The organism is Streptomyces alfalfae (assembly GCF_004127445.1).
Taxonomy (GTDB): Bacteria; Actinomycetota; Actinomycetes; order Streptomycetales; family Streptomycetaceae; genus Streptomyces; species Streptomyces alfalfae.
Window position 1 is genome coordinate 1 of sequence record NZ_QEXM01000009.1, and the last position, 57,132, is coordinate 57,132.

Consider the following 57,132-nt stretch of genomic DNA (forward strand, 5'->3'; position numbering starts at 1 on the left):
TTGTGTGGGGCGGTCGGGGTGGCGGGGTGGTTGAGTGGCCTGGGTGCTGGGTGCTGGGTGCTGGGTGCTGGGTGCTGGGTGCTGGGTGCCGGGTGCCGGGTGGCGGGGTGGCCGGGGTGCTGGAGCGGCCGGGGTGCCGGGGGTGGCCGGGGTGCCGGCGGCGGGGTGCGGAGTGGCCGAGGTGCTGGAGTGACCAAGGTGCCGGGGTGACCGGGGCGCTGGGTGGCCGGGGTGCCGGGGTGGCCAGGGTGCTGGGCGGCCAGGGTGCCGGGGTGCCGGAGTGACCGGGGTGCCGGGGTGGCCGGGGTGCTGGGTGGCCAAGGTGGCTGGGTGGCCGGGGCGGCTGGGGCGCCGGAATGACCGGGGTACCGGAGTGGTGCTGGATGCCGTGCCCGTTACCCGGGGGTCGCGGAGGGCCGTCCGTCAGATCCGGTCGCCTCTGGCCCGGCGATGCAGGAGCCAGGTGCCGCCCGCGGCGGCGACGGCCAGGGCCGCGACGCCCGCCGCGGTCTGCAGGGGGTCGGGGCCGAGCGCGCCGCCGACACCCGTCTTCACGTGCCCCTTCGGCTGCGTCGCGTGCCGTTCGGCGGCGGCTGCGGTGGAGGTGACCGTCACCACCAGATCCGCGGCGACCCGTTTGTTCTTCACCCCTGAGCCGCCCGCGCCGGAGCATTTCGCGGCGATCTCGTAGGTGCCTGGCTGCGCGGAGGGCGGCACCTCGAAGCGGCCGGTCACCTCGCCGGGGCCGCCGCCCGGCGCCAGCGTGAACCTTCCCGCACCCACCGCGCTGGCGTCGCCCGCCGCGGTGCCGCCTGAGCCGCAGGCGGCGGTGTGGACGGTGACGGGCTTGCCGGGCGTCACGGTCGCCGGGGTGATCACGAGGTCTCCGCCGGCCGCCGCGGAGGCGGGGTCGGCCAGGGCGCCGGCCGTCGCTGCGGCGAGGGCGGTACCGGTCAGCAGACGGGCGATGCGCATGATGCTCGTTCCTCCGAGGCCTTCGCGGGGCACGCCCCGCGACACCCCCAAGTGCCGCTGCGTCGGTCGAGTCCCGCTCTTCCGAGGTAAGTGGCACTCGGCGGCGCGCGCCTCCCGGTGGGCCGCGGGAAAGCGGGGGACGAGGCGGTTCCTCCCGCCCGAGCGGCAGCGTTCCAGCAGGTCACGGGCATGACGGCGGTCCCGCTTCGAAGACCGTGGGCGGCGGCTGTGAATGGGTGACCTGGCACGTCCGTGCGGTGGCTGGCCGTGGGCCTTGCGCGGGGTTTTGGCTCGGTCGGTCGTCGGCTGAGCCTGGCTCGTCCTCAAGCGCCGGACGGGCTGGGACCCGGGCGCCCCCCAGGCCGGGGGTGCCCGGCGGGGGTGGCGAGGAGAGGGCTCAGAACGCCTCCAGAGGCACCTCCTCGTAGACCCCGGACACCGTCGTCATCAGCTTCTCGTCCACGGCGTACGTCACGTCGTCGATCCGTCGCACCGGACAGACTCCCCACGCGTTGGTGACGAAGGCCGCCGAGTACGACGGCAGGTCCGCGAGGGTGGCGCGGGCGTGCCGGGTGGGCACACCGGCGGCCGGCAGGCCCGCCTCGACCAGCTGCATCGTGATGCCGGACAGATGCGGCGCCTCCGGCCACACCAAGCTCGCCCCGTCGAAGAAGCCGATGTTCGTGACGGCGCCCTCGCTGATCTCCCCGTCGGGGGCGGTGAGCAGCGCGCCGTCGTACCCCGCCCGCCGGGCCAGCTCGCCGTAGTGGGCCTGGCCGAAGCCGCCCAGGTGCTTGATGTGGGCGAACGGCCGCTGATACGGCACCGACATCAGGGACTGCGCCCGGCCCTCCATGGTCTCCGCCAACACGGTCGGCGGCCGGACGGTGATCATCACGGACGGCTTGCCGTCAGGAGCGTGGACGTGCACGCGTACGGAGGCGTCCTCGATGTCGTCGCGCAGGATGTGCCGGACGAGCCCGCGCACCCACTCACCCTCCAGCGGCTGCCCGAACATCTCACGCGTGGCCGCGTCGAGCCGCGCCAAATGGAGGTCCATGCCGCGCACCTTGCCACCCCTGACCTGCATCGCGGTGAAGTGCCCGGGGTTGGCGAGGGCCGGCCAGAGCAGCCCGGCCGCGGTGGCGGGCTGACCGTCGATCTCAATGCGCTGCACCAGTGCGGAGATTGTCATGCGACCACGCTACGAGACGCCCCCCGTCCGCCGGCCCCCGCTCGGGCCCCGCCCCGGCCGCCGGTTCCGGTCCGCGAGCCCCCTGTGCACAATCTCGGTATGGACGCTCACGGTATGGACGCTCGCGGCACGGATGTTTACGGCATGGACGACCCCGCCGAACCGGCTCCGTCGACCGAGACCGAGACCGAGACCGAGACCGGGACCGAGTCGGAGCGCGCGACCGAGCCCGCGACCGAGCCCGCGCCCGGGATCGAGACCGCTGCTGAGACCACGGCCACCGCGCCGGCCGAGCCGCCCACGCCCGCCGCCCTGACCGTGCTGACCACCACGGACGCGGAGGACAAGGCGCGGGACCTGGCGAGCGGCGCGGTGCGCGCCCGGCTCGCGGCCTGTGCGCAGATCACCGGCCCCGTCACGTCCGTGTACCGGTGGGAGGGCGCCATCGAGACCGCCCAGGAGTGGCAGATCCTGCTCAAGACGTCCGCCGCGCGCTACGACGCCCTGGAGGCATGGCTCACCGAAGCCCACGACTACGACACTCCCGAGATCATCGCCACCCCTGTGGTGCGGGGGAGCGCGGCCTACCTGGAGTGGGTGGCGCGGGAGACCGCCGGGTGACCCCGGCTGCCCTTCTTCGTGTACGGCACCCTGCGCCCGGGGCGCCACAACCACGCCGCTCACCTCCTCGGCCACGTGGCCACCGAGGAACCGGCCGAAATGCCGGGCGCGGCCCTGTACGCGGGCCCCGGCCACCCGTACGCCGTCGAGAACCCCGAAGCCGGCCCCGTCCGCGGCGAGCTGGTCACCGCGACGCCCTCCGCGCACGCCCCGCTGCTCGCTGCCCTGGACCTCCTGGAGGAGTACGTGCCGGGCGATCCCCGCAACCTGTACGAGCGTGTCGTCCGCGAAGTCACCCGCACCGCCGACGGCGCCACGGCCCTCGCCTGGGTCTACGTGGCGGCCCCCCGCGTGGCCGCTCGGCTCCGGGCCTCGGGCACGGTGATAGAGGGCGGCGACTGGTCCAAGGCGCCCGGCCTCCGCCGCCTTGAGAAACACCCCTGACACATGACCCCCGCGCGACGCAGGCATGACGCACCCCGCGGCGCACCCGAACGCAGGCATGACGCACCCCGCGACGCAGGCGTGACGCACCCCGCGGCGCACCCGGACGCAGCCGCCACCCACGCGCGACGCAGGCACGGCCCACGCGCGGTACACGCACCACCCACCCGTGACCCACGCGCAACTCGTGCGACTCGCGCAACTACCCACCCACGAGGCCAAATCCGCAGCTCAAACGCCGACGCACCCGATCTGATGATCTCCACCACTCGTCCGGGCGACTTCACGTGACTACTCAGAGTGGTCACGGTGAAGCTCTCCGTGTGCACCGCTCGGTGCGCGCTTTCGGTGTTCAACAAGGAGTCGCCTCATGCGAGTTCGCCGTACCCTGCCGGCTCTCCTCGGAGCCGTGACCCTCACCCTCGGCATGTCCCTGGCGGCGACGGCCTCCGCCGCCACGGCATCACCGGCCGCCGTCAAGAACCCCTGCGGGTTCTACGAGACGGCGAGCGACGCCTACTACAACCACTGCACGAGCGACGGTTCCCGCATCGTGATCGAGATCGACGACTGGGGCCCCAACAGCACCCGCTGCGTGGGCCCCGGCGTCACCTGGATCGGCGAGGCCGGGGACATCGACGGCGCCTGGTACGTCGGCCGCACCTGCTGACAGCCGTGCCGCGGGCCCGGGAGGGCGACGTCCCGGGCCCGCTCAACTCGGCCGCAAGGGTTCCAGCCGTACCGCGCACACCTTGAACTCCGGCATCCGCGACACGGGGTCGAGGGCCGGATGCGTCAGAGAGTTGGCCCGGCCCTCGCCAGGCCAGTGGAACGGCATGAACACCGTGTCGGAGCGGATCGACGACGTGACCCGCGCCGGGGCGACCGCTCGGCCGCGCCGCGACACCACGGCGACCGGTTCGCCCTCCGCGATCCGAAGCCGCGCCGCGAGCCGCGGGTGCAGCTCCACGAAGGGCCCCGGCGCCGCGGAGTTGAGCTCGTCGACCCGGCGCGTCTGCGCCCCCGACTGATACTGCGCGAGCACCCGCCCCGTGGTCAGCAACACGGGATACTCCGCGTCCGGCTCCTCGGCGGCGGCCCGGTGCACCACCGGCACGAACCGCGCCCGCCCGTCCTCGGTGGCGAACCGGTCGAGGAACAGCCGCCGGGTCCCGGGATGCGGAGCCGCATGTGCGAAGTCCCCCTCGCACCCGGGCCCGCCCTCGCCCCCGAGGCCCCCCTCGCCCCCGAGGTCTCCCGCACCCCTCGGTTCCCCCTCGCCCCCGAGTCCGCCCTCACTGCCGCACGGCCAGAACAGGCCCTCTCCCTCGTTCTCCGCCAGCCGTGCGTAGGAGATCCCGGAGTAGTCCGCGGGGCCGCCCGCGCTCGCCCGGCGCAACTCCTCGAAGACCTCCTCCGGTTCGGCCGGGAAACCCTTCGCGTGCCCGAGCCGCGCCGCGAGGCCGTGCAGGACCTCCAGGTCGCTGCGGACCCCGGCGGGCGCGGACACGGCGCGGCGCCGCAGCAGGACCCGGCCCTCCAGGTTCGTCACCGTCCCGGTCTCCTCGGCCCACTGCGTCACCGGCAGCACCACGTCCGCCAGCTCGGCCGTCTCCGACAGCACCACGTCGGCCACCGCGAGGAAGTCGAGCGAGCGCAGCCGCTCCTCCACATGCCCCGCCCTCGGCGCCGACACGACCGGGTTGGAGCCCATGAGGAGCAGCGACTTGACGTCCCCGCCGAGCGCGTCGAGCAGTTCGTACGCCGACCTGCCGGGCCCCGGCAGCGACTCGGGGTCCACGCCCCAGACCTTCGCCACATGGGCCCGCGCCGCAGGATCGGTCAGCTTGCGGTAACCCGGCAGCTGGTCCGCCTTCTGCCCGTGCTCCCGTCCGCCCTGGCCGTTTCCCTGGCCGGTCAGGCAGCCGTACCCGGACAGGGGGCGGCCGGCGCGGCCCGTGGCCAGGCACAGGTTGATCCACGCCCCGACCGTGTCCGTGCCCTTGGACTGCTGCTCGGGGCCGCGCGCGGTGAGCACCATCGAGGCCTTCGCGTCGCAGAAGAGCCGCGCGGCGTCCCGCAGTTGCGGCACGGGCACACCGGTGATCCGCTCGACGTGCTCGGGCCAGTGCGCCATCGCCGCCGCCCGCGCCTCCTCCCATCCGCTGGTGCGCTCCGCGATGAACTCCTCGTCCGTACGCCCCTCCGCCACGATCAGGTGCAGCAGGCCGAGCGCGAGCGCGAGGTCCGTGCCGGGGCGCGGCGCCAGGTGCAGATCGGCGTGCTCCGCGGTCCGGGTCCGCCGGGGGTCCACGACGATCAGCGTGCCGCCGTTCTCCCGCAGCTCGGTCAGGTACCGCAGAGCGGGCGGCATCGTCTCCGCGAGGTTCGACCCGACGAGGATCACGCACCCGGTGCGGGGGATGTCCTCCAGCGGGAACGGCAGCCCCCGGTCGAGTCCGAACGCCCGCTGCCCGGCCGCCGCGGCCGACGACATGCAGAACCGTCCGTTGTAGTCGATCTGCGACGTGCCGAGCACCACCCGCGCGAACTTGCCCAGTGCGTACGCCTTCTCGTTCGTCAGGCCGCCACCGCCGAACACGCCGCACGCGTCCGCGCCGTGCGCCGCCCGCGTACGGGACAACTCGCCGGCGATCCGGTCCAGGGCCTCCTCCCAGGTGGCCGCCGCGAGCCTGCCCGTGGCACGGTCGCGCACGAGGGGCTCGGTCAGCCGGACCCGGGAGGACAGCACGGCCGGTGCCGTGCGTCCCTTGCCGCACAGCGCGCCCCTGTTCACCGGGAAGCCCGCGCGCTCCCTGACCTCCACGCCCCCGCCGGGGCCGGCCGCCAGGTCCATGCCGCACTGCAACGCGCAGTACGGGCAGTGTGTCGCGGTTACCGGGGGTGTCGCCGTGGAGTGCATGCCGCCAGCCTGCGCCGACGTTGTTACGCGGCTCCGCGCGGTCGCGTTACGCACGCGGTAAGCCGACCTCAGCCGCCCCCGTCCCGCGCTGTGAGGCCCGCGGGCTCTCAGCGCGGCGAGGCCAACGCGCGGTCCACGCCCGGCTCCCGCGGACCGAGGAAGTGCGGGTCGGGCCGGAACGCCGCGTCGAGCGCGGCCTTGCCCGCCGCGAAGACCTCGCGGGCCCCGCCGTAGTACCAGGTAGCGTCGTGCTTGGCGTCCACCCCGACGCCGTACGACGAGATGCCCGCGGCGTCGCAGAGGGCGACCGCCCTGCGTATGTGGAAGCCCTGGCTGATCAGGACCGCCCGGTTGACGCCGAAGATCTTCTTGGCGCGGACGCAGGAGTCCCAGGTGTCGAAGCCGGCGTAGTCGCTGACGATGCGGCGGCCCGGCACTCCGTGCTTCGTCAGATAGGCGCGCATCGCGTCCGGCTCGTCATACTCCTCGCGGCTGTTGTCACCGGTGACAAGGACGACCTCTATCCGGCCCCTGCGGTACAGATCGGCCGCCGCGTCCAGGCGGTGGGCCAGATAGGGCGAGGGGTCGCCCTTCCACAACCCGGCGCCGAAGACCACCGCGACCTCCGCCTTCGGCGCCTCCGCGACCGTCCCTGTCTCGCCGTCCGTCGTCACGAACAGCCAGGTCGCCGGCGTCAGCGCCAGCACGCACAGCACCATTGCCGCCCGCACGGCCCTGCGCTGCCCCCGTCTCGTGCGCGGCAGCCGCAGCCAAGATGGCCCGCCCCGCCCGTCGTCCCCGCCCGGCGGCCTCAGCCGCCGTCCCCACCCCGGCCGTCCCATGCGATCCGCCCCCGTGCCCGCCGGATCTCCCCCGATCCGATCACTGCCACCACGGTAGGCGACCCCGCCGGCGGAGTCAGTGCCTCGCGCCCCGGACGCCACCCTGAAACAACCCTGACCCGCCCCTGACCCGCCGTGACCCGCCCTGACGTGGAGCCGGGCGTAAGACCGGACGTAGGACCGCACGTGGAACCGGCCGAGGAACCAGGCGAGGAGGCCGGGCGGGGAACCGGCACCCCCCCCGTGAGCGCCACGAAAACTGCCGTCACGGCCGCGCAACGCGACCGCAATGAGCCCCGGCCATCCTCGGTCCATGACGCCCCGCATCACCGGCCGGCCCGCCGGCCGCCTCCGCCTCGTCGCCTCCGGGGGCGAGCGCCGCCCCACCCTCGTCCTGGTCGCCCACGGCAGCCGCGACCCCCGGGCCCTCGCCACCGTCACGGCCCTCGCCGAGCGGGTCCGCGAGCAGCGGCCCGGCCTCGCCGTGCGCCTGGGGCACATCGAGCTGAACGAGCCGCTGCTCACCGACACCCTCGCCGCCCACGCGAGCGGCCGTGCCGTGCTGGCGCCGCTGCTCCTCGGCCGGGGCCTGCACGTCAAGCGCGACATCCCCGCGGCCGTCGCGGCCGCCCCCCACCTGGACGTCCGCGCCACCGCCCCGCTCGGCCCGCACGCCCTGCTCGCCGAGGCCCTGCACACCCGGCTCGTCGAAGCGGGCTGGCCCCCGCGACCGCTCGGCACGGCCGCGCGCCGCTGCCACGCCGTCGTCCTCGCCGCGGCCGGTTCCCGCGACCCGGAGTCCGCCGCCGACACCGAAGCCGCGGCCGGGCTGCTCGCGGAGCGGCTGGGCGTCCCCGTGGCGCCCGCGTACGCCGCGCCCACCGCGGCCTGCGCCCGTACCGTGCCGGAGGCGGTCGCGGCCCTGGCCGAGCGGGGCAGGACCCGCACGGCCGTGGCCGCGTACTTCACCGCGCCCGGCCGCTTCGCCGCCCAGAGCGCGGACGCGGCACCCTGGATCGCGGCGGCCCCGCTGGGCGCCCACCCCGCCCTCGCCCGCCTCGTCCTGCACCGCTACGACCAGGCGTGCGGAGCCCCGGCCATGGCCGAACAGCGCCGCCCGACCGCCGTCTGACGAGGGGCCAGGACCCTCTTTGTCATCGCTTGCGTCTACTGTCGGTGCATGGAAGGCACAGCACCGAACGCGCGGGACGACACCTATGAGGCGTACGACGAGGCCGCCGTCGAGCGGTGGGCCGCCGAGCCCGACAAGCGTCCCGGACGCACGGCCTTCCAGCGTGACCGCGCGCGCGTGCTGCACTCCGCCGCCCTGCGCCGCCTCGCGGGCAAGACGCAGGTCGTCACACCGGGCACCCGCAACCAGGCCTGGGACGCCAGCGCCCGTACGCGTCTGACGCACTCCCTGGAGTGCGCGCAGGTCGGCCGCGAGCTGGGCGCCGCCCTCGGCTGCGACCCCGACCTGGTGGAGACCGCCTGCCTCGCGCACGACCTCGGCCACCCGCCCTTCGGGCACAACGGCGAGCAGGCGCTGAACGAGGTGGCGGCCGACTGCGGCGGCTTCGAGGGCAACGCCCAGTCGCTGCGGCTCCTCGCGCGCATCGAGCCGAAGCGCTTCGTCCGCTCCGAGACTGCCGGCGACCTCGTCAGCGTCGGCCTGAACCTCACCCGGGCCGCCCTCGACGCCGCCACCAAGTACCCCTGGCCGCGCGGCGGCCACCCCCACGACCCCGAGTCGTCGAAGTTCGGGGTCTACGAGGACGACAGGCCGGTCTTCGACTGGGTCCGCAAGGAGGCCCCCGGGCAGCGCGTCTGCTTCGAGGCGCAGATCATGGACTGGTCGGACGACGTCGCGTACTCGGTCCACGACTTCGAGGACGGCCTGCACGCCGGCCACATCGACCCGAACGCGCTGCACGCAGAGCCCGAGCGCCAGGACGTCTTCGCCGTGGCGATCGGGCGGTACGTCCCCGACGACACCGACCCCGAAGAGCTGGCCCACGCCCTCGACCGCCTCCTGGAGCAGGAGTGGTGGCCGCACGGGTACGACGGGACGGCCGTCGCCCAGGCCCGCCTGAAGGACGCCACGAGCCAGCTCATCGGCCGCTTCTGCCTGGCCGCGGAGACCGCCACGCGCGCGCGATGGGGGCGCCCTCCCGGCCCCCCGGGCAGCGGGGGAGGCGCCCGCCCCCTCACACGGTACGCGGCCGAGCTCGTCGTCCCCCGCGAGGCGCGGTACGAGTGCGCGGTGCTCAAGGCCGTCGCCGACCGCTACGTGATGCAGCGCCCCGCACAGGAGCGGCTCCGCGCCGACCAGCGGATCGTCGTCGCCGAACTGGCGGACGCGCTCATGACGCGCGCGCCCGACGGGCTCGACCCGCAGTTCCGCGCGCTGTACGAGGCGGCCTCCGACGACCGTGCCGCGCAGCGCGTGGTGGTCGACCAGATCGCGTCCCTGACCGACGCGGCGGCCCGCGCCCTGCACGCCAGGATGACGTCGAGACACCTCGGCGGCCACGGGCAGTGACCATGAAGTGACCACGAGGCGTGACGGAAAGTGGCCGACAGGGGCCACGCCCCCTTCCCCCATCACGCTCCGTGCGGGACGCTCCTGTGGCATTCGGACGGCGTTCCGGCGTACAGACAGTTTTCACCGGGTACACCCCGGTCCCCCGGCGAGGAGGCATCAAGTGGTCGACGCGCATCAGACGTTCGTCATTGTGGGAGGAGGTCTGGCCGGCGCCAAGGCGGCAGAGACCCTCCGTTCCGAGGGTTTCACCGGCCGGGTGATCCTCGTCGGCGACGAGCGTGACCGCCCCTACGAGCGCCCGCCCCTGTCCAAGGGGTACCTGCTGGGCAAGGAGGAGCGCGACAGCGTCTTCGTCCACGAACCGGGGTGGTACGCGCAGGCCGACGTCGAACTGCACCTGGGGCAGCCCGTGGTCGCGATCGACCGCGAGGCGCGGAGCGTGCGCCTGGGCGACGGCACGGTCATCCACTACGACAAGCTGCTGCTCGCCACCGGAGCCGAGCCGCGCCGCCTCGACGTCCCCGGCACGGACCTCGCCGGCGTGCACCACCTGCGCCGCCTCGCCCACGCCGACCGCCTCCGGCAGGTCCTCACCGCCCTCGGCAGGGACAACGGCCACCTGGTGATCGCGGGGGCCGGCTGGATCGGCCTGGAGATCGCGGCGGCCGCCAGGGAGTACGGCGCAGAGGTGACCGTCGTCGAGCGCGAGGCCACCCCGCTGCACGCCGTCCTCGGCCCCGAGGTCGGCCAGATGTTCGCCGACCTGCACGCCGAGCACGGCGTCCGCTTCCACTTCGGCGCGAGCCTCACCGAGATCGTCGGCCAGGACGGCATGGTCCTCGCGGCGCGTACCGACGACGGCGAGGAGCACCCCGCCCACGACGTCCTCGCCGCGATCGGCGCGGCCCCGCGCACGGCCCTCGCCGAGGCCGCGGGCCTCACCCTGGCCGACCGCGCCGAGGGCGGCGGCATCGCGGTCGACGCCTCGCTGCGCACCTCCGACCCCGACATCTTCGCCACCGGCGACGTGGCGGCCCTGGAGCACCCCCTCTTCGGCGCCCGCCTGCGCGTGGAGCACTGGGCGAACGCCCTGAACGGCGGCCCCGCCGCGGCCCGCGCGATGCTCGGCCGGGACGTCACCCACGACCGGGTGCCGTACTTCTTCTCCGACCAGTACGACGTGGGCCTGGAGTACTCGGGATGGGCGCCCCCGGGCTCGTACGACCAGGTGGTGGTGCGCGGTGACGCCGGCAAGCGGGAGTTCATCGCGTTCTGGCTGCGCGAGGGCCGGGTCCTCGCCGGGATGAACGTGAATGTGTGGGACGTCACGGAGACCGTCCAGAAGCTGATCCAGTCCGGCGCCCGCCCCGACCTGAACGCCCTCGCGGACCCCGGCACCCCCCTGGCGTCGCTGCTCGCGTGAAGGGCCGGGCGGGAGTGTCACAGGCGGGCCGTAGTATTCCTACGTGGCAGGCAGGATCAATGACGAGGACGTGAAGGCGGTTCGGGACGCGGTCCCGATCGACGCCGTGGTCTCCGACTACCTCCAGCTGCGCAACGCCGGCGGCGGGAACCTCAAGGGCCTGTGCCCCTTCCACGACGAGAAGTCCCCGTCCTTCCAGGTCAGCCCGAGCAAGGGTCTCTTCCACTGCTTCGGCTGCCAGGAAGGCGGCGACACGATCGCCTTCGTGATGAAGATCGACCACCTCACGTTCTCGGAGACGGTCGAGCGCCTCGCCGCCAAGGCGGGCATCACCCTGCGGTACGAGGAGGGCGGGTACAACCCCAGTCATCAGCGCGGCGAGCGCATCCGCCTGGTGGAGGCCCACAAGGTGGCCGCCCAGTTCTACGTGGAACAGCTGGAGAGCCCCGAGGCCGAGATCGGCCGGAAGTTCCTCGCCGAGCGCGGCTTCGACCAGGCCGCCGCGGCGCACTTCGGCGTGGGCTACAGCCCCGCGGGCTGGGACCACCTCACCCGCTTCCTGCGCGGCAAGGGCTTCACCGACAAGGAGCTGACGCTCTCGGGGCTCTCCCAGGAGGGCCGCCGCGGCCCCATCGACCGCTTCCGCGGCCGTCTGATGTGGCCGATCCGCGACATCGGCGGCGAGGTCGTCGGCTTCGGCGCCCGCAAGCTGCGCGACGACGACAACGGCCCGAAGTACCTCAACACGCCCGAGACGCCGATCTACAAGAAGGGCCAGGTCCTGTACGGCGTCGACCTGGCCAAGAAGGAGATCGCGAAGACGTCCCGCGCGGTCGTCGTCGAGGGGTACACGGACGTCATGGCCTGCCACCTCGCGGGCGTCACGACCGCCATCGCGACCTGTGGCACGGCCTTCGGCGGCGACCACATCAAGATCCTCCGCCGCCTCCTGATGGACAACGGAAGCGCCCGCGTGATCTTCACCTTCGACGGCGACGCGGCGGGCCAGAAGGCCGCCCTGCGGGCCTTCGAGGACGACCAGAAGTTCGCCGCCGAGACCTACATCGCCATCGCGCCCGACGGCATGGACCCCTGCGAGCTGCGCCTGGCCAAGGGCGACGAGGCGGTGGCCGACCTCGTCGAGCCGCGCACGCCGCTCTTCGAGTTCGCCCTGCGCCAGATCGTCGGCAGGTACGACCTGGAGACCCCGGCGGGCCGCGCCGCCGCCCTGGACGAGGCGGGGCCCGTCGTGGCCCGCATCAAGAACAGCGGCGCGCAGCACGAGGTGGCGGTCCAGCTCGCCGGCATGCTCGGCATCCTCGACACCCAGTTCGTCGTCAAGCGCGTGGCGCAGCTCGCCCGTTGGGCCCGCGACCGCGGCGGCAGGGGCCCGGCCCAGCCGCAGGGCAGGCCCCAGCAGACGTACGCGCAGGGACCGCCCCCGCCCAGCGGCCCCGCCCTCACCCTGCGCAGTCCCGCCCACCGCACCGAGCGCGAGCTGCTCAAGCTGGCCCTCCAGCGCCCCGAGCTGGTCTCCCCGGCCTTCGACGCGTACGGGGCGGACGAGTTCACCGCCCCGCCCTACGCCGCGGTGCGCCAGTGCATCGAGGAGGCGGGCGGCGCCGAGGCGGGCATCGCCGAGCCGCAGGCCTACCTCGGGCGGGTGCTCGACGCGGCGCCCGACGACACGGTGCGCCGCATGGTCACCGAGCTGGCCGTCGAGGCGATCCTGCGCAAGACCGTCGACGAGGTCTACGCGGGCGTGCAGCTCGTCCAGGTCCGGCTGCGCGCCGTGGACCGCCGCATCCGGGACGTCCAGGGCAGCCTCGCCCGGCTCGGCGCGGGCGGCGACCCGCAGCAACTGGTGGCCGTGCAGAACGAGTTGTGGGTCCTGCAGCAGTACGGCCAGGCACTGCGCGACCGCGGGGCCGACGCGCTCTAGCGGGCGTGGGTCCCGTGTCACGGGTACCCGTCGGGTAACCACGCGGTCACGGACCGGACTCAAAAAGTCACCGCACGCCCCTCGTGGCGGCCGTGTGTCGTGCCCCACACTGGGGTCCGGTGCCTGAGTCCTCGGAGCGCGGCCGGCTCGCAGACAGCGGGCCCGACACCCCCGCGGTTCCACACACCGTGTCCGGGACGGACAGCGGCGAGGCCGTCGTCCCTCTCCCGTTGCCGCACGCCTCAGCTGCGATCACCCTGGAGGTCGCCCCCGTGCAGACCCAGACCCTCACCCAGACCGACACCGCCGTGCGTGCCGACGCCGACGCGGACGTCCTGGAAGCGGTGCCGCCGCAGAACCGCGCCGCCCGGCGCCCCGAGACCGCCCCGGCGAGGGGCGCGACGGAGACCCCCGAGACGGCGGAGGCCGCCGAGGCGCCGGACCCGGGGGACGTCCCCGACGCCCTCGAACCCGAGACCGTCGATCTGCCCGCCCCCCGCGGCCGCGCCGACACGAGCGGCCCGTCGTCCGACCTGTTCCGCCAGTACCTGCGCGAGATCGGCCGGATCCCGCTGCTCACCGCGGCGGAGGAGGTCGAGCTGGCCCGCGGGGTGGAAGCCGGCCTCTTCGCCGAGGAGAAGCTGGTCAACACCCCCGACCTGGACTCCCGGCTCGCCCTCGACCTCGACAAGCTGGTCGTCATGGGCCGCATGGCCAAGCGCCGCCTCATCGAGGCGAACCTGCGCCTGGTCGTCTCCGTCGCCAAGCGCTACGTGGGCCGCGGCCTGACCATGCTGGATCTCGTCCAGGAGGGCAACCTCGGCCTGATCAGGGCCGTCGAGAAGTTCGACTACGCCCGGGGGTACAAGTTCTCCACGTACGCCACCTGGTGGATCCGGCAGGCCATGTCCCGCGCGCTCGCGGACCAGGCCCGCACGATCCGGGTGCCCGTGCACGTGGTGGAGCTCATCAACCGCGTCGTGCGCGTCCAGCGGCGGATGCTCCAGGAGCGCGGGTACGAACCCACGCCCGAGGAGGTCGCCGCCCAGCTCGACCTGCTGCCCGAGCGCGTCAGCGAGGTGCTGCGCCTGGCGCAGGAGCCGGTCTCGCTGCACGCCCCGGTGGGGGAGGAGGACGACGTCGCGCTCGGCGACCTGATCGAGGACGGCGACGCGACGTCCCCCGTGGAGTCGGCGGCGTTCCTGCTGCTCCGCGAGCACCTGGAGGCGGTCCTCTCCACTCTCGGCGAACGCGAGCGCAAGGTCGTGCAGCTCCGCTACGGCCTGGTCGACGGCAGGCCCCGCACCCTGGAGGAGATCGGCCGGATCTTCGGCGTGACGCGCGAACGCATCCGCCAGATCGAGTCGAAGACCCTCAACAAGCTGCGGGACCACGCCTTCGCGGACCAGCTGCGGGGCTACCTGGACTGACCCTCAGTCCACCTCGGCCACCGCCTGGGCGAACTGCGCGGCGTACAGCCGGGCGTACGCGCCGTCGGCGGCCAGGAGCACATCGTGCGTGCCCTGCTCCACGATGGCCCCGTCCTCCATGACGAGGATCGTGTCCGCGTCACGGATCGTGGAGAGACGGTGCGCGATGACGAAGGACGTGCGCCCGTGCGCGAGCCGGGCCATGGCCTTCTGGATCAGCACCTCCGTCCGGGTGTCGACGGAGCTGGTCGCCTCGTCCAGCACCAGGATCACCGGATCGGACAGGAACGCCCGGGCGATGGTGATGAGCTGCTTCTCGCCCGCGCTCACGCCCGCGCCGTCGTCGTCGATGACGGTGTCGTACCCCTCGGGCAGCGTCCGCACGAACCGGTCGGCGTGGGCGGCGCGCGCCGCCTCCTCGATCTGCTCGCGCGTGACGTCCTTCGACGCGCCGTACGCGATGTTCTCCGCGATGGTGCCGCCGAACAGCCAGGTGTCCTGGAGCACCATGCCGATCCCGGAGCGCAGCTCGTCACGCGTCATCCGCGCGATGTCCACGCCGTCCAGGGTGATGCGCCCGCCGGTGACCTCGTAGAACCGCATGAGCAGGTTGACCAGCGTGGTCTTGCCCGCGCCCGTGGGACCGACGATGGCGACCGTGTGGCCGGGCTCCACGGCCAGCGACAGGTCCTCGATGAGCGGCTTGTCCTTGTCGTAGCGGAAGGACACGTGCTCCATCTCGACCCGGCCGCGCAGGTGGCCGGGGCGCTCGCCCGGCACGGGGTCGGCCTCCTGCTCCTCCGCGTCGAGGATCTCGAAGACCCGCTCGGCCGACGCGACGCCGGACTGCACGAGGTTCGCCATCGAGGCGACCTGCGTGAGCGGCATCGAGAACTGCCGCGAGTACTGGATGAAAGCCTGCACGTCACCGATGGAGAGCGAGCCCGACGCGACCCTGAGACCGCCGACGACGGCCACCAGGACGTAGTTCAGGTTGGAGACGAAGAACATCAACGGCTGCATGACACCGCTGTTGAACTGCGCCTTGAACCCGGCCTCGTACAGTTCGTCGTTCTGCTCGGCGAAGGTCTTCGCCGACTCCTCCTGGCGGCCGAACACCTTCACCAGCGTGTGGCCGGTGTACATCTCCTCGACGTGCGCGTTCAGCTTGCCGGTGGTCTTCCACTGCTGCACGAACTGCGGCTGCGACCGCTTGCCGACCTTCGTCGCCACGACGAACGACAGCGGCACGGTGACCAGCGCCACCAGCGCGAGCAGCGGCGACACCCAGAACATCATCACGAGGACGCCGATGATGGTCAGCAGCGAGTTGATGAGCTGGCCCATCGTCTGCTGGAGCGTCTGGTTGATGTTGTCGAGGTCGTTCGTGGCGCGGCTCAGGACCTCGCCGCGCTGCCGCTTGTCGAAGTACGACAGCGGGAGCCGCGACAGCTTCGCCTGGACGTCGCCCCGCAGCCGGAAGACGGTCCTGTTGATGGCGATGTTGGACAGCTGCGTCCCGACGGCCATCAGCAGGCCGGCCACCAGGAACGTGCCGAGCGCGAGCAGCAGGACCTCGCCGACGGCGTCGAAGTCGATGCCCTCGCCCGGCGTGAAGTCGACGCCGGTGAGCATGTCGGCCATGCCGCCGTCGCCCTTGTCGCGCATGCCCTCGATGACCTGTTCCTTGGTCAGGTCCGCGGGCATGTCCTTGCCGACGACGCCCGCGAAGAGCAGGTCGGTCGCCTTGCCGAGGATCTTCGGGCCGACGACGGAGAGCGCGACGCTCAGGAACACCGCGAGGAGCATCCCGTACATCGTGGCGCGCTCCGGCCCGAACTGCGCGAGCAGCCGCTTGCCGGAGTTCTTGAAGTCCATGGAGCGGGAGTCGGGACCCATTGCCGGTCCACCCATGCCAGGGGGCATTACGCGGCCTCCGCTTCCGTCAGCTGGGAGAGGACGATCTCCCGGTAGGTCTCATTGCTCTCCATCAGCTCGTGATGGCGGCCGGCGCCCACGACGCGGCCCTCGTCGAGGACCACGATGCGGTCGGCGTCCCTGATGGTGGAGACGCGCTGGGCGACGATGACGACGGTCGCCTCGGCCGTCTCCTCGGCCAGGGCGCCGCGCAGCGCCGCGTCGGTGGCGTAGTCGAGCGCGGAGAACGAGTCGTCGAAGAGGTAGATCTCCGGGCGCTGCACCAGTGTGCGCGCGATGGACAGGCGCTGGCGCTGGCCGCCGGAGACGTTGGTGCCGCCCTGCGAGATCGGCGCGTCGAGCCCTTCCTCCAGGCCCTGCACGAACTCCTTGGCCTGCGCGACCTCCAGGGCGTGCCACAGCTCGTCGTCCGTGGCGTCGGGGTTGCCGTAGCGGAGGTTGGAGGCGACCGTGCCCGCGAAGAGGTACGGCTTCTGCGGGACCAGGCCGACCGTCCTGGCGAGCAGCGCGGGCTCGACGGAGCCCACGTCGACGCCGCCGACCAGGACCTGCCCCTCGGTGGCGTCGATGAGCCGGGGCACCAGGCCGAGCAGCGTCGACTTGCCGCTGCCGGTGGAGCCGATGACGGCGGTGGTCTCGCCGGGCCGCGCCACGAGGTCGACGCCCCTCAGCACGGGCTCCTCGGCGCCGGGGAAGCGGAAGCCGGCGGACCGGAGCTCCAGATGGCCGTGGCTGCGCAGCTCGCGGACCGGGGCGGCCGGGGGCACCACACTGCTCTCGGTGTCCAGGACCTTCTCGATGCGCTCGGCGCAGACCTCGGCGCGCGGCACCATCATGAACATGAAGGTGGCCATCATCACGGACATCACGATCTGCATGAGGTAGGCGAGGAACGCGGTGAGCGCGCCGATCCGCATGCCGCCGCTGTCGATGCGGTGGGCGCCGAACCACACCACCGCGATCGAGGAGATGTTCACGACGGTCATGACGATCGGGAACATCAGGGCGAGCAGCTTGCCGGTGCCGAGCGAGACGTCGGTCAGGTCGGCGTTGGCGTCGCGGAAACGGTCCTTCTCGTAGCTGTCGCGGACGAAGGCGCGGATGACGCGGTTGCCGCTGATCTGCTCGCGGAGCACGCGGTTCACCGTGTCGAGCCGCTCCTGCATGGTGCGGAACAGCGGGTGCAGCCGCCGCACGATCAGGCTGACGCTGATGCCGAGGACGGGTACCACGGCGACGAGGACGCCGGAGAGCGGCACGTCCTGGCCGAGCGCCATCACGATGCCGCCGACGCACATGATGGGCGCGGAGACCATGAGCGTGAACGTCATCAGGGCCAGCGTCTGCACCTGCTGGACGTCGTTGGTGGTCCGCGTGATCAGTGTGGGGGCGCCGAACTTGCCCACCTCGCGCGCGGAGAACGACTGCACGCGGTCGAAGACGGCGGCCCGCACGTCGCGCCCGAGGGCGGACGCGGTCCGCGCGCCGTAGAAGACGGCGCCGATGTTGCAGACCATCTGCACGACCGTGACGGCGATCATGATGCCGCCGAAGCGGAGGATGTAACCCGTGTCCCCCTGGACGACACCGTGGTCGATGATGTCGGCGTTGAGGGTGGGGAGATAGAGCGAGGCGCACGTCTGCAGGAACTGCAGGAGCACCAGCAGGGCGATCGGTTTCTTGTACGGACGCAGGTGTGTCCGCAGGAGTCTTATGAGCACGCGCGGTCTCTCGACGGGTCGGGTGAAGGCAAGTTGGCGAAGTCGTGCCTATCCTGCGCTACCCGACCCGTCGGCGTGCAACCCATTAACCCATGACCGGGTCAAAAATCAGCCCCGGTAAAGAAGTGGGCCGACTGAAGGGTCCGGAAGGCGGTGCTCAGACGCCCGCGGCGAAGGCCCCCGGGTGGCTCTGCTCGCGCACCGTCGCGTACTGCTGCCGCACGGCCTGCCCCACGGCGTGCTCCTCGCCCGGCTCGAAGACCTGCGCCGCGGCGCCCTGCCAGAGCGGGAGCTGACCGGTGAGCGCCCACGCGGCCTGGCGCGCCGCGCCGAGCGCCGCGTAGTCCGCGGGCTGCGGCACGACGACCTGGGTGCCGAACAGCATCGGGGCCGCCGCCTGCACGGCGGGCAGCCCGGCCGCGGCGCCGAGCAGGAAGACCCGGCGGACCTCGACGCCGCGCCCGCGCAGCACGTCGAGCGCGTCCCCGAGCCCGCAGAGCATGCCCTCGAAGGCGGCCCGCGCCAGGTGCTCGGGCTTCATCGACTCGCGCCGCAGCCCGGTCAGCGTCCCCGCCGCGTGCGGCAGCTGAGGCGTGCGCTCACCCTCCAGATACGGCAGGAGCACGAGCCCGTGGGCGCCCGGCGTCGACTTCAGGGCGAGCGCGGACAGCTCCTCCAGATCCGTCACGCCGAGCATCTCGGCGGTGCCGCGCAGCACGCGTACGGCGTTCATCGTGTGGACGACCGGCAGGTGCAGCCCCGTGGCGTCCGCGAGGGCGGTGATCATGCCACGGGTGTCGGTCAGCGCCTCGTGGTGCACCGCCATCACGGACCCGGAGGCCCCGAGCGACACCACGGCGTCGCCCTGCCGCACCCCGAGCCCGAAGGCGGCGGCCATGGTCTCGCCGGTCCCCGCCGAGATCAGCAGCCCCTCGGGCGTCGTCCCGGCGGGCTCGGCGGGGCCGATCACCTCGGGCAGCATCGTCTGGTGGCCGAGGGCCAGTTCGACGAGGTCGGGGCGGTACGCGCCGGTCGCCGCCGACCAGTAACCGGTGCCGGAGGCCCCGCCGCGGTCGGTCGTGCGCCGGGCCGGCCTGCCGAGGAGCTGCCACACCAGCCAGTCGGGGGCCTGCATGAGGGCGGCGACGTGGCGTGCGGCCTCCGGCTCGGTCCGCGCCAGCCAGCGCAGCTTCGTCACCGGCTGCCCGGCCTGCGGCACGCACCCGACGGCCCGCGCCCAGGCCTCGCGGCCGCCGAGCCCGTCGATCAGGTCGACGGCGGCCACCTGCGCCCGCCGGTCGTTGCCGACGAGCGCGGGGCGCACGGTGTTGCCGTGGCCGTCGAGCGGCACCAGGGCGTTCTGCTGCGCGGAGACGCCGATCGCCTGCACGCCTTCGAGCAGCCCGCCCCCCGCGGCCTCGCCGAGGGAGAGCAGCCAGGCCTGTGGATCGACGTCGGCCGGCCGCCCACCGCCCTCGGCGCTCTCCAGCGGGTGCGGGGCGTAGCCCTGCTTGAGTACGGCGCCCGTGTCCGTGTCACAGACCACGATGCGCGTGGAATCGGGCGAACTGTCCAACCCTGCGACTATCCCCATGCCGGGAATTCTGCCGCACCGCCGGACGTGACCCACACCCCAGCGGTCCCACAGGGCACTTGAGCGGTCGCGGCCGACGCGTCAGAGGCGCCGCCCGGCCCTAGGTGTTGCTCGTGCCCCAGTCGTCCTCGGCGCCCTGGCCCTTCTCGCGCAGCGACCGCACGCGCTCGGCCACCGAGTCGGGCATCCGGTCCCCGACCCGGTCGGAGACGGTGTGGAAGGCCTTGCCCGCCACCTCGCGCCCCTGCTGGGTCGCCGACTCGACCGTGTTGCGCACCGCCGGGTTCTGCGAGATCTCACGGGCCGACTTCTTCAGTTGCTCGTAGCGCTCGCGTCCGGCCCGGGTTCCGAGCACGTACCCGAGGGCCAGTCCCACCACGAATGTGAGCCGGTATCGCATGGCAGCCACCCTTTCCTTGCGTCGGCGTCGCATGTCCGTCGCTTGTCCGTCGCTCGTTCGAAGCTCGTTCCGTGGGCCGTCAGTCTCCGTCCGCTGACCGGCCCAGAGGTACCGATTGGCGGAGCACCCCCCTGCTTGCGCTAATGTATGTGTCGCAGCGAGCGCCCGCCGCCCGGAGAGTTCCCAGGCAGGTGCGTTCGATGCAACGAGACGATCCCCTGTAGCTCAATTGGCAGAGCAGCCGGCTGTTAACCGGCAGGTTACTGGTTCGAGTCCAGTCGGGGGAGCTCGGTCTCCTGTAGCTCAATTGGCAGAGCAGCCGGCTGTTAACCGGCAGGTTACTGGTTCGAGTCCAGTCGGGAGAGCTGTACGGAAAGACCCCTGAGATGTCTCTCAGGGGTCTTTTTCGTGCCTGGTGGAACCATGCGGGCGGCCCGGCGGTCCTCATGGTCGAGCTATGCCGACCATCCGGAGCAGGAGATCGTATGAGCGGCTATGCTGCGGCAGACGGCGCGCACAAATGTGCGCGACGCGCCGTTAGGGGCGGTAGCTCAGCCGGTTAGAGCAGCGGACTCATAATCCGTCGGCCGTGGGTTCGAGTCCCACCCGCCCCACCGCAGCGTCAGGGCGCAGGAACGATTCCACCTGTGTCAACGACGCAAACCCCCGGGCGTTGCCCGTTCGGGTGACGCGGCGGCCGGGTCAGGACGCCGGGCCCGGCCGGGCGGTGCGGCGGCGGGGCCACTTGCGGGTGTCCCTCGGCTCCACGTACGGCTCCTCGTCGGGCGGCATGCCGCCGCTGATCGCCCGCTGGCGGGCCAGTTCCGCGTCGAGTTCGAGGCCGAGCAGGATCGCCAGGTTCGACAGCCAGAGCCAGACCAGGAAGATCACCACGCCCGCGAGCGCGCCGTACGTCTTGTTGTACGAGGCGAAGCCCGCGACGTACAGCGCGAAGCCGCCGGAGGCGAGCAGCCACAGCAGGACCGCGAGGACGCTGCCGGGGCTCAGCCAGCGGAAGCCGGGGCCGTGGACGTTGGGGGCGCGCCAGAACAGCAGCGCGATCATCAGGACGACGAGGACGAGCAGGACGGGCCACTTGGCGATCGACCAGGCGGTGACCGCCTCGTCGCCGACGCCGATGGCGTCGCCCGCCCGCTCGGCCAGCGGGCCCGTGAAGACCACGATGAGCGCGCTGGCGGCGAGCAGCACCATCAGGGCCAGCGTCAGACCGATGCGCAGCGGTGTGAGCTTCCACACCGGGCGGCCCTCGGGGAGGTCGTAGACGGCGTTGGAGGCGCGGATGAAGGCGGCCACGTATCCGGAGGCCGACCAGACCGCGAGCAGCAGGCCCGTGATCGCCACCACGCCGCTGGTGCCGCCGCTGTCCTCCAGCTGCCGCACGGCGTCGCTCAGCAGGTCGCGCACGGCGCCCGGCGCCAGTGTCCCCAGGTTGTCGAGGACCGAGCCGGTGGCCTTCTTGCCGAGCACGCCGAGGACGGAGACCAGGACGAGCAGCGCCGGGAAGAGGGAGAGCACGCCGTAGTACGTGAGGGCGGCGGCCCGGTCGGGCAGTTCGTCGTCCATGAACTCCCTGCCGGTGCGCCGCAGGACCGCCCACCAGGAGTGGGCGGGCAGGTCGGTGGGCTCGTCGGGGGCGTCCCTCTCGACCTCGGGGCCCGGACCGGCGCCGGCGGCCGGCTCCCGGTCCCCGCCGCCGCCCGCGCGGCCGGGGTCCGGACGGGGCTCCGGGGCGCTGTGCCGGTCGGCTTCGCTGTCGCGCTCGGGGTCGTGGCCCTCGGCGGGGTCCTGATCACGGTCGTGCTTGTCGAAGAGTGCCATGCGGAGGCGAGTTGGCCGTTCACGGCGAGGTAATCCTGTCCCGGGCGGCCACCTTCCGCCGCAGGGGGCGTGAGCCGGTGGCCGTGGGGCGAGAGCCGTCGGCCATGGAGCGTGAGCCGGCAGTCGTGGGGCGAGAGCCGTCGGCCATGGGGTGTGAGCCGGCGGTCGTGCCGGGGCCGCGTGCTTCGGGGGAAGCTCCAGGCGCTCCGCATCTGCCATGGAGATACGCATGAAATATTTCAGATGCGAGCCGAATGGGCTTATCTTGTCGCACATGCAGTCCTACACGATTGGGCAGGCCGCGCGTCTGCTCGGGGTCAGCCCCGACACCGCCCGCCGCTGGGCGGACGCCGGACGGGTCGCCACGCACCGCGACGAGGCCGGGCGGCGGCTCATCGACGGGCGGGACCTGGCCGCCTTCTCCGTCGAGGTCGCGCAGAGCGGCGGCACGGGCGAGGACGACGTCTCGTACACCTCCGCCCGCAACGCCTTCCCCGGCATCGTCACCGCCGTGAAGCTCGGAGACGTCGCCGCCCAGGTGGAGATCCAGGCGGGGCCGCACCGCCTGGTCTCGCTGCTGACCCGCGAGGCGGTGGAGGAGCTCGGCCTGGAGGTCGGCACCCAGGCCACCGCCCGGGTCAAGTCCACCAGCGTGCACATCGACCGCGCCTGACGCCCCGGCGCGGCACCGGCCGCGCTTGAGCGTCCCGGCGCGGCACGGACCGCGCCCCGAGCGGCCCGGCGCCACATCGACCTTGCTCGGGCACCCCGTGCCACAGCGCCCCGTCCGAGTCCTCGGGCGTGCACCGGCCGCGCCTGAGCACCACCCGAACCAGGAGCCCCGCCATGTCCCGCAAGCGCCCCGCTCTCACCTCCCGCCGCGCCGCCGCGGCCGTCACCGCCGCGCTGCTCGTGCCGCTCGCCGCCTGCGGCGGCGGTGACGGCGGCGGGAGCGGCAAGGAGGGCGGGGGCGGGGACGTGAAGCTCACCGTCCTCGCCGCCTCCTCCCTCACCGATGTCTTCGCCACGGCCGAGAAGGCGTATGAGAAGGAGCACCCCGGCGCCGACATCACCGTCTCCGCGGCCGGCTCCCAGGAACTGGCAGCGCAGGTCGAGCAGGGCTCGCCCGCCGACGTCCTGGTCACCGCCGACACCACGACCATGGAAGGCCTGAAGGCGGAGACCGGCGACCCGGTGGTCATCGCGCGGAACCGGCTCGTCATCGCCACCCGCGAGGGCAACCCGGACGGGGTCAAGACGCTCAAGGACCTCGCCGACCCGAAGCTGAAGGTCGTCCTCGCCGACGACACCGTGCCCGTCGGGCGGTACGCCAAGCAGGTCCTCGACCGGCAGAGGATCACGGTGAAGCCCGTCTCCAAGGAGGCGAACGTCCGCTCCGTGCTCAGCAAGGTCGAACTCGGCGAGGCCGACGCGGGCATCGTCTACCGGACGGACGCCGCCACCGCGGCCGGCAAGGTCGACGCCGTCGAGATCCCCGACGCCCAGAACGCCGTGGCCTCCTACCCCGCCGCCACCCTCAAGGGCTCGGCCCACGCGGACGCCGCCGCCGCGTTCGTGCAGTGGCTCGGCGGCCCCGAGGCGCAGAAGATCCTGCGGGACGGCGGTTTCCAGAAGCCGTAGCCGCGCCAGCCGTCGACCCCGGGACCCTTGATGAGCCGCCTGAGCATCCGCCGCCCCCTCGGCCGCAGCCGCGACCCCGCCCGCACCCGCGCCCCGCTCGCCCTCGCACTGCCCGCGCTGCTCGCGATCGCGTTCCTGCTGATGCCGCTCATCGGCATCCTCGCCCGCACCACGTGGGGGGACCTCGGCGCCCACCTGTCCGCGCCCGGCGTCACCCGGGCCCTGAAGCTGTCCCTGCTCGTCTCCTTCTGGGCGCTCGGCCTCTCGCTGCTGCTCGGGGTGCCGCTGGCCTGGCTGCTCGCCCGCGTCGACTTCCCCGGCAAGGCGGTCGTGCGCTCCCTGGTGCTCCTGCCGATGGTGCTGCCGCCGACCGTCGGCGGCGTCGCGCTCCTCCTCGGCTTCGGGCGGCGCGGACTGCTCGGCCCCTGGCTGGAGGACACCTTCGGCGTCGTGCTGCCCTTCCACACGTCGGGAGCGGTGATCGCGGCGACGTTCGTGGCGATGCCGTTCCTGGTCATCAGCCTGGAGGGGGCGCTCGGCGGCCTCCGGCCCGGCTACGAGGAGACGGCGGCCTCGCTCGGGGCCCCGCCGGTCCGGGTGTTCCTCACCGTCACGCTGCCCATGGTCACCCCCGGGCTGATCGCGGGAGCCGCGCTGACCTGGGCGCGGGCCCTCGGCGAGTTCGGGGCGACGATCACCTTCGCGGGCAACCTCCCCGGCACCACCCAGACCCTGCCGCTCCAGGTGTACCTGCTGCTCCAGGACTCCCCGGAGGCCGCGACCTCCCTGTCGCTGTTGCTCCTCGCCATCGCGATGGCCGTGCTGATCGGGCTGCGCGGGCGGTGGACGACGGGGGCGGCGGTACGGGTGCGGCCGCCGCGCGCCGACGAGCCGCCGCCCGCCCCGGCCGACGAGACCCCGCCACCGCCCGCGCCCGCCGGGAAGTGGTCCCTGCACGCCGACGTCACCGGACACGACGAACTGACCCTCGACGCGGACCCCGGCACCACCATCGCCGTCGTCGGCCCCAACGGCGCGGGCAAGACGACGCTGCTGCGCGCCCTGCTCGGCCTCACGCCACGCGCCCACGCCCGGCTGCGGCTCGGCGAACGCGACGTCACCGCGCTGCCGCCGCACCGCCGCCGCGTCGCCTGGGTGCCCCAGGAGGGCGCGCTCTTCCCGCACTTGAGCGCCCTCGGCAACACCGCCTACGGGCTGCGCGCCCAGGGTGTCCGGCGCGCCGAGGCCCGCCGCGAGGCACAGCGGTGGCTCGACCGGCTCGGCGTCGGCGGCCTCGCGCACCGCAGGCCCGCCCAGCTCTCTGGCGGCCAGGCCCAACGTGTCGCGCTGGCCCGCGCGCTGGCGGCGAGGCCCCGGCTGCTGCTCCTCGACGAACCGCTCGCCGCCCTCGACCAGACCACCCGCGCCCACGTGCGCCACACCCTGCGGCGCCACCTGGACGGCTTCGGCGGGGTCTGCCTCATCGTCACGCACGACCCCGTGGAGGCCGTGTCGCTGGCCGACCGGGTCCTCGTGCTCGACGAGGGACGGACGTTGCAGGACGCGCCGCCGGCCGAGGTCACCCGGCATCCCCGCTCGCCCTGGGTGGCGCGGATGCTCGGCCGCAACGCCTGGCCGGGCACCGCCGGAGCGGACGGCACGCTCGCCCTGGCGGGGGAGGGGCGCCTGGTCGTCGCCGATCCGCCGGCCCCGGGGGCGCGGGCGCTCGCCGTCATCGCCCCCGAGGCGGTCTCCGTCCACCGCGAGCGGCCCGAGGGCAGCCCGCGCAACGTCTGGCAGGGGACCGTGCGGGAGATCACCACCGCGGGCAGCCGCCTGCGCGTCCTGGTCACCTCGGGCGAGGCGCCCGACCTGGTCGCTGAGATCACCCCGCAGGCGGCGGTGGAACTGGGGCTGGCGGACGGGGCCGAGGTGTGGACCAGCGTGAAGGCGACGGAGGTGTCGGTGGTGACGCTCTGAGGGGCCGCCCGCCGCGCCCTCGTCAGGTCAGGTTCAGGCCGCCGTCGAGCAGGATGACCTCGCCCGTGAGGTAGGCGCTGGCGAGCACCGAGGCCACCAGGTCCGCCACGTCGGACGGCTGGGCCGGGCGGTGCATGGGGGCCCGCTCCCGCCACAGCTCGTGCGCCCGCGCCCAGTCCTTCGTCATCGGGGTGTCCACGAGGCCGGGCGCCACCGCGTTGACCCGCACCTCGGGGCCGAGGGCGGCGGCGAGCAGCCGGGTCACGTGGTTCAGCGCGGCCTTGCTCGCCGCGTACGGCACCGAGGAGCCCTTGGGGCGCACCCCGGCGTGGCTGGTGACGTTCACGATGGCGCCGCCCCCCGGGGAGCGGCGCAGGGCGGGCAGGGCCGCCGTGCACAGCACCCAGGGGGCGATCAGATTGACCTCGAGGAGCCGCCGCCAGTCGTCGGGGGTCGCCGCGGCCAGGTCGTCGTGGGGGATGGGCCAGCTGATGCCGGCGTTGTTCACCAGGACGTCGAGGCGTCCGCAGCGTTCGAGCGCCGTCTCGACCAGGCCCCTGGCCTCGTCCTCCACCGCCAGGTCGGCCCGTGCGTACGTCCCGCCGAGCTCCGCCGCGAGCGCCTCGCCCGCATGGGTGCTGCGCCGGGAGTGCACCACGACCCGGGCGCCGTCCGCCGCCAGTCTGCGCGCGACGGCCTCGCCGATGCCGGACGTGGAGCCGGTGACCAGGGCGACGGGGCGGTCGGACGGTTCAGTGATCATGTCTCCGGATCCTGCCACGGGGCCCCGGCGCCCGGTGCGGCGGTGTCCGCGCCGCTCAGAGCGGCGCCTGCCAGGTGACCGTGGTGCCCGTGCCCTCCCCGCCCGTGCCCTCCCCGCCCCTGCTCCCTCCGGCGGTGTCCCCGCTGTCCGTGTGCCCGTCGTCGTACACGGTCAGGCGCACGCCCTCCCGTCCGTCGGGGAGCGTCGCCCGCGCGTCGACCGCCACGTCGATCCGGGTGACGCCGGTCCTGCGGGACGTGGCGGCCAGGGCGCGGCGCAGCGCGGCGAGGAGGTGGCCGGCGGCGGCCCTGCGGACGCGGGCGTCGACGGCGCCGTTGAAGTGCACCGACGGCTGGACGCCGAGGACCGCGGCGGCGCCCGCCGTCTCGCGCAGGACCTTGCCGCGGAAGGTGGAGGGCGCGTCGGCGGGCGGCTGCTGGAGGGCGAAGATGGCCGTGCGGACCTCCTGGATGGTGGACTCTAGCTCGTCCACGGCGTGGTCGAGCGTGGCCTCCACCGGGGTGGACCTCGCCCGGCGGCGCGTCGACTCCAGCATCATGCCCGTGGCGAAGAGCCGCTGGACGACGAGGTCGTGCAGGTCGCGCGCGATGCGGTCGCGGTCCTCGAAGACGGCGAGGCGCTGCCGGCTCCGCTGGGCGTCGGCGAGGACGAGGGCGAGGGCGGCCTGCGAGGCGAACTGGGTGGCGAGCAGCCGTTCGGCCGCGGTGTAGGCGGGGGCGCCGCGTCTGCGGGGCAGCGCGAGCGTGCCGATGAGCCGGCCGCCCGCCTGGAGCGGCAGCATCATGCTGGGGCCGAAGCGGACGCGTACGTGCGTCGTCATCCGGGGGTCGGTCGCGGAGTCGTCGATGAACACCGGTTCGCCGCCCAGCAGTTGGGTCAGGACCGCGCTGCCGGGTTCGATGGTGGTGCCGATGAGGTCGTTGTGGCCGTCGTCGTGCGGGGGCCGGCCGCGTGCGGGGCCGGGGGTGGCGGGGCCCGCCGGGCGTTGCCGGGCCGAGGCGCCCCAGCCGTGGGGCGCGCCGTCCGTCGAGGCCGCGACGATGCGCATGCCGCCCGCCTCCGTGGGCTGGAGGACCACGCCCGCCGCCGCGTCCGCGAGGATGCGCGCCCGGTCCGCGACCGTCTCCAGGGCGTCGGCCGCCGCTCCGCCCGTGAGCAGGGCCGTGGTGACCGCCGCCGCGCCCTCGATCCAGCGCTCGCGGCGGCGGGCCGCCTCGAACAGGCGGGCGTTGCCGATCGCGATGCCGGCCTGGCTCGCCAGGATTCTGAGGAGCTGCCGGTCCTCCTCGGTGAACGGCCCGTCCGCCTTCCCGGCCAGCAGCAGGTCGCCGAACGGCTCGCCGTGCACGTGCACCGGCACGCGGATGACGTCGCCCCCGGCCTCGTCCGGCACCGGCGGCGCACCGCCGGGGCGGCGCACGGGCCCGCCCGCGACGAACAGCTCGGCCGGAACGTCGGGCCCGGCGCCGGCGGCGCCGAGCGTGCCGTGGGCGGCGCCGGTCAGCCGGGCCGCGCTGTCCACGACGTGCTGGAGCGTGGCGCGCAGGTCGAGGTCCGTGCCGACGCCGAGGACCGCGTCGAGCAGCGGCATCGAGGACAGCGGGGTGTCGGCTCCGTCGGGCATCCGCGTCACGTACTCCGTCGAGGGTCTGCGCCCGCGCGCGGGTCAGCCGGACAGGGGGTCCAGGACCAGCGGCTGGATCTTGCCCTCCAGCATGGCGCCCAGGCCGAGCACGGCGGCGGTGTCCGGCCGCTCGGCGATGTGCACGGGCATGCCCGTGGCGTCCCGCAGCATCGTGTCGAGGCCCGGGAGCAGCGCGCTGCCGCCGACCATCGTCATCCCGCGGTCCACCAGGTCGGCGACCAGCTCGGGCGGGCAGTCCCGCAGCACCTGGCCGATACCGTCGAGCACGGTGGTGAGCGGGGTGTGCAGGGCCTCGCGGACGGCGGCGGTGTCGACGTGGACCGAGCGGGCCAGGCCGGTCACGACGTCCCTGCCGTGGATCTCGGTGGACTCGGGGCCGTCCTGGTTGATGCCGTTGCCGTGCAGGGCGATGTGGAGGGGGCGCACGGACTGCAGGGGCAGCATCAGCGCGTGCCGCTGGCGCAGGTGCTGCACGATGGCGTTGTCGATGGCCTGACCGCCGACCGGGATGCGCTCGGCGGTGACGATCGCGCCGAGGGAGAGGACCGCCACCTGCGTGGACGCGGAGCCGCAGACCAGGATCATCGTGGCCTCGGGCTGCTCCACGGGCATCCCGCAGCCGACCGCCGCCGCGATGAGGGTGTCCACCAGTTCGACCCGGCGGGCGCCGAGTCCGACCATCGTCTCGACCGCCGCGCGCCGGGACAGCGGGTCCGCGTCGTGCGGGGTGCAGACGGCGGCGCGCAGCCGGGGTTTGCGGCGCAGGGTGCGGCGGAGCTTCTCGCCGATCAGCTGGCGCAGCATCCGCTGGGCCATCTCGATGTCGACGATGGTGCCGCCGGACACGGGGCGGACCACGCGGATGTAGTCGGGGGTGCGGCCCGTCATCTCCTCGGCGAAGCGGCCGACCGCGATGAGACCGCCCGTCCGGGTGTTGACCGCGGCGGCGCTCGGCTCGTCGACGACGAGGCCGGCGCCCTTCACGAACACCCGGGTCCTCGCGGCCCCCATGTCGACGGCGACGTGGCAGCGGCGCAACTGCTCCAGACTGACGGTCATGGCAGATCCTCCCGAGAGCGCGGACCGTTCGGGCCACCGAACGGCGGTCCTGTCTCGCATCGTGCGGCGCTCGCGGACGGGGCGCGCGTCAAGCTGAGCCGGGCGGGGTGCCGCCGGACGGGTGAAGTGCGTCCCCGGGCGCGCCCGGAGCCGGGGGGAGGGCGCCGGGGGCCGGTGTCCGCCGTTCCGCCGCCGCTGGCGGGTAGCCGCCCCGGCGGCTTTCCGCCACGCATCGTCAACTCCCGTACCCGACAGGCTCCCTGACACTCTTCGCAGCACTCGGGCGTCACCCGGCCCGGGGCAGACGAAGAGAGGCAGCCCCATGACCAGAGCCCCCGCACGGCGAAGAGCCGGGCGCGCGGCCGTCCTCGGTCTCGCGTTCGCCCTGCTTCCCGCCGGGCAGAGCGTCGCCGAAGGCCCCGCGGCCGACGCCCCGCCGCAGCGCACGGCGCGCGCCGCCCACACCGTCACCCTCATCACCGGCGACCGGGTCACCGTCACCCCGCTGCCCGGCGGCAAGCAGACCGTCACCGTCGAGCGGCCCCCGGGCGCGAGCGGAGCCGTGCGGAGCCGGATAACGGAGGGGAACATCACCGTCGTACCGGACGAGGCGCGGCCCCACCTCCGCTCGGGGGTACTGGACGAGCGGCTGTTCGACGTCACCGGGCTGATCCGGCAGGGGTACGCCGAGAAGGCCGGCGAGGAGGGACGGCCGCTCCCGCTCATCGTGACCTACGGCAAGAAGGCGCGCGGCGCGCCCGAGGTGCCGCGCGGCGCCGAGAAGGTGCGGTCCCTGCCCAGCGTCTGGGGGGTCGCCGTCACCGCCGAGCGGCCCGGCGTCCTCTGGCGGTCCGTGACCGCTGGGGCGTCCGGCGTCGACAAGGTCTGGCTGGACGGCCGGGTCGAGGCCGACATGGCGCGGAGCAACGCGCAGATCGGCGCCCCCGAGGCCTGGGAGGCGGGCCTCACGGGCAAGGGCGTGAAGGTCGCCGTCCTCGACACCGGGTACGACGCGGACCACCCCGACCTCAAGGGGCGCGTCGGCGAGAGCAGGAGTTTCATCGCGGGCGAGGGCGTCGCCGACCGCGACGGGCACGGCACCCACGTGGCGTCCACCGTCGGCGGCAGCGGCGCCGCGTCGGAGGGGAACAAGGAGAAGGGCGTCGCGCCCGGCGCGGAGCTCGCCGTCGGCAAGGTGCTCAGCGACGAGGGCTTCGGCAGCGAGTCGGAGGTCATCGCCGGGATGGAGTGGGCCGCGAAGGACGTCGGCGCCGAGATCGTGTCGATGAGCCTCGGCTCCGACGGGGCGAGCGACGGCACCGACCCCATGGCCACCGCCGTGAACTCCCTCTCGAAGGAGACCGGCGCCCTCTTCGTCGTCGCGGCGGGCAACACCGGGGCGCCCTCGTCCATCGGCTCGCCGGGCGCCGCCGACTCCGCGCTGACCATCGGCGCCGTCGACTCCGCCGACGAGGCCGCGTACTTCACCAGCCAGGGGCCGCGGGCCGGTGACCACGCCCTCAAGCCCGACCTGTCCGCGCCCGGCGTCGGCATCCTCGCCGCCCGCTCCCGTCTCACCGCCGGCGAGGGCCCGTACACCGAGATGAGCGGCACGTCGATGGCGACCCCGCACGTCGCGGGCGCCGCCGCCCTGCTGGCCGAGCGGCACCCCGACTGGCAGGGCGGCCGGCTCAAGGACGCCCTGATGTCCGGCTCCGCACAGCTCGACGCCTCCGCGTACGCGCTGGGCGCCGGACGGCTGAGCGTGCCCGGCGCCGTCGAGGCGGGGATCACCGCGAGCGGCAGCGTCGACCTCGGGTTCCACGGATGGCCCCACGACGCCGAAGAGCCGGTCGAGCGGACCATCACGTACACCAACTCCACGGACGAGGACGTGCGGCTGGAGCTGGCCGCACGCGGCGCCGCCGACGGTGTCGCCACGCTCGCCGACACCACCCTCACCGTCCCCGCGCACGGCGCCGCGTCGACCACCGTCACGGGCGACGGGTCGAAGGCGCCGGTCGGGAACACCAGCGGGGCGGTCGTCGCGAGCGCGGACGGCAGGCAGGTCGCGCGTACCGCGTTCGGCCTGGTCAAGGAGGAGGAGCGGTACACGCTCACCGTCCATGTGAAGGACCGGGCCGGCGCGGCCGCCGCCGCCGACCTGGTGGTGCAGCGGCTCGCCGAGGGCACCGACCCCGTGCCGGCCGCCGTCGGCGACTCCGGCACCCTGAAGCTGCGCCTGAAGCCCGGCACGTACGCCGTGACGTCCTTCCTCGACGTGCGCGGCAGCAGGGGCGCGGACTCCCTCGGCCTCGGCTTCCTCGCCGACCCGCAGATCCGCCTCGACCGGGACCGCGAGATCACCCTGGACGGGCGGGAACTGCGCGAGATCAGGGCCGACGTCGGGCGGCGCACCGAGACCAGGCAACTGCTCATGGAGTACGACAGGAAGGCCGGCGGCGCCGAGCTGATGGGCGCCGTCCAGGTGCCCCCGACGTACGACAGCGTCTTCGCCGCGCCCACCGAGAAGGTCACTGAGGGCAGCTTCGAGTACCGCACCGTCTGGCGGCTCGGCAAGCCCGGTGTCGCGGTGAAGGGCCTGCGCGAGGCCGTCGCACAGCCCGGCGGGACCCTCGCCGAGGGGCGGCACACCTGGCGTCTCGTGGACGCGGGCGACGGGACCCCGGCCGCGTACGAGGGCAAGGACGTGCGCGGAAGGGCCGTCGTCGTCCGGCGTGCGGACGCCGTGTCCACGGAGGAGCTGGGACAGGCCGCGCAGGACGCGGGCGCGAAGGCGCTGTTCGTGACGGACGACCGGCCGGGTCGGCTCAACGCGTGGTTCGGCACGGACGGCAACGCCGACCGGCCGCTCCAGATCGCCTCGGTCGACGCCGCCGACGGGGCGCGGCTCCGCGCGGCGGCCGAGGCGGGCCGGAGCGTCACCAGCACGGGCACCGTGCACACGCCCTACGTCTACGACCTCTCCGAGGGGTACGAGGGGGCCGTGCCGAAGGATCTCGTTTACGCGCCGAAGGAGCGGGACATCGGGGTCCTCGACACCAGGTACCACGCGGTGAAGCCGGCCGAGGGCGGCGGCTTCCGGTACTCCCTCACCGACACCTTCCCCGTCGGCATCGGGTTCCAGGAGCGGATCGCCTACCCGGCCGAGCGCACGGAGTACGTCTCCACGGGCGAGGGCCAGCTCTGGCACGAGTCGGTGTCCACCGGGCCCGGGGCACTGGAGCAGCGCGGCGGCCTCGTCGCCTACCGGGGCGGCGAGCGCGTCGGGCTCGACTGGTTCAAGCCGGTGCTGCACCCCTGGCTCGGCACCGGCCTCGGCTGGGGGCAGACCCGCAGGGGCAACGACCTGGAGTTCAACGTGCCCGGCTGGGGTGACTCCGGGCCCGACCACACCGGGTTCGGCGACGTGTGGAACGAGCCGTCCATGACCCAGACCACCGAGGTCTTCGTGGACGGGAACAGCGTGGACCGGCGGACGGGTTCGGCGGCGTACGTGGGGGACGCGGACCCCGCCGAGCGCACGTACACGGTCGTCACCGACACGACGCTCGACCCCGCGCGGTGGGAGCTGGCGACCAAGGGCCACTCCGAGTGGACCTTCCGCTCCAAGAAGACCCCGGAGGGCCGGAAGACGTCGCTGCCGCTGCTGAACCTCGGCTTCGACGTGGACACGAGCCTCACGGGCGAGGTGCGGGGCGGGCGGACCGTCCCGTTCGGGGTCTTCGCCGAGTACGTGAAGGGGGCCGAGGGCGGCGGTCGCGTCGGCGGCGCCGCGCTGGCCGTCTCGTACGACGAGGGCAAGACGTGGCGGGACGTCACGCTGCGCCGCGACGGCGGGAAGGCGTCCTGGCAGGGGAGGCTGAAGATCCCCGCGGACGCCGGCTCCGTCTCGCTGAGGGCGTCCGCCGAGGACGACCGGGGCGGCGGCGTCACCCAGGAGATCATCCGGGCGGTGGGCGTGCGGTAGGGGCACGGGCGCCGGGGCACCGGGCGGGCCGGGACCCCGGCCCGCCCGGTCTCAGCGGTGTGGCAGCGCCCGCTTCATGATCTTGCCCATGTCGTTGCGCGGCAGCGCGTCCAGGTACCGCACCGCCCGTGGCCGCTTGTGCGGGGCGAGGCGGGCCGCCACGTGGTCCGTCAGCTCGTCGGGGGCGGGCGGCGCGCCCGTGTCGGCCGGGACCACCCAGGCCACGATCCGCTCGCCGAGGTCAGCGTCGGGCTCCCCGGTCACGGCGGCCTCCCGCACGCCCGCGTGCTCGAGAAGGGCGTTCTCGATCTCCCCCGCGCCGATCTTGTAGCCGCCGCTCTTGATGAGGTCGGTGGCCTTGCGGCCGACGATGCGCACATAGCCGTCGGCGTCCCGCACCGCCATGTCGCCGGTGCGGAACCAGCCGCCCGGCGCGAACGCCCGCGCGGTGGCGTCGGGGCGGTTGAGGTAGGAGGTGAAGAGATTCGGGCCGCGCACCTGGATCTCGCCCACCGCCTCGGGCCCCGCGGCCGTGATCGCCTCGCCCTCCTCGTCGACCAGGCGCAGCTCGACGCCCGGCAGCGGCACCCCGACCGCCCCCGGGCGCGGCTCGCCGTCGACGCGCACGCTGGTGATCATGAGCGTCTCCGTCATGCCGTACCGCTCGACGACGCGGCGCCCCGTCGCGGACGTGATGCGCTGGTGGTCGTGGACCGGCAGCGCCGCCGAGCCCGAGACCAGGAGCCGGGCCCCGCCCAGTGCCGTGACCAGGCGCGGCTCGTCGGGCAGCGCCTCGGCGATCCGGTGGTACATCGTCGGCACCCCGAACAGCATGGTCGCCCCCGAGCCCAGCTCGCGCGCCACGCCCTCGGTGCTGAACCGCCCGAGGTGGCGCACCGAACCGCCCCGCCGCAGCGGGCCGAGGGTGCCGAGGATCAGACCGTGCACATGGAACAGCGGGAGCCCGTGCACCAGGACGTCGTCGCCGCTCCACTGCCAGGCGTCCGCCAGGGCGTCCAGCGTGGCGACGATCGCGCGGCGCGGCAGGACGGCGCCCTTGGGCGGGCCCGTGGTGCCGGAGGTGTAGACGATCAGGGCGGGCGCCTCGGGGTCGTCGGGCTCGGCGACGGCCCCTCCGGCGCCGGGGCGGTGATCGCTCACGTCCACGTCCACGCGGGAGAGCCCGGCGAGCGCGGGCGGCAGGACGTCGCCGGGCCCGGCCAGGACGAGGGACGGGGCGCTGTCCGTCACGATGTGCGTCAGCTCGCCGTCGCCCGACTTCGGGTTGAGCGGCACGGCGGGCGCCCCGGCCCGCAGGGCGGCGACCACGCCGACGGCCGTCTCCAGGGACGGGGTGGCCCAGACGGCGACCCGGCCCGCGCCCCGCAGCCGCCCGGCCAGGGCGGCGGACGCCAGGGCCAGTTCGGAGTAGGTCAGCGAGCGGTCGCCGAACCGCAGGGCATCGCCGGAGGGCGCCGTGTCCGGGGCCGCCAGGGCCGGGAAAAGCGGATCCACGTCTCGTACTCCTTGTGGTTGTCCTCGTGTCGCTCCAGTCCACCACTTCATCTCTGCCCCGCGTGGCGGCCCCCGCGAACACGGGGACACCGCCTCCGCGGGGGCGGCGGGGACCGCGGCGCCGCTTCCCCAAGCACCGTTCCCACGCTTGTCCGACCATCCCAACATCTGCTTATGATTCAGCGGTGTTCGATTCACGGCACATCAAGACGTTCCACGAAGTGGTCAGGGCCGGGTCGTACTCGGCGGCCGCTCGCTCCCTCGGCTACACACAGCCCGCGATCACGCAGCAGATGAAGGCCCTCGAACGGTCCGTCGGCACGCCGCTGTTCACCCGCGTCGGCCGCCGCATGCGCCTGACGGAGGCGGGCGAGGCCCTGTCGCGGCACGCCGGGATCATCCTGGACGACATCTCCGCCGCCCAGCAGCAGATGAACGCGATCACGCGGCTGCGCTCGGGACGCGTGCGGGTCTGCGCCTTCCCCAGCGCCAACGCCACCCTCATCCCGGAGGCCCTGGCCCGCCTCGCCTCCGGCCACCCCGGCGTCCGCGTCGAACTCCTGGAGGACGAGCCGCCGGAGTCGCTGCGGCGCGTGGTGCGCGGCGAGTGCGACATCACCCTCGCCTTCACCTACCCCGGGCTGCACGAAGAGGTGCCGGACGGGCTGGTGGAGATCCCGCTGATGGAGGACCAGCTCACCGTGCTGATGCCCACGGGGCACCCCATGGCGCGCCGGCGTTCGGTCAAGCTCGCCGAGCTGGCGGAGGAGCGGTGGATAGCCGGGTGCCCGCGCTGCCGGGCCAATTTCCTGCACGAGTGCGCCGAGCTGGGCTTCGCGCCCGACATCGCCTTCACCACCGACGACAACCTCGTGGTGCAGAGCCTGGTCGCCGAGGGACTCGGCGTCGCGATGATGCCGGGGCTCGTTTTGAACTTCCTCTGCCACCGCAAGGTGACGGGCCGCGCCCTCGACCCCGCCTCGCGGCGCCAGGTCTCGGCGTACGTCCTCAAGGACCACCTCCGCATCCCCGCCACGGCCCTGGTCCTCGACGAGCTGCGGACGGTGGCCGCCAACCGCGTCGGCTGCTGACGCCCGCCGGCCCCTCCGGTCCGCCCGCCGGCGCGTCAGCCATAAGCGGACGTTGCAGGGAGGCCAAACAACTGTCGTTGGACGTGATGGATCGGGCGCCGCCACGCTGCCCGTATGACCACTCCGACCGCGTACCGGGCCGCCCGGACCACAGAGCGCCTCGACACCCTCGTCGCCGACGTGCGCGAGGCGGTCGGGCGGGGACTGCCTCCCGACCTCACCGCGTACCTGGTCGGTGAGCGCCTCGCCCCGCACCTCGGGGCGGCCGACCTGCTCACCGCCGAGCAGCGCGAGGGCGACCCCGAGCGCTACCGCCAGCACGTCCTGCACGCCGAGCACGACGGCAGCTTCTCCCTCGTGGCCCTGGTCTGGCTGCCGGGGCAGCGGACCTCCGTCCACGACCACGTGTCGTGGTGCGTCACGGGCGTGCACGAGGGCGAGGAGCAGGAGCGGCGCTACCGCCTCGTGCCCGCCGGGAACGGCGGCGCGGCGCGGCTCGTCGCCACGGAGGACGTCGTCAATCCGCAGGGCTCGGTCTGCGGCTTCGCGCCGCCCGGCGACATCCACCGGGTGTGGAACGCCTGCGGCGCCCGCGCGATATCGATCCACATCTACGGCGCCGACATCGCCCGCTTGGGCAGCAGTGTGCGCCGCGTGTACGAACTGCCGGCCGACCGGTAATGGCGCTGCTCGGAGAGCGCGCCAAGACCCGCGCCGCGGCTCCCGCGCCCCCCGGCCGCGCGCACGGCAAGCTGCCGGGGCTCGGTCTCGCCGCCCTCGGGGTGGCCCTCGCCTGGGGCGTGCACCGGCTCGTGCCCGGCGTCCCGATGCTCACCGCCGCCGTGGTCCTCGGCATCGTGGCCGCCCATCTGCCCGGCGTCGCGCGCTCCTGGGTGCGCGGGCCCGGCAAGGCGGGCCTCACGTTCGCCGGGAAGCGGCTGATGCGGGTCGGCATCGTGCTGCTCGGCCTGAAGCTGAGCCTCGACGACGTGCTCGGCCTCGGCTGGGCCTCCGTCGCGATGGTGCTCTGCGTGGTCGCCGTCACCTTCGGCGGCACCTGGTGGCTGGGGCGTCGCATGGGCCTGCGCGGCGACCAGCCGCTGCTGATCGCCACCGGCTACTCGATCTGCGGCGCCTCGGCGATCGGCGCCGTCAGCGAGGTCTCCGAGAGCGACGAGCGGGACACCGCTGCCTCCGTGGCCCTGGTGACGCTCTGCGGGACGCTCGCCATCGCCGTGCTGCCGCTGCTCCAGCACCCCCTCGGCCTCAGCGACGCCGAGTTCGGGCGCTGGGTCGGGGCGAGCGTGCACGACGTGGGGCAGGTCGTGGCGACCGCGCAGACGGCGGGCTCCGGGGCGCTCGGCGACGCCGTCCTGGTCAAGCTGATGCGGGTGGCGCTGCTCGCGCCGCTCGTCGCCGCGGTCGCCCTGTCGGCGCGGGCGCGGGCACGGTCGGCGGCGAGGCCGGACGCGGGCGGCGAGGCCGCCAAGCGCCCGCCCCTCGTGCCGCTGTTCGTCGCCGGGTTCCTCGCCATGGTCCTGCTGCGCACCACGGGGCTGCTGCCGGACGGCGCGCTCGACGTGGCCCACACCGCGCAGGAACTCCTCCTCGCCGCCGCCCTCTTCGGCCTGGGCAGCGCGGTCGACCTGCCGTCCCTGACCCGCACGGGCGGCCGGGTCGCGGCGCTCGGCCTCGTCTCGTGGGGCGTCATCGCGGGGGTCTCGTACGCGGGCGTCCTGCTGACGTGAGACGCGGGGGCGCGCGGGGCAGAGGCGCGAGGGGCGCTTGTTAGCCTGCGGGGTCGAAGTTCCGTACGCGTGAACAGGCGTACGGGCACGCCTGGCAGAGTTAAGAGGAGCCCCCCGTGGCAAGTCCCCGCGTCGCGCTCGTGACCCGACGTCCGCAGCCGGAGTACGACCACGACCTTCCGGTCCTCGCCCGGGCCCTCGCCGACGCGGACGCCGACGCCCACGTCGTGGGGTGGGACGACCCGGACGTCGACTGGGCCGGCTTCGACCTCGCGGTGATCAGGTCGACATGGGACTACAGCTGGCGCACCGAGGAGTACGTGGCGTGGGCCGAGCGGTGCGCGGAGCTCACGCGGCTCGCCAACCCCGCGGAGGTCGTGCGCTGGAACACCGACAAGCGCTACCTGGGCGAGCTGGCCGCGGCGGGCGTCCCCACCGTGCCGACCTTGTACTCCGCTCCCGGCGAGAGCGTCGAACTCACCGGCGGCGACGCGGAGTTCGTCGTCAAGCCGGCCTCCGGGGCCGGGGCGCGCTACGCCGGCCGCTACCGCGCCGACGAGCACGAGGCCGCCCTCGCCCACATCGCCCGTATGCACGACGAGGGCTTCACCGCCATGGTGCAGCCCTATGTGCGGCGCATCGACGTCACCGGGGAGCGCGCCCTCGTCTTCATCGGCGGGGAGTTCCTGCACGCGATACGCAAGGGAGCGGTCCTCGCGCCCGGCACGGCCTACGACGCCGACAAGACGCCCCACCCCGACCTGCGCCCCTGGGAGCCCTCGGCCGCCGAGCTCGACGTCGCCGCGCGGGCGCTCGCCGCCGTCCCCGGCTCGCCCGAGCTGCTCTACGCGCGCGTGGACATCGTCGACGGCGAAGGGCCCGGGGACGGGCCGCGGGTGATGGAGCTGGAGCTCGTCGAGCCCAACCTCTTCCTCGGCGTCCACCCCGGCTCGCTCGACCGCGTCGTGGAGGGGATCCTCAAGGCCGCGGTGTGAGCGGCGGGCCCCCGCCGGGGAACTCCACGCGCTGGAGCAGCCCCCAGGTGAACTCCGCCACGCAGCGCCGCCGCGGGCCGTCCGCGCCCCCGGCTTCCGGCGCGTCGAACGCCAGCCGCCACCGCGTCGGCGCCGTCCCCTCCAGGGACCGGGCGGGAGCGAAGGCGCGCGCCACCTCGTCCACGGTGCAGGACCAGGGGGCGAGGTCGGCGAGCGCACGGAGTTCGGGGCCCGGCATCCCCGGCGCGCGCACCAGCCTCCCCCATGGCTCGAAGAGCGTGGGAGGGGCCCCCACGTTCCACACGCCCCCGCCGGGCGCGAGCAGCACCTCGAAGCGCAGATCGGGCCAGAGCGGCAGCGGCCAGAGCAGGGCCTCGCACTCCAGGTCGCCGATCGTGCGGCGGGCGGTCGACCCGGGGGCGCCGAGGACCGAGCGGTAGCGGGAGCGGGCGCCGCGCGCGCCGCCGCGGCCCCGGGTCATCGCCTGCCAGCGGCGGTTGGCCTCCCGCATCCGGGCCACGGAGACGCCGAGCTCGTGCCGGGCGCGCTCCACGAGGCCGGGGTTGTGGTCGGCCATGCGGCGCAGCAGGACGAGCTGGAAGTCCAGCGGGGTGAAGGGGGCGGCGGGCGGCGGCGTGGGCCTAGCGGACATGTGCCCCATCGTCGCGCACCGCGAAGGCTCCCGGGCGGCGGCCTTCGGGGAGGAACAGGACCGAGTTGACGTACCGGGGGCGGCGCGGGGTGAGCACCCGGCGCAGCAGGCCCTGCGTCACCACGTACGACGTGTCGGACTGGTGGGCCTCCAGGTCGAAGGCGGCGAGCGGCAGCCACGTGTCGTGCGGCAGGACCCAGCCGCGGTAGCCGTGCTCGCGGGTGAGCAGCTCCACGATCGGCCCGATCGGCTGGATGCGGGCCTCCAGCTCGATGAAGAGCGCCGGCCGGTCCCTGGTGATCAGCTCGCGCGCGCCCCGCAGCACCGGCAGCTCGTTGCCGTCCACGTCGATCTTGACGAAGTGCACGTCCCGCAGGCCGAGCCCGTCGAGCGTCAGGCACGGCACGTCGAGGGCACGGGCGTGGATGTCCCGGCGGATCAGGGACGACACGCCCCGCTCGCCCCGGTCGCCGGCCGGCAGCCAGAGCCGGGCGGTGCCCGGCCGGTCCGTGGCGGCGCCCTGGACGACGCGGACGTTGGGCGGGGTGCTCGCGGCGAGCAGCCGGGCGAGGCGCGGCACCGGCTCCACGGTCACCACGTGCCGCGCCCGCGAGGCGAGGCGGCGCGACCAGGGCCCGTACCAGCCGCCGACGTCCACGGCCGTGGCGCAGTCCGGCGGGCAGAGGTCGCCGAGCCGGGCCAGCTCGGGCTCGAAGCGCGGGTAGACGAGCCGGGCCAGGGCGGCGATGAGCCGGTCGGGCACGAAGGGGGCCAGCCGGGCGGCCAGGGTCATGAGCGCGACATCCGCTCGACGATCCGCTCGTGCTCGTCCTCGGCGACCTGTTCGCCGGAGGACGGCAGGAGCTGCGGGATGCCGTCGATGACCGGATACCTGCGGCGCAGGCGCGGGTTGTACAGCGCCTCCTGCGGCACGAGTGGCTCCTCCGGGGCCAGCAGGTGCAGCGGGCCCTTGTCCAGCGGGCAGGCGAGGATGCGCAGCAGCGGGTCGTCGGGGTTCATCCGCTCGTCAGCTCCTTGGGGGGTGAGGGGTGGGAAGGGGCGCGGTCGTGCTTCGGCATGGCGAGCAGGACGGTGACCGCGAGCACCGTGCCCGCGATCCGCAGGCCGAGCCGGACCGGCTCGTGCGGCAGTGCCTCGCCGAACGCCAGCGTCCCGAGCACCGCGGTGAACAGCGCCGTCACGGTCGTGCACACCGGGACGATCAGCGAGGCCCGGCAGCGCTGGAGCGCGGCCTGCGACATGATCAGGCCGAACGCCCCGGTGAACATCAGCAGATACGGGTACGGCGAGCGCAGCAGGTCGACGAGGGCGCCGCCGAGCCCCTGCGTGGTCAGGTGGCTGGAGACGCCCTTGATGGCCAGCGAGCTCACGCCGTACAGGAGCCCGACCGCGACGCCGTACTCCACGCCGGCCGTCGGCATGCGGTGCCGGTGCTTCGCGCGGCGCTCCGCCGAGCTGTAGAGCCACAGGCCCGCGGCGAGCGAGGGCAGGCAGACGGTGAGGACCAGGGGCGCGGGCGCTCCCCGGCCGACCGTGTCGCTGCCCTCGCTCAGCGACAGGACGACCATGAGCAGCGCGAGGAGGATCGCGCCGACCGCGTACCGCTCGCGCCCCGAGGTCTCCTCGCCGAGCAGCACGGAGGACAGGAGCAGCAGCAGGACGAGCCCGGAGACGAAGATGCCCTGGGCGGCGGCGATCGGCAGCGTCCGGTACACGGCGAGCTGCGCGCCGAACCCCGCCGCGAGAGCCAGCGAACCGCCGATCCACAGCGGGCTGCCGAGCACCTGCCCGAGCAGCCGGACGGGGTTGCGGACGCTGACGGACGGCATGGTCGTCAGCGCCCGCTTCTCCAGGACGAAGCCGGTGCTGTAGAGCACGTTCGCGAGCAGTGCCGCGGCCACACCCCACCACATGGGACTCAGGTCCTTCGGGCGTGCAGCAGCAGGATGGACGAGGCGCTCGGCGCCGCGCAGGCGAGCCGGTCCAGGGCGCGCAGCGGGCGCGGCACCCCGTGGAAGGGCGCTCCGGAGAGGCGGACCACCTCGAAGCCGCTCGCGGCGACGAACTCCCGCAGCGCGCGGGCGGTGTAGAGCCGCAGATGGCCCACGACCTCGGTGCCGGGGCGGCCGTGGATGCCGCGCAGGCTCACCTCGGAGAAGACCGGCTGCACGCCCGCGAGGAGCAGGCCGCGGTTGTACCAGGCGGCGAGGTTGGGCGTGGACAGCATCAGATGGCCGCCGGGCCGCAGGACCCTGCGCAGTTCGTCCAGGGCGCTGTCCGGGTCCACCAGGTGCTCGATGACCTCGCTGAACAGGACGGCGTCGGCGGAGCCGTCCGCGAAGGGCAGCCCGCCGCCGGTCAGTTCGCCCCGTACGACGTCGGGCAGGTGGGCGTGGGCGCGCTTCAGGGCGTCCTGGGACCAGTCGACGCCGATCACCCGGTGGCCCGCGAGCAGCGGGGCGGCGGTCGCCGCCGCCGTGCCGTCGCCGCAGCCGACGTCGAGGACCGTGGCGGGGCTGGACGTGGCGGGTCCGAGGGCGGCGGCGAGGATGCGCGCCTGGCGGAGGCTGCGGGCGTCGCCGGAGGCCACGGGGACGGCCGGGTTCTCGTAGAAGTCGCGGAGCCGGGCCGGGGGTCCGCTCGTCGTGGTGGTCACTCGGGCCCTCCGTTCCCGTCGGCCTCCGTGTGCTCCGTCGCATGGAGGTAGTGCTCGAACAGATCCCGCAGGTGTGCCCCGTCGCCGTGGCTGAGCAGTGTCTTCGACCAGCGCAGGGCGAGGTGCAGCCGGCCCGCGGTCGACGCCGTGGTCACCGTGAGGCCGCGCGGCAGCCGGGCGGGCGCGGAGAACCACACGGCGTGCGCGCGGCCCGCGTCGCCGAAGTCCAGGGCGTAGGGGATGCGGCCGATGTTGCTCAGGAGCGTCGTCGACGTCCAGGGCGCGGCGGCCCTGCGCAGCCCGCGCGTGAGGGCCGCCCGGAAGGTGACGGGGAGCACCGGGGCGGTCAGCAGCGCGGCCCCGTGGCCCAGTTGCGGGCGCGCCATGGCCTTGAGCGCGCGGGTGCGCTCGGAGGTGCGGCACAGCAGACCGCGGATGGCGTCCGGGGTCCAGTCGCGTCCGGCGAGCTCGGCCGCGCCGAACGGCACCTCGACCAGGCGGGTGCCGTTGCCGATGGGCATGGTCGCGTCGCGCGGCCGGTCGTCCACCGGCATCGTGATGCGCAGGGGCCTCGGCCGCGCCCCGTGCTCGCGGTTCCAGTGGGCGATCATCAGCGCCGTCGCCACCATGAGCTGGTCGTTCACGGTGAACGCGGAGCCCTTGGGCCGGTGCGGCACGGGCAGCTCCGCGACGAGCATGCCGTTGCCCGGCGACGGCTCGGGCGTGCCCTTGCTGACCCGGGCCGGCGGCGTCCAGCCCGCGGCGGCGTCCGGCGGCGGCGCGGCGGCCGACCCCGCGCTCTCGGCCGGGCGGACCGGGGGCGCGGCCGGGGAGTTGTCCTCGCCGCCGTAGATCTCGGCGGCCGTGGCGAGGACGCGGAGGCAGGCGGGACCGTCAAGGGCGGTGTGGTTGATGGTGAGCAGGAGGACCGAACCGCCGTCCGCGCCCGCCCCGGCGGCGCCCTTCGGCGGTTCCTCCGCAGGCAGCACCTCCAGGCGGATCGGCGGCGAGGCCGTCAGCGGCGGGGCCTCCGCGAGCGCCCGCTCACGGGCGCGCTTCAGGGCGTCCCGCCCGGCCGGGGGGAAGGACACCACCTCCGTGTCGGCCTCCGCCGTCAGCTCCCACTCGTAACGGCGGCGGTACCAGGGGCCGTGCGCCTCCCGCATCAGGATGCGGGGGTGGCGGCGCAGGGCCTCGTGGAACGCGGTCCGCAGCCGTGCCGGGTCCGGGACGCCCGGCAGGTGCACCTCGATGTGCACGGTCTCCGGTTCCTGCTCCTGGAGGCAGTGCCGGGAGACCTCGTCGACGACGGGGAACGGCACCCTCGCGGGCGGCCGTCCCGGCCCGTCCGCGCGCCGTGCCGGGTGTTCGAGGGCGGTCATCGCTGCGTGCCTTCTCCCGGGGTGTGCGGTCCTTCGGCCGGTGGCCGAGGCGTGGCGGGGCCGCGGGCCGAGACCGTGGGCCCCGCCCCCGGGTCCGCCGGCGCCGGACCGCCGGGGCCCTGCTCGCGGTGCGGCAGCGGGGGCGTCGTGGGCGGGACGGTCTGCTGGGGCGCGGGTCCCCCGGCGGGTCCGTACACCAGCGTGTCGTCGGCGCCGGTGTCCGCATGCCGCGCCCGCCGCTCCGTCACGGACACCAGGGCCGCGAACAGGGCGATCAGCGCGAGGAGTTGCGCCAGGTGACCGAACGCGCCCTCGTCGGACGCGGCGGCCGCCCCGCCGGCGCCCGTCGCCGCCACGATGCCCGCTCCCGCCATCGCGGCGAACGCGATCGGCACGAGCAGCGCGTGCCGCCACCACGCGAGGAGCGCGAGGGCGGGCACGAGCAGCGCGAGCGGGCCCGCGACGACCGCCGCCACCAGGGTGAGCGCCACCGTGCCGAGGATCAGGCCGGGGGCGGGCGGCGCGGGCGCGGGGGCGTCCTGGTCGGTCTCGCGGCGCCACAGGACGGCGAGCGCGAGCAGGGCGAGGACGCCGACAGCGGCCAGGATGAGCCCGATCTCGTAGGTCGTCGACGGCTCGTAGGTGAGCTTCACCGTGCCGCCCTCGCCCTCGGGCACGAGCCAGCCCTGCTGCCAGCCGTCGAGCCGCAGCGAGGACAGCTCCTTGCCGTTCAGGGTCGCCTTCCAGCCGTCGTTCACGTTCTCGTACGTGGTGAGGTACGAGGCCGCTCCCGCGCCCACCGTCAGCTCGCGGCGGTCGCCGAGCCAGTCCTCGACCTTCAGCTCACGCGCGGCGGTGTCGACGCTGCCCGGGGTGCCCCGGGTGAGGGAGGCGTCCATGACGGCGAGGGGGCCCGCGTCGCCGGTCTCGACGCTGTGCGCCCCGGCCTCCAGCTCGACGGTGGTGTCCTTCTCGCCGAGCCGGCAGAGGCCGACCTCGATCGGCCGGCGGTCGGTGAGGTCACGGACCGTGCCCTTCGCGCTCGACTCGTACAGCTCGCCGTCGATCGACATGACCGGGCCCTGGCCGCAGGGGAGCGAGAAGCGCTTCGCCGGGTCGGGCTGCTTCGTGCGGTACTTGTCGAGCGCCGGGACGTAGACCTCGGTGAGGCCCACGGGGAGCTGGAGGTCGGCGTCCGCCACCGGGTTGTGGACCGTCAGCGGCGCCGTCTCCGTGATGGTGATGTCCATCCGGTCGGTGGTGATCGGCGCGAAGCGGGCGTTGCCGTTCTCGTCGACGCCCGCGGTCGCGGCGCCGTCCGGCGAGCTGATCTCGATCTTCTGCGGCCGGGTGGACAGGCCGCCCGCCGCGGGCAGCACGATCTCGCCCACCGGCTGCTTGTCCGGCCACTTGAGGTGGATGACGGGCCGGTTCCCACCGCCCGCGACCCAAGCCGTGGTCAGGTCGCCGTCGGTGAGGTTGCGCGGCGAGAGACCGTTGCCCAGCTTCGCGGTGGAGTCCGCGGTCGCGATGATCTGCTGTTCCTGCTCGGGCGCCACCTTGTAGAGGAGCTCGTCGAGTTCACGGCCGGGCACGGCCACCGCGCTCGCCTTCACCTCGTACTCGCCGTCGGCCGTCGTCGTGAACCGGCGGTGCAGGCCCGACTCGGGGTCCGCCTGCGAGAAGGCGCCGGGGTCGGAGGTGCGGTGCAGGGAGTACGTGGTCGCCTTCGCGTCGGTGACCTTCTCCGCGTCCTCGGGCAGCTGGAGGAGACGGGTGACCCGCACCTCGGGGATCGTGATCTCCGAGAAGCCCGCGCCGGTCAGGCCGGGGCGCGCCACCTGGGTGTCCACGATCGTGATCTTGATGAAGTCGGTCTCGCCCGCGGCGGCCCTCACGCGCTGCGGCTCGCCGTTGGTCCGGAGCGGGCTCGTGACGCTGCCGTGCTCCGTCTCCACCCGGATGCGGGTGGGCGCGGCCCGCACGCCGTCCTGCGGCAGCGGGGTGACCCGGAACGACGAGGGCACGTCGACCTTCGCGTTGAACTCGGCTTTGATCCACTCGCCGTCCGCCGAACCGGCGTTGCCCTCGGCCCACGCCGTGGCCGGGTTCCCGTCGAAGGCGTTCACCGGGTCGTACTGCGGCAGGTGGAAGAGCCAGTTGCCGTAGCTGGAGGCCGTGACCGACCTGGCGCCACGCAGCTCCGCCGTCGTCTGGTGCTCGACGCCGTCGCTCGGCAGGATCTGGTGCGGCTTCTCGCCCGGGTTCTGGAGCGCCTCGGCCGCGTTCCTCTCGTCGCGGCCGTAGGTGTACGAGGTGTTGGAGCTGACCAGGCCGAAGCGGGTGTCGGCGCGGCGCAGGCCGTCACCGACCGCCTGGAGGCCGGGCGCCCCGAGCCCCGGGTGGTTGTCGCCCGCGAGGACGGTGGGACGGTCCCGCATCTCCGGGTCGGCGGAGAGCGGCAGCAGCGACTCGGGGCCACCGCTGACCACCGCCGTGTTGGACACCGGCTTCAGGCCCGCCTGGCCGGGACGCTCGGCGCCGGCGCCGGGGGCGTAGATCTCGACCGCGCGCTGGCGCGGGAAGAGGCCCTCGACCTGCACGGGCGTGTCGTCGGCGATGACACCGCCGGTGGTCTGCGGGCCGAAGCCCGTCACGCGGCGGAAACCGGACTCCTCCAGGGTGCGCTTGACCGTGGCGGTCGGCACGTTGCCGACCTGGTCGGGGTCGAGGTCGTTGCGGACGACGACGTAGTACAGGCCGGCCCGCGTCACGTAGTCGCTCAGGCCCGGCACTTCGGCGCCGGTCCGCAGCGCCTGCTCGACGGCGTCCATCGCGCGCCGGTTGCCGGGCGTGCCGAACGGCACGTAGTCGCGCTGCGCCCAGCGCGACTCGGCGAGCACGTCGAGGGGCTGGTCGATGGGGGAGCCCCAGGTGTAGATGCCGTGCGCGGTCGCGGGCACGACCAGGGCGCGCGAGTCGGGCGAGTACTTCTTCAGCCAGTCGGCCGTCGCCTCCCAGTAGGTGGGCAGCTTCTGGAACGAACCCGGCTGGAGGATCGCGCCGTTGACGTAGGGCAGGGCGAGGCCGGGCAGGACCAGGACCGTCGCGATCAGCGGCGCGAACCGCCTGCCGCGCACCGGCCGGGCCCCGCGCGCCCGCGAGGCCACGCCCACCAGGTGCGCCAGTCCGAGGACCAGGGCGAGGGCGAGGCCCGTCTGGAACTTGTAGATGTTGCGGAAGGGCACGAGCCCGCCGTCCAGCCAGGACTGGACGGCGCCGTGGAAGGGGGCGCCGAACGCGCCGCCGTACCCGGCGAGGGTGATCAGGGCGACCGAGAGGACGGTCAGGACCAGCCAGCGCCGCTCCGGCAGATCGCGGCGGGCGAGCCCCGCGAGGCCGGCGGCGGCGGCGAGCGCCGAGCAGACGACGGCCACGACGGCCGTCGCCACCGTCCATCCCGCGGGCAGCCAGGCCTCGCCGAAGTGCAGGTACGCCACCCAGTTGCCGGCGCCACGCAGGGCCTCGGTCGCCGACATGGTGCCGGTCGTGGTGGCCGAGTCCTCCACGTAGGGCAGGAAGTTCTCGCCGTAGATGCCGAGCATGAGCAGCGGCACGACCCACCAGGCGGTAGCCAGGACGACCCCGGGCACCCACCAGGTGATCAGCTTCCGCTTGCGCGGGCCGTTGGGGCGGGAGAGCAGATAGAGGCCCACGGGCAGCAGCGAGGCGAGCGTCGCCGCCGCGTTCACGCCGCCCATGAACGGGATGATCAGCGCCGACCGGCAGGCGGCGAGGCGCGCGCTGATCCGGTCGTTCGTCAGCGGCAGCAGCACCCACGGAAGGAACGCGCCGGGCAGCGCCGCCGCCGACGTCGAGCCGATGACCACGGTGAACGTCGGCCACAGGGCGTACACCACCGCGCCGAGCAGCCTGCTGGAGCGGCTGCCGATGCCCAGCCGCTCGGCGAGCCGCAGCGCGCCCCAGAACGCGACCGCGAGGATCAGCGAGAACCAGAGCCGCTCAGCGATCCACACCGGTATCTGCACCAGATCGGCGAGGCCGTAGAACGGCAGCATCGGGAAGACGTAGCCGACGTACTGGTCCTGGATGCCGCCGAAGCCGCCCCGGTCGTGCCAGAGCTGGCCCAGGTCGGAGAGGAACTGCCAGGGGTCGACGGCGACACCGAGCTTGGTGTCGAACGTCATGCGCCCGGGTTTCGCCGCCAGAAGGAGCACGAACACCACGGCCCAGAACCCGAGCAGCCAGCGCCGCGAGCGCGGCCCCCGCGAGGGTTCGGGCGCATCGGTCGTGGGTCTTGCGGCCACCGGGGGTGGGGCCTGGACCGTGGTCATGCACACCGCCTGAGGATGAGAAGGAGATTCCAGGTCGCGACCTCGCGCACCACCGGCACCCGCGTGACCGCCCCGGCCAGGAACGGCCAGTAGCGCGAGCGCGCCGACACCACGGCCACGTCGTCGCGGGCCCGTACCTGACGCAGGGTCGCGCCGACGTGGTGTGCGAAGAGGTTCTCGCCGAGCTTGTGTTTCGCGGCTCTGCCCGTACGCCGTTCATAGCGGGCGCGGGCCCGGTCGGCGCCCAGGTAGTGCCAGGGCGCCCACTCGTGACCGCCCCAGGGGGAGAGCCAGTTGGTGAAGGAGACATAGATGAGACCGCCGGGCCGGGTGACCCTGACCATCTCGCTGAGGAACGTCTGGGGGTCGTCGACGTGTTCGAGCACATTGGAGGAGAACGTCACGTCGGCGACGCCGTCCGCCAGCGGCAGCAGATAGCCGTCGGCGAGGACAGAGCCCTCGGGCGGTTTGCTCCCCGAAGCCGTCATCTCCGCGAGATCCGGTTCGAAGAGGTAACTCAGCGCGCCGCGCCGCCGGAACTCCTCGGTGAAGTAGCCGCCCCCGCCGCCGATGTCGACGACGACGCGGTCCTTCACGGGGCCGTACGCCTCGACCTGGTCGGCGGCGTCCTCGGCGAGGAGCGTGTAGCAGCGCTCGGGTTCCTGCTGCTCGCGGAGGAAGGCCCGGAAGAGCGTGGCGGAACGGCGCAGGGACGGGTCCTTCACTCAAGGCCCCTGAGCGGTGTCGGGTTCCAGGTGCGCGGCGACGGCCTCGGCCGCCACCGCCTGGAACTGGCGGACGGTGTTGCCCCAGCGGAACCGCGTGGCCCGCTCGCCCGCGGCCTTGCCGAGGGCCCTGCGGCGCTCCCCGCTCAGCGCGAGGGTGCACCAGGCGGCGGCGAAGGAGCTCTCGCCGCGGGCCAGGAGTCCGGTCACGCCGTCCTCGATGGAGTCGCGGACCCCGGGGACGTCGAAGCCGACCGAGGGGGTCGAGCGGGTCGCGGCCTCGGTGATGACCAGGCCCCAGCCCTCCACGGCGGAGGGGTGGAGCAGCATCCAGGCCTCGCACAGCAGGCGGTGCTTCTCCGCCTCGGAGACGTGCCCCCTGAAGTCGACGCCGGGGCCCGCCAGCTGCTCCAGGCGCGCGCGTTCGGGACCGTCGCCCACGATCACGAGCCGGCCGCCCGTGACGGGTCTGACCCGCTCCCACAGGCGCAGCAGCAGATCGATCCGCTTGTACTCGACGAGGCGTCCCATCGCCAGGAAGAGCGGCTCGTCGGAGCGGGCGTGCAGCGGGCCCGGCTCCTCGACGCCGTTGTGCACGATGCGGATGCGCTCGCGCTCCACGCCGATCCCGCGCAGCGCGGTGGCCGTCGACGGGGAGACGGCCACCAGGAGGTTGCCGCGCTGCGCGCCGGACAGCGCCCAGTGTTCGAGGCGCCGACCGAGCCGGGCCGCGGGTGCGAGCGCTCCGGGGAAGCGCATGCCCCACAGGTCGGTGTGGACGTGGTTGACGAGGCAGAGCGTCGGCCCCCTGTGCCACAGCGGCGCCAGGTACGGCATGCCGTTGCAGACCTCGACGAGCAGGTCGCAGTCGCCCACCTGCCGGGTGAAGGCCGAGCGCGCCCGCAGGTAGTGGCCGAATTCGCCGCCCGCCGACACCACGCGGTAGTCGCGGTAGGCGGCGGGACCGCCGCAGAGCAGCGTGACCTGGTGGCCCAGCTTGCTGAGCCCGTCGGCCAGCCGGTCGACGAGCAGTTCGGAGCCCCCCGCGGCCGGGTTGCCGAGGTCGCGGTGGGCGAGGAAGACGATCCGGCGCGGCTGTGGGGGAGGCGCGGGAAGCCGCTGTGCGTGGCGTGGGGCGGCCGCGCGCAGCGAGGACGGTACGTGCTGGGGCATGCGTGCTCCAACTCGTCTCAGGGTGCGGAACTGTGGGGGGTCCGGTCGGCGGAACGATCCTGCTGGGTGGAGCAGGGTGGTGCTGGGTTCTGCTGGGTGGAGCGGGGTGGTGCCGGGTGGGGCGGAGGCCGGGCCGCGGAGCGGTGGGGTCGCTCCGCGTAAGTGCGGTGCTCGGCCTGTGCGGGGGTGGTGCGTGGATGGTGCGGGGGAAGTGCTCGGGTGGTGCGGGGACCGTGCTCGGGTGGGGTGGTCAGTTTTAGCCGCCCGGTACCGCGCGGCTACTCACCGAAGTGACAATTTCCGGGCTTTTCAGCGCTGACGTCTCATCACTTCGTGGTGGACTGCAGGGGGCTTCGGGACGCGGCGGGATTCGGACTCCCCGGTTCCGTCGATCCGGCGCTGTCGCCGGGGCCGTTCGCCCCGTCGTCCCTGCGGCCCCGGACCACCAGCACGATTCCGGCCACCGCGAGCGCCACACCGAGCGCCCCCGCCGCCACGGGCAGCGTCCCGCCCACCAGCTTCAGCCGGCCGCTGTCGTCCTTGGCGAGCTTCACCTGCGCCTTCTGCGTGGCCGTGTCGAACGCGACCCGCTCGCTGTCGAGCAGCACCGTGGCGTCCTTGTCCGAACCCGGCGCCCGCAGCGTCTTGCGCGGCCCGATGGCGGCGTAGATGATCCGGCCGGTCCGCTGGTCGGCGACGAGCTCGATGCCGTGGTTGGCGTAGTACTCGTCGGCGATCACCTGGCTCTTCTTCGGCTGCCCGACCAGGCGTCCCGGCACCTGACGCGTGCCGGTCTTGGTGGCCTTCACCGTGCCCGTGAACCGGTAGCCCTCGTAGCCCTGGACCTTCTTCGTGCCCCGGTAGGCGAGCGGCACCGTCGCCCCCAGCGTGTTGTCCCACCACAGGTAGGACCGCTTCTCCACGTCGAAGGGGAACTTCAGATAGGCCTCGCCCTCGAAGTACGGCTTCTCGCCGCAGCAGTGCACCGGCCTGTTCGTCTTCCGGTCGGTGACCCAGCGCTCCTGCGTCCACTGGAGCGAGTCGTGCGGGTCGGCCGCCGGCAGCGAACCGTCCGGGTCGACGGAGGTCACCACGTCCCAGACGGCGCGCCCGTGCTCCTCGCTGTCCGCGACGTCGCCGCGCACCTGCCGGGTGATGGTGAGGTTCTTGTCGCGGACCGTCTTGATCTTCGCGGTGTCGAAATAGCTTCCCGTGCCCTTGAAGACGGTGGTCGTGTCGATGTCGATGGGCGTGCGTTTCGCGCGTGGCTCCACGTACCAGGCGAGCAACGGCGCCAGGACCAGAAGGAACGCGCCGAGACCTAGCAGGATCAGCGAAAAAGGTGAGGTGGTGCGGCGCATGGGGCACTCCTGGGCTATGGGCGGGGAGAAGTGTTACCGAGCCGTACGTATGGGCCGGGAACCGTAGGCGCACCCTTGACGAAGTGTCAATGCGTACCAAACACTGAGTACGCGCCGGACGGGGCCGGCAGGGACTGTGTGACCGGGACTTCATGGCCGAGGCCGTATGGCCGTGGCCGTCCCGGTATGACCAGGGTGGGGACGACCTCCGACAGAGAGGCTGGCCCTCGCAATGCACCGACTGATCGCCGCTTCGCTCACCGTCGCCGCCGGGGCGCTGCTCGCCGTGGGCGCCGCCCTCGGCATCGTCGCGCTCCTCGACGCCACTCCCGACCAGCCCAACACACCGCTGGTGCACTACGAAACGCCTGAGCGGGGTCAGTGAGAGACCGTGGCCACCACCGAGACCCACCCCGCCGACATGGCGCCCCGAGCCGTGCCCTCCCCGGGCGGTCAGGGCACGTCGTCGGCCCGCTCCGCCTGGCGTGACGTACCGCCGCGCCAGGTGCGCAGGTTCGCCGCGCTCGCCCTGGAGGAGGTGCCCGCGCTCGCCCAGGACATCCTGCGCGAGATCCGCGCCGAGTACCCCGGACTCCCCGTCGTCCTCGACGACTCCGGTGAGCCGATGGCGCTCGTGGGCATCCGCCGCGCCCTGGAGGGCTTCGTCCAGCAACTGGCGTCGCACGAGGGCAGGCCGCGCTATCACCTGGAGGTCTTCCAGGAGTTCGGCCGAGGCGAGGGCCTGCACGGCCGCAGCCTCGACTCGCTCCAGGCGATCTACCGCCTCGGCGTACGCCTCGCCTGGCGCCGCCTCGCCGAGATCGGCCAGCAGATAGAGATCCCGCCCCCCGCCATGTACGAGCTGGCGGAGTCCGGCTTCGAGTACCTCGACGGCCTCGTCGACCAGTCCGTACGCGGCTATGCCGAGGCCGCGGCCCGGGAGGCGGGCGAACGGCTCCGGCTGCAGCGCAAGCTCATGGAGCTGCTGCTCTCGGAGCGGCGCCCCGACCCCGGCTCCGCGTCCTTCGGCGACCGGGGCCAGGGCCACTCGGCCAAGCAGGGCGCGTTCGGCAGCAACCTCGGCGAGCGGGCCGCCCGCATCGGCTGGCAGCTTCCCGAGCGCGTCGCGGTGGGCGTGCTGCTCCGCCCCGCCAGGGAGGCCGTCGCCCCCGCGGTCGGCGAGGGCGTCCTGCTCGACATGGAGGCCGAGCAGCCCCGCATGGTCGTGCCCGACCCCGAGGCCGCGGGCCGCCCCGAACTGCTGCGCCGCGCCATGACCGGCTGGTCGGGAGCCATCGGCCCGCCCGTGCCGCTCGCCGACGCCGCGAAGTCGCTGCGCTGGGCCGAAGCAGCCGTACGCCTCATGGAGCGGGGGCTGCTGCCCGCCGGTGAGGTCCTGCACTGCACGGAGCACACCGAAGCGCTGGTGCTGCTCCAGCCCGAGGAGCTCATCGAGGACCTGGCCCGCCGCTGCCTCGCGCCCCTGGACCACTGCGGGCCCGCCCACGGCCGCCGCCTCGCCGAGACCCTCCTCGCCTGGCTGGAGACGCGCGGCGGCGCCCCGGAGGTCGCGGCGAGGCTCGGCGTCCACCCGCAGACCGTGCGCTACCGCCTGCGCCAGATAAGGGAGCTGTGGGGCGACGAGGTGGACGACCCGGACCGCCGCTTCGAGCTGGAACTGGTGCTGCGGGCCCGGCGGTTGAGGGGCCAGCTGGGACGGGCCTAGGAGCTGGTGCTCGCCGGATCCGTGCGCCGGCGGCCCGACTCCGTGCGCCGGCGGCCCGGCTCCGTGCGCCGGCGGCCCGGCTCCGTGCGCCGGCGGCCCGGCTCCGTGCGCCGGCGACCCGGCTCCTTGCGCCGTCGGCCGGTCAGCAGCACTGCCAGGTGAACATGGCCTTGTCGAAGCGGAGGTCCGCCAGGTCGTCGCGGCGTATGAGCCAGTAGAGGCAGCCGGTGTCGCCCCACATCATGTCCGCCGCGTCGTCCGAGTCGAACTGGGCGAGGAGCACCCACTCCCGCATCTCCCCGGCGAGCCGGGGGTCGTGCCAGTCCGTCTCCGGGCCGAGGGCGGCGCGCGCGACCTCCAGCTCGACGGGGCCCTGCACCGAACGGGGTGTGCCGCCGAGCTGGTGGCCCGCCTCGTCGTCGAGCTGCCACAGGCCGTCGATGAACTGGTCGTCGCACACCGGGTGTTCGTACTCGCTGAAGGGCTCCGCGTCCGGCGCCAGGACCTCCTGGATCTGCGGATGCGTGGGCTCCGCCACCGTCGGCCCCACGCGCGCGGCGAGCGGCACATGGGGGTAGGCCTCCAGCTCGCAGGGGGTGTCGAGGCGGGTGGTCGACGCTCCCGCCGGGACGTACACGACCCGGGCGCCCGCCCATGTCTGCGGGTCGTCCACCTCCACGAACGCCTCGTCCTCGCCGTCCGCTTGGCCGTCGTAGTAGAAGAAGGCGAGGGTGCCGGACGCCGGGAACGGTATGTCGAGGGCGCCCGCCGGCAGCGCCGCGCAGTCCACCGAGGCGATGAACGACAGCGGCCCCTGGCCCTCCCACTCCGGCCACTCCATGGTGTCCGGAAGCCGGGGCTCACCGCCCAACTGCCCCACCACGGCCTCGTCCCCGCCCGCCGCGGCGAGTCGGATGCCGGGCCGCAGCAGCCCGAGCCAGCGCTCGGCCACGTCGGAGGGAAGGTGCTCGTGCGCGAGGGCGTACAGCTCACCCGAGGAGTTCTGCGTCATGCCCCGCATCATGCCTCCTGCCACTGACAACGCCGCCCGGCGAGCGCCCCGGCCAGGACACCGGTGAGAGCCCTGGCAATGCCGCCACGCCCGGAGTTGTTCATTCCGCACACAACTTTCACAGCGGCGGCTTCCGCTGCCACCGGGTGGGGCCTAGCCTCCAAGCCTCATGGACTACTGCCACCCGTGCCGCAGGCACCTCAACGGAGCCCTCGCCTGCCCGGGGTGCGGAACTCCGGCCGAAGCGTGCCGGGAGTACGGGCGGTCGCTCACCGCCGAAGAGGGGTCCGACGCCCGAGGCGGCGCGTACGGCGAGGAGTCACCCCGCGACGGAGGCCGGGCCGGGGGCCGGGTCCGCGCCCGCCGCGGGGAGCGCGGTCGCGCCGCGCACCGGCGCAGGCGCCGCAAGGCCCTCCTCGCCACCGCGGGCCTCGCGCTCGCGGCCGGCGGCCTGAGCCTCGCCGAACTGGGCGCCGAGGCCCCGTCCGAGCAGCCCAGGGCCGCGTCCGCGCCCGACGGCGAGGCGGGGGAGGCCACGGGAGGTGCCACGTCCGCGCCGGGCGGCGGCGCGTCGGCCGAGGGCGCGGCGGCCACGGCGACGGCGTCGGCGACCAGGAGCGGGCAGGCGAAGGACGCCGGGGAGAAGGCCGGGGAGAAGGCCGAGAGGAAGGCCGGAGAGAAGGCTGGGGAGAAGGCCGGGGAGGAGGACCGCCGGAGCGACACGGGCGACGGGCGGGACGGGCCGGGGCGGGGCGAGGAGGGCGGCGACGGGCGGTCGGAGCAGCCCTCGGCGACCGCGCCCCCGGGGGACGATGCCTCCGACGCGCCACGGCCGACCGCGTCCTCGCCCGCCACCGACGCCCCGAAGCCCACCCCGATGCCGGAGCCGACCCCGACGAGGGAGTGCGACCGCTTCCTGTGGTGGTGCACCTGAGCCGAGCCCTGCCGCGCAGGCCTGGGCAGGGCCGAGCGTCGGCCCGGCTCGCGCCCGCAGACATCGTCGTGCGGCGCCGTCGGCCCGTGCGCGCCGGCCCCTAGGCCTCCTCGCCCAGCATGCTCCGCAGCAGTCCTCGCAGTGTCACCCGCTCCTCGTGGGAGAGGCGGCCGAGCGGCTCGCGGGCGAAGTTCAGGGAGTCGCGCAGGCTGCGGGCCACCACCTTGCCCTCGGCCGTGGGCGCTGCCAGCTTCACGCGGCGGTCGGCCGGGTCCAGGCGCCGCTCGACCAGGCCGCGCGCCTCCAGGCGGTCGACGATGCCGGTGATGTTCGACGGCTCGCACTTCAGCTTCTGGGCGATGCGGCGCATCGGCATGGGCTTCAGGGAGAGCAGCCCGAGGACCCGGGCCTGCGCCCCGGTGAGCGAGTGCCCGGCGGCCGCCTCCTCGTACTCCTCGTGGTAGCGCCCCACGACCGTGCCGATCAGCTCGACGACTTCCAGCGTGAGCGGGTCGGTGCGGGGGGACGGGGTACCGGAACCGGCGCCGGGGCTGCTCGACATGCTCATCAGGTTACCCGGTTACTTGACATCATGAAATATCCAGGAGCATGGTTGTTTCACCACATGAAGTATCTGGTTCACCCTCGTGAGCCGTCACCGCAGATCGAAGTCGTAGGAGGACACCCCCTCATGTCCGTCACCCCTGAACAGCAGCTTCCCTCCGTCAGCCGCGAGTGGCACCTCGTGCGGCGTCCCGACGGCTGGCCGGTCCCCGAGGACTTCGCGCTGCGCGAGGTCCCCGTCGAGGCCCCGGCCGAGGGCCGCGTCCTGGTCCGCAACCTCCACTTCTCGGTGGACCCGTACATGCGGGGCCGGATGAACGACGTGAAGTCCTACGTCCCGCCGTTCCAGCTCGACCGTCCCATGGAGGGCGGCGCGGTCGGCGAGGTCGTGGCCTCGAACGCCGAGGGCTTCGCGGTGGGCGACCACGTCCTGCACTTCGCGGGCTGGCGCGAGTACGCCTCGGTGCCCGCGCAGCACGCCACCAAGGTCGACCCCGAGGCCGCCCCGCTCTCCGCCTATCTCGGCGTCCTCGGCATGACGGGCCTGACCGCGTACGCCGGGCTGCTCGAAGTGGCCTCCTTCAAGGAGGGCGACGCCGTCTTCGTCTCCGGCGCGGCCGGCGCCGTCGGCGGCCAGGTCGGCCAGATCGCCAAGCTGAAGGGCGCCTCGCGCGTCATCGGCTCGGCCGGCTCCGACGAGAAGGTCAAGCTGCTCGTCGAGGAGTACGGCTTCGACGCCGCCTTCAACTACAAGGACGACAAGCCCGTCGCCGAGCAGCTCAAGGAGGCCGCCCCCGACGGCATCGACGTCTACTTCGACAACGTCGGCGGTGAGCACCTGGAGGCCGCCATCAGCCGCCTGAACGTGCACGGCCGCGTCACCATCTGCGGCATGATCGCCGGCTACAACGACAAGGAGCCGACCCCGGCCCCGCGCAACCTCGCCCTCGTCATCGGCAAGCGCCTGCGCCTGACGGGCATGCTCGTGCAGGACCACAGCGCGCTCCAGCCGGAGTTCGTGCGCGAGGTCGGCGGCTGGATCCGCTCCGGGGAGCTCAAGTACCGCGAGACGGTGGTCGAGGGCGTCGAGAACGGCGTGGAGGCCTTCCTCGGCATGCTCCGGGGTGAGAACACCGGGAAGATGATCGTCTCCCTCGTCTGAGACGCGGCCGACGCTCGACGTCCGCCGAGGCTCGACGCCCACCGAGGATCTTCCGGCATCCGATAACCTGATTCCGCAAACAGTGGTTGTGGGCGCGCGCCACGTCATGTCTCAGGAGGAATCAGCAGCTATGTCCATCCAGAAGATCGACGTCAAGTACACCGCCGTGGCCACCGCGGAGAACGGCCGCGACGGCCGTGTCGCCAGCGACGACGGCAAGCTCGACGTCGTCGTGAACCCGCCGAAGGAGATGGGCGGCAGCGGCGCGGGCACCAACCCCGAGCAGCTCTTCGCGGCGGGCTACAGCGCCTGCTTCCAGGGCGCCCTCGGCGTGGTCGCCCGCAAGGAGAACGCCGACATCTCCGGCTCCACCGTGACCGCCAAGGTCGGCATCGGCCAGAACGAGTCCGGCGGCTTCGGCCTGGAGGTGGAGATATCCGCCTCCATCCCGAACGTGGACGAGGCCACCGCGCGGTCCCTGGTCGAGAAGGCGCACCAGGTGTGCCCCTACTCGAACGCCACGCGCGGCAACATCAAGGTCGAGCTCGCGGTCGCCTGACCGCACGCCCACAAGGGCCGCAGGCCGCACCCCACAAGGGCCGCAGGCCGTACATACGTGAGGGCCGCACCCCGGAGCCGGGCGCGGCCCTCACGCGCGCGTGGGTCAGCCCGCGGCGAGTGCCGCCTCGTGGACCGCGCGGACCAGCCGCTCGTTCTCCGCGGCGGGGCCGCCGGGGAAGGCGTACCGCCGGCGCGTGTAGCCGTAGGCGAGCCCGCCGCGCGGATCGGCGAACGCCTGCGAGCCCCCGATGCCGCTGTGCCCGATGGTCCCCGCGCCGAGGTAGGGGTGCACGGCCTCGGACGTCGCCTGGAAGCCCACCCCGTACGCCTTGTGGGCGCGCAGCGCCAGGTCGTGCCCCACCGACTGGACCTGCCCGAACTCCGCGACGGTGGACGCCTTCAGCAGCGCCTCACGGCCGTCCACGCCGGTGACCGCCGCCGCGTACATCCCGGCGAGGCCCCGCGCGGACGCCACCCCGCCGACCGACGCGGGCCCCTTGGCGCGCACCAGGCGGGAGTTGGGCAGCGCCTCCAGGTCCGTGGGCTCCGCCGCGTTGCGGTTGAAGG

At 73.9% G+C, this 57,132-nt stretch carries 47 protein-coding genes and 3 tRNA genes (1 of these 50 only partly in view); 24 read left to right on the top strand and 26 right to left on the bottom strand.

Features of this window, described 5'->3' with window-relative positions:
• Positions 1–423: 423 nt before the first annotated feature.
• Positions 424–978, bottom strand: coding sequence for a hypothetical protein (locus DCW30_RS02125; protein ID WP_076689361.1), 555 nt, complete (start codon positions 976–978; stop codon positions 424–426).
• Between the two features lie 394 nt (positions 979–1,372).
• Positions 1,373–2,170 carry an aminotransferase class IV gene (locus tag DCW30_RS02130; RefSeq protein ID WP_076686500.1) on the bottom strand — a complete coding sequence of 266 codons (798 nt, stop codon included), beginning with the start codon at positions 2,168–2,170 and terminating at the stop codon, positions 1,373–1,375.
• Positions 2,171–2,422: 252 nt separating this feature from the next.
• Between DCW30_RS02130 and cutA the strand changes: the two genes are divergently transcribed.
• The 3 genes from cutA to DCW30_RS02145 all read left to right on the top strand — a co-directional run bounded on the left by cutA (position 2,423) and on the right by DCW30_RS02145 (position 3,905).
• The gene (cutA, locus tag DCW30_RS02135; RefSeq protein WP_062777025.1) at positions 2,423–2,791 is read left to right on the top strand and encodes a divalent-cation tolerance protein CutA; all 369 of its coding nucleotides are present in this window, start codon (positions 2,423–2,425) and stop codon (positions 2,789–2,791) included.
• 18 nt (positions 2,792–2,809) lie between these two features.
• On the top strand, positions 2,810–3,235 hold the full coding sequence (locus tag DCW30_RS02140) for a gamma-glutamylcyclotransferase family protein (RefSeq protein WP_237283440.1): 426 nt from the start codon (positions 2,810–2,812) through the stop codon (positions 3,233–3,235).
• Positions 3,236–3,605: 370 nt separating this feature from the next.
• Positions 3,606–3,905: a DUF6355 family natural product biosynthesis protein gene (locus tag DCW30_RS02145; RefSeq protein ID WP_062776999.1), complete on the top strand. Its 300-nt coding sequence runs from the start codon at positions 3,606–3,608 to the stop codon at positions 3,903–3,905.
• 42 nt (positions 3,906–3,947) lie between these two features.
• Here DCW30_RS02145 and DCW30_RS02150 read toward each other — a convergent pair whose 3' ends face one another.
• Complete coding sequence (locus tag DCW30_RS02150; RefSeq protein WP_076686502.1) at positions 3,948–6,158, bottom strand: molybdopterin oxidoreductase family protein; 2,211 nt, start codon at positions 6,156–6,158, stop codon at positions 3,948–3,950.
• A 107-nt stretch (positions 6,159–6,265) separates the two neighbouring features.
• On the bottom strand, positions 6,266–7,000 hold the full coding sequence (locus tag DCW30_RS02155) for a SanA/YdcF family protein (RefSeq protein WP_079250151.1): 735 nt from the start codon (positions 6,998–7,000) through the stop codon (positions 6,266–6,268).
• Positions 7,001–7,313: 313 nt separating this feature from the next.
• On the opposite strand from DCW30_RS02155, the gene DCW30_RS02160 reads away from it, so the two are divergent.
• From DCW30_RS02160 to DCW30_RS02180, 5 genes are all read left to right on the top strand, one after another.
• A complete protein-coding gene (locus DCW30_RS02160) occupies positions 7,314–8,132 on the top strand; it encodes a sirohydrochlorin chelatase (RefSeq protein WP_079250152.1) in 819 nt (272 codons plus the stop codon).
• Positions 8,133–8,180: 48 nt separating this feature from the next.
• Complete coding sequence (locus DCW30_RS02165) at positions 8,181–9,542, top strand: deoxyguanosinetriphosphate triphosphohydrolase (protein WP_076686504.1); 1,362 nt, start codon at positions 8,181–8,183, stop codon at positions 9,540–9,542.
• A gap of 163 nt (positions 9,543–9,705) precedes the next feature.
• Positions 9,706–10,968 (top strand): NAD(P)/FAD-dependent oxidoreductase, encoded by a 1,263-nt coding sequence (locus tag DCW30_RS02170; RefSeq protein WP_076686505.1) that lies wholly within the window; start codon positions 9,706–9,708, stop codon positions 10,966–10,968.
• A gap of 43 nt (positions 10,969–11,011) precedes the next feature.
• Positions 11,012–12,910 carry a DNA primase gene (gene dnaG / locus DCW30_RS02175; protein WP_076686506.1) on the top strand — a complete coding sequence of 633 codons (1,899 nt, stop codon included), beginning with the start codon at positions 11,012–11,014 and terminating at the stop codon, positions 12,908–12,910.
• Positions 12,911–13,029: 119 nt separating this feature from the next.
• On the top strand, positions 13,030–14,340 hold the full coding sequence (locus DCW30_RS02180) for an RNA polymerase sigma factor (protein ID WP_076686507.1): 1,311 nt from the start codon (positions 13,030–13,032) through the stop codon (positions 14,338–14,340).
• Positions 14,341–14,343: 3 nt separating this feature from the next.
• Here DCW30_RS02180 and DCW30_RS02185 read toward each other — a convergent pair whose 3' ends face one another.
• The 4 genes from DCW30_RS02185 to DCW30_RS02200 form a co-directional block, all read right to left on the bottom strand.
• Positions 14,344–16,254, bottom strand: coding sequence for an ABC transporter ATP-binding protein (locus DCW30_RS02185; RefSeq protein WP_076686508.1), 1,911 nt, complete (start codon positions 16,252–16,254; stop codon positions 14,344–14,346).
• An 11-nt stretch (positions 16,255–16,265) separates the two neighbouring features.
• The gene (locus DCW30_RS02190; protein ID WP_076686509.1) at positions 16,266–17,999 is read right to left on the bottom strand and encodes an ABC transporter ATP-binding protein; all 1,734 of its coding nucleotides are present in this window, start codon (positions 17,997–17,999) and stop codon (positions 16,266–16,268) included.
• Positions 18,000–18,156: 157 nt separating this feature from the next.
• Positions 18,157–19,593 (bottom strand): FGGY family carbohydrate kinase, encoded by a 1,437-nt coding sequence (locus tag DCW30_RS02195; protein WP_076686510.1) that lies wholly within the window; start codon positions 19,591–19,593, stop codon positions 18,157–18,159.
• A 100-nt stretch (positions 19,594–19,693) separates the two neighbouring features.
• On the bottom strand, positions 19,694–19,993 hold the full coding sequence (locus DCW30_RS02200) for a YtxH domain-containing protein (protein WP_062776976.1): 300 nt from the start codon (positions 19,991–19,993) through the stop codon (positions 19,694–19,696).
• A gap of 214 nt (positions 19,994–20,207) precedes the next feature.
• Here DCW30_RS02200 and DCW30_RS02205 point away from each other — a divergent pair.
• From DCW30_RS02205 to DCW30_RS02215, 3 genes are all read left to right on the top strand, one after another.
• A tRNA-Asn gene (locus DCW30_RS02205) sits at positions 20,208–20,280 on the top strand.
• A gap of 5 nt (positions 20,281–20,285) precedes the next feature.
• Positions 20,286–20,358 (top strand) — tRNA-Asn (locus DCW30_RS02210).
• Positions 20,359–20,533: 175 nt separating this feature from the next.
• Positions 20,534–20,607: transfer RNA gene (locus DCW30_RS02215), tRNA-Ile, on the top strand.
• An 88-nt stretch (positions 20,608–20,695) separates the two neighbouring features.
• Here DCW30_RS02215 and DCW30_RS02220 read toward each other — a convergent pair.
• A complete protein-coding gene (locus tag DCW30_RS02220) occupies positions 20,696–21,832 on the bottom strand; it encodes a YihY/virulence factor BrkB family protein (protein WP_079250153.1) in 1,137 nt (378 codons plus the stop codon).
• A 274-nt stretch (positions 21,833–22,106) separates the two neighbouring features.
• Here DCW30_RS02220 and DCW30_RS02225 point away from each other — a divergent pair, with 274 nt between their 5' ends.
• From DCW30_RS02225 to DCW30_RS02235, 3 genes are all read left to right on the top strand, one after another.
• Positions 22,107–22,505: a TOBE domain-containing protein gene (locus DCW30_RS02225; protein WP_062777019.1), complete on the top strand. Its 399-nt coding sequence runs from the start codon at positions 22,107–22,109 to the stop codon at positions 22,503–22,505.
• A gap of 173 nt (positions 22,506–22,678) precedes the next feature.
• Positions 22,679–23,473: a molybdate ABC transporter substrate-binding protein gene (modA, locus tag DCW30_RS02230; protein ID WP_076686511.1), complete on the top strand. Its 795-nt coding sequence runs from the start codon at positions 22,679–22,681 to the stop codon at positions 23,471–23,473.
• A 30-nt stretch (positions 23,474–23,503) separates the two neighbouring features.
• Entirely contained in the window at positions 23,504–25,453 is a 1,950-nt protein-coding gene (locus DCW30_RS02235) for an ABC transporter permease (protein WP_103557495.1), read from the top strand.
• 22 nt (positions 25,454–25,475) lie between these two features.
• Here the strand turns inward: DCW30_RS02235 and DCW30_RS02240 are convergent, their stop codons facing one another.
• The 3 genes from DCW30_RS02240 to DCW30_RS02250 are packed head-to-tail and all read right to left on the bottom strand — an operon-like array spanning position 25,476 to position 28,941.
• Positions 25,476–26,216, bottom strand: a complete 741-nt coding sequence (locus DCW30_RS02240) for an SDR family NAD(P)-dependent oxidoreductase (RefSeq protein WP_076686512.1) — start codon at positions 26,214–26,216, stop codon at positions 25,476–25,478.
• Between the two features lie 55 nt (positions 26,217–26,271).
• On the bottom strand, positions 26,272–27,861 hold the full coding sequence (locus DCW30_RS02245) for a GAF domain-containing protein (protein WP_076686513.1): 1,590 nt from the start codon (positions 27,859–27,861) through the stop codon (positions 26,272–26,274).
• A 42-nt stretch (positions 27,862–27,903) separates the two neighbouring features.
• On the bottom strand, positions 27,904–28,941 hold the full coding sequence (locus tag DCW30_RS02250) for a rod shape-determining protein (protein WP_062776968.1): 1,038 nt from the start codon (positions 28,939–28,941) through the stop codon (positions 27,904–27,906).
• 322 nt (positions 28,942–29,263) lie between these two features.
• Here DCW30_RS02250 and DCW30_RS02255 point away from each other — a divergent pair, with 322 nt between their 5' ends.
• Complete coding sequence (locus DCW30_RS02255; RefSeq protein ID WP_076686514.1) at positions 29,264–32,932, top strand: S8 family serine peptidase; 3,669 nt, start codon at positions 29,264–29,266, stop codon at positions 32,930–32,932.
• A 51-nt stretch (positions 32,933–32,983) separates the two neighbouring features.
• Here the strand turns inward: DCW30_RS02255 and DCW30_RS02260 are convergent, their stop codons facing one another.
• Complete coding sequence (locus DCW30_RS02260) at positions 32,984–34,447, bottom strand: acyl-CoA synthetase (RefSeq protein WP_103557496.1); 1,464 nt, start codon at positions 34,445–34,447, stop codon at positions 32,984–32,986.
• A gap of 185 nt (positions 34,448–34,632) precedes the next feature.
• On the opposite strand from DCW30_RS02260, the gene DCW30_RS02265 reads away from it, so the two are divergent.
• The 4 genes from DCW30_RS02265 (at position 34,633) to DCW30_RS02280 (ending at position 38,281) form a co-directional block, all read left to right on the top strand.
• On the top strand, positions 34,633–35,538 hold the full coding sequence (locus DCW30_RS02265; RefSeq protein ID WP_076686516.1) for a LysR family transcriptional regulator: 906 nt from the start codon (positions 34,633–34,635) through the stop codon (positions 35,536–35,538).
• A 114-nt stretch (positions 35,539–35,652) separates the two neighbouring features.
• Positions 35,653–36,219 carry a cysteine dioxygenase family protein gene (locus tag DCW30_RS02270; RefSeq protein ID WP_076686517.1) on the top strand — a complete coding sequence of 189 codons (567 nt, stop codon included), beginning with the start codon at positions 35,653–35,655 and terminating at the stop codon, positions 36,217–36,219.
• The gene (locus DCW30_RS02275) at positions 36,219–37,286 is read left to right on the top strand and encodes a YeiH family protein (protein ID WP_076686518.1); all 1,068 of its coding nucleotides are present in this window, start codon (positions 36,219–36,221) and stop codon (positions 37,284–37,286) included. The genes DCW30_RS02270 and DCW30_RS02275 overlap by 1 nt, the downstream gene beginning before the upstream one ends.
• A 116-nt stretch (positions 37,287–37,402) precedes the next feature.
• Positions 37,403–38,281, top strand: coding sequence for an ATP-grasp domain-containing protein (locus DCW30_RS02280; protein ID WP_076686519.1), 879 nt, complete (start codon positions 37,403–37,405; stop codon positions 38,279–38,281).
• On the opposite strand, the gene DCW30_RS02285 is transcribed toward DCW30_RS02280, so the two are convergent.
• From DCW30_RS02285 to pgfA, 10 genes are all read right to left on the bottom strand, one after another.
• Complete coding sequence (locus tag DCW30_RS02285) at positions 38,265–38,942, bottom strand: hypothetical protein (protein WP_076686520.1); 678 nt, start codon at positions 38,940–38,942, stop codon at positions 38,265–38,267. The two genes, DCW30_RS02280 and DCW30_RS02285, sit on opposite strands and share 17 nt — an antisense overlap.
• Positions 38,923–39,726 (bottom strand): FkbM family methyltransferase, encoded by an 804-nt coding sequence (locus DCW30_RS02290; protein WP_076686521.1) that lies wholly within the window; start codon positions 39,724–39,726, stop codon positions 38,923–38,925. The genes DCW30_RS02285 and DCW30_RS02290 overlap by 20 nt, the downstream gene beginning before the upstream one ends.
• On the bottom strand, positions 39,723–39,953 hold the full coding sequence (locus DCW30_RS02295) for a Trm112 family protein (RefSeq protein ID WP_062776950.1): 231 nt from the start codon (positions 39,951–39,953) through the stop codon (positions 39,723–39,725). The genes DCW30_RS02290 and DCW30_RS02295 overlap by 4 nt, the downstream gene beginning before the upstream one ends.
• On the bottom strand, positions 39,950–40,855 hold the full coding sequence (locus DCW30_RS02300) for a hypothetical protein (RefSeq protein WP_076689369.1): 906 nt from the start codon (positions 40,853–40,855) through the stop codon (positions 39,950–39,952). Before DCW30_RS02300 ends, DCW30_RS02295 begins: the two co-directional genes overlap by 4 nt.
• Positions 40,856–40,872: 17 nt before the next feature.
• A complete protein-coding gene (locus tag DCW30_RS02305) occupies positions 40,873–41,610 on the bottom strand; it encodes a class I SAM-dependent methyltransferase (RefSeq protein ID WP_076686522.1) in 738 nt (245 codons plus the stop codon).
• On the bottom strand, positions 41,607–42,992 hold the full coding sequence (locus DCW30_RS02310; RefSeq protein WP_076686523.1) for a condensation protein: 1,386 nt from the start codon (positions 42,990–42,992) through the stop codon (positions 41,607–41,609). Before DCW30_RS02310 ends, DCW30_RS02305 begins: the two co-directional genes overlap by 4 nt.
• A complete protein-coding gene (locus tag DCW30_RS02315) occupies positions 42,989–47,347 on the bottom strand; it encodes an alpha-(1->3)-arabinofuranosyltransferase (RefSeq protein ID WP_079250154.1) in 4,359 nt (1,452 codons plus the stop codon). Before DCW30_RS02315 ends, DCW30_RS02310 begins: the two co-directional genes overlap by 4 nt.
• Complete coding sequence (locus tag DCW30_RS02320; RefSeq protein WP_062776943.1) at positions 47,344–48,072, bottom strand: class I SAM-dependent methyltransferase; 729 nt, start codon at positions 48,070–48,072, stop codon at positions 47,344–47,346. The genes DCW30_RS02315 and DCW30_RS02320 overlap by 4 nt, the downstream gene beginning before the upstream one ends.
• Positions 48,073–49,245: a glycosyltransferase family 4 protein gene (locus DCW30_RS02325; protein ID WP_062776941.1), complete on the bottom strand. Its 1,173-nt coding sequence runs from the start codon at positions 49,243–49,245 to the stop codon at positions 48,073–48,075.
• Positions 49,246–49,571: 326 nt separating this feature from the next.
• A complete protein-coding gene (pgfA, locus tag DCW30_RS02330) occupies positions 49,572–50,606 on the bottom strand; it encodes a cell envelope lipid trafficking protein PgfA (RefSeq protein WP_076686524.1) in 1,035 nt (344 codons plus the stop codon).
• Between the two features lie 232 nt (positions 50,607–50,838).
• Between pgfA and DCW30_RS36480 the strand changes: the two genes are divergently transcribed.
• On the top strand, positions 50,839–50,991 hold the full coding sequence (locus DCW30_RS36480) for a hypothetical protein (protein WP_162933590.1): 153 nt from the start codon (positions 50,839–50,841) through the stop codon (positions 50,989–50,991).
• 36 nt (positions 50,992–51,027) lie between these two features.
• Entirely contained in the window at positions 51,028–52,332 is a 1,305-nt protein-coding gene (locus tag DCW30_RS02335; protein WP_076689371.1) for a PucR-like N-terminal domain-containing protein, read from the top strand.
• 142 nt (positions 52,333–52,474) lie between these two features.
• On the opposite strand, the gene DCW30_RS02340 is transcribed toward DCW30_RS02335, so the two are convergent.
• Positions 52,475–53,344 carry a YwqG family protein gene (locus DCW30_RS02340; RefSeq protein ID WP_205576619.1) on the bottom strand — a complete coding sequence of 290 codons (870 nt, stop codon included), beginning with the start codon at positions 53,342–53,344 and terminating at the stop codon, positions 52,475–52,477.
• Between the two features lie 169 nt (positions 53,345–53,513).
• Here DCW30_RS02340 and DCW30_RS02345 point away from each other — a divergent pair, with 169 nt between their 5' ends.
• Positions 53,514–54,278, top strand: a complete 765-nt coding sequence (locus tag DCW30_RS02345) for an SCO2400 family protein (RefSeq protein WP_076686527.1) — start codon at positions 53,514–53,516, stop codon at positions 54,276–54,278.
• 100 nt (positions 54,279–54,378) lie between these two features.
• Here the strand turns inward: DCW30_RS02345 and DCW30_RS02350 are convergent, their stop codons facing one another.
• Entirely contained in the window at positions 54,379–54,840 is a 462-nt protein-coding gene (locus DCW30_RS02350; RefSeq protein ID WP_076686528.1) for a MarR family winged helix-turn-helix transcriptional regulator, read from the bottom strand.
• Between the two features lie 129 nt (positions 54,841–54,969).
• Here DCW30_RS02350 and DCW30_RS02355 point away from each other — a divergent pair, with 129 nt between their 5' ends.
• Positions 54,970–56,004: an NADP-dependent oxidoreductase gene (locus DCW30_RS02355; protein ID WP_076686529.1), complete on the top strand. Its 1,035-nt coding sequence runs from the start codon at positions 54,970–54,972 to the stop codon at positions 56,002–56,004.
• A 130-nt stretch (positions 56,005–56,134) separates the two neighbouring features.
• Positions 56,135–56,563, top strand: a complete 429-nt coding sequence (locus DCW30_RS02360; protein WP_062776933.1) for an organic hydroperoxide resistance protein — start codon at positions 56,135–56,137, stop codon at positions 56,561–56,563.
• A 105-nt stretch (positions 56,564–56,668) separates the two neighbouring features.
• Here the strand turns inward: DCW30_RS02360 and DCW30_RS02365 are convergent, their stop codons facing one another.
• Positions 56,669–57,132 carry the final stretch of a serine hydrolase domain-containing protein gene (locus DCW30_RS02365; RefSeq protein WP_076686530.1) on the bottom strand. 697 nt of this gene lie beyond the right edge of the window, so 464 of the gene's 1,161 nt are visible here — the last part of the coding sequence; the start codon falls outside the window, past its right edge — the gene reads right to left on this strand; it ends in the stop codon at positions 56,669–56,671.

Bases quoted from the DNA above. Each gene is read 5' to 3' on its own strand.
- DCW30_RS02255 (WP_076686514.1), top strand. From the start codon at position 29,264: ATGACCAGAGCCCCCGCACGGCGAAGAGCCGGGCGCGCGGCCGTCCTC.
- DCW30_RS02200 (WP_062776976.1), bottom strand. From the start codon at position 19,993: ATGCGATACCGGCTCACATTCGTGGTGGGACTGGCCCTCGGGTACGTG.
- DCW30_RS02290 (WP_076686521.1), bottom strand. From the start codon at position 39,726: ATGACCCTGGCCGCCCGGCTGGCCCCCTTCGTGCCCGACCGGCTCATC.
- DCW30_RS02345 (WP_076686527.1), top strand. From the start codon at position 53,514: ATGGACTACTGCCACCCGTGCCGCAGGCACCTCAACGGAGCCCTCGCC.
- DCW30_RS02145 (WP_062776999.1), top strand. From the start codon at position 3,606: ATGCGAGTTCGCCGTACCCTGCCGGCTCTCCTCGGAGCCGTGACCCTC.
- DCW30_RS02225 (WP_062777019.1), top strand. From the start codon at position 22,107: ATGCAGTCCTACACGATTGGGCAGGCCGCGCGTCTGCTCGGGGTCAGC.
- DCW30_RS02195 (WP_076686510.1), bottom strand. From the start codon at position 19,593: ATGGGGATAGTCGCAGGGTTGGACAGTTCGCCCGATTCCACGCGCATC.
- DCW30_RS02150 (WP_076686502.1), bottom strand. From the start codon at position 6,158: ATGCACTCCACGGCGACACCCCCGGTAACCGCGACACACTGCCCGTAC.
- DCW30_RS02275 (WP_076686518.1), top strand. From the start codon at position 36,219: ATGGCGCTGCTCGGAGAGCGCGCCAAGACCCGCGCCGCGGCTCCCGCG.
- DCW30_RS02355 (WP_076686529.1), top strand. From the start codon at position 54,970: ATGTCCGTCACCCCTGAACAGCAGCTTCCCTCCGTCAGCCGCGAGTGG.
- modA (WP_076686511.1), top strand. From the start codon at position 22,679: ATGTCCCGCAAGCGCCCCGCTCTCACCTCCCGCCGCGCCGCCGCGGCC.
- DCW30_RS02235 (WP_103557495.1), top strand. From the start codon at position 23,504: ATGAGCCGCCTGAGCATCCGCCGCCCCCTCGGCCGCAGCCGCGACCCC.
- DCW30_RS02245 (WP_076686513.1), bottom strand. From the start codon at position 27,861: ATGCCCGACGGAGCCGACACCCCGCTGTCCTCGATGCCGCTGCTCGAC.
- DCW30_RS02220 (WP_079250153.1), bottom strand. From the start codon at position 21,832: ATGGCACTCTTCGACAAGCACGACCGTGATCAGGACCCCGCCGAGGGC.
- DCW30_RS02240 (WP_076686512.1), bottom strand. From the start codon at position 26,216: ATGATCACTGAACCGTCCGACCGCCCCGTCGCCCTGGTCACCGGCTCC.
- DCW30_RS02335 (WP_076689371.1), top strand. From the start codon at position 51,028: ATGGCGCCCCGAGCCGTGCCCTCCCCGGGCGGTCAGGGCACGTCGTCG.
- DCW30_RS02350 (WP_076686528.1), bottom strand. From the start codon at position 54,840: ATGTCGAGCAGCCCCGGCGCCGGTTCCGGTACCCCGTCCCCCCGCACC.
- DCW30_RS02285 (WP_076686520.1), bottom strand. From the start codon at position 38,942: ATGGGGCACATGTCCGCTAGGCCCACGCCGCCGCCCGCCGCCCCCTTC.
- DCW30_RS02295 (WP_062776950.1), bottom strand. From the start codon at position 39,953: ATGAACCCCGACGACCCGCTGCTGCGCATCCTCGCCTGCCCGCTGGAC.
- DCW30_RS02315 (WP_079250154.1), bottom strand. From the start codon at position 47,347: ATGACCACGGTCCAGGCCCCACCCCCGGTGGCCGCAAGACCCACGACC.
- DCW30_RS02185 (WP_076686508.1), bottom strand. From the start codon at position 16,254: ATGGGTGGACCGGCAATGGGTCCCGACTCCCGCTCCATGGACTTCAAG.
- DCW30_RS02130 (WP_076686500.1), bottom strand. From the start codon at position 2,170: ATGACAATCTCCGCACTGGTGCAGCGCATTGAGATCGACGGTCAGCCC.
- DCW30_RS02250 (WP_062776968.1), bottom strand. From the start codon at position 28,941: ATGACCGTCAGTCTGGAGCAGTTGCGCCGCTGCCACGTCGCCGTCGAC.
- DCW30_RS02340 (WP_205576619.1), bottom strand. From the start codon at position 53,344: ATGACGCAGAACTCCTCGGGTGAGCTGTACGCCCTCGCGCACGAGCAC.
- DCW30_RS02160 (WP_079250152.1), top strand. From the start codon at position 7,314: ATGACGCCCCGCATCACCGGCCGGCCCGCCGGCCGCCTCCGCCTCGTC.
- DCW30_RS02310 (WP_076686523.1), bottom strand. From the start codon at position 42,992: ATGACCGCCCTCGAACACCCGGCACGGCGCGCGGACGGGCCGGGACGG.
- DCW30_RS02165 (WP_076686504.1), top strand. From the start codon at position 8,181: ATGGAAGGCACAGCACCGAACGCGCGGGACGACACCTATGAGGCGTAC.
- DCW30_RS36480 (WP_162933590.1), top strand. From the start codon at position 50,839: ATGCACCGACTGATCGCCGCTTCGCTCACCGTCGCCGCCGGGGCGCTG.
- DCW30_RS02270 (WP_076686517.1), top strand. From the start codon at position 35,653: ATGACCACTCCGACCGCGTACCGGGCCGCCCGGACCACAGAGCGCCTC.
- DCW30_RS02155 (WP_079250151.1), bottom strand. From the start codon at position 7,000: ATGGGACGGCCGGGGTGGGGACGGCGGCTGAGGCCGCCGGGCGGGGAC.
- DCW30_RS02360 (WP_062776933.1), top strand. From the start codon at position 56,135: ATGTCCATCCAGAAGATCGACGTCAAGTACACCGCCGTGGCCACCGCG.
- pgfA (WP_076686524.1), bottom strand. From the start codon at position 50,606: ATGCGCCGCACCACCTCACCTTTTTCGCTGATCCTGCTAGGTCTCGGC.
- DCW30_RS02325 (WP_062776941.1), bottom strand. From the start codon at position 49,245: ATGCCCCAGCACGTACCGTCCTCGCTGCGCGCGGCCGCCCCACGCCAC.